This is a genomic window from Haloferax sp. Atlit-6N (assembly GCF_003383195.1).
GTDB lineage: Archaea > Halobacteriota > Halobacteria > Halobacteriales > Haloferacaceae > Haloferax > Haloferax gibbonsii.
The window spans coordinates 1-55,569 of record NZ_QEQJ01000002.1; the positions used below are offsets into that span (position 1 = coordinate 1).

56 protein-coding genes and 2 pseudogenes (1 of these 58 only partly in view) are annotated in these 55,569 nt (G+C 68.9%); 24 read left to right on the plus strand and 34 right to left on the minus strand.

Annotated elements, in window-relative coordinates:
• The 4 genes from DEQ92_RS09075 to DEQ92_RS09090 all read left to right on the plus strand — a co-directional run.
• On the plus strand, positions 1–866 hold an 866-nt coding region (locus DEQ92_RS09075; RefSeq protein WP_147299483.1), incomplete at its 5' end, for an ABC transporter ATP-binding protein.
• A 99-nt stretch (positions 867–965) separates the two neighbouring features.
• Positions 966–1,169: a hypothetical protein gene (locus tag DEQ92_RS09080; RefSeq protein WP_004042869.1), complete on the plus strand. Its 204-nt coding sequence runs from the start codon at positions 966–968 to the stop codon at positions 1,167–1,169.
• A 156-nt stretch (positions 1,170–1,325) separates the two neighbouring features.
• Entirely contained in the window at positions 1,326–2,420 is a 1,095-nt protein-coding gene (locus DEQ92_RS09085; RefSeq protein WP_050459742.1) for a Gfo/Idh/MocA family protein, read from the plus strand.
• Between the two features lie 42 nt (positions 2,421–2,462).
• Positions 2,463–3,263, plus strand: a complete 801-nt coding sequence (locus DEQ92_RS09090) for a hypothetical protein (protein WP_004974688.1) — start codon at positions 2,463–2,465, stop codon at positions 3,261–3,263.
• Positions 3,264–3,336: 73 nt separating this feature from the next.
• On the opposite strand, the gene trmB is transcribed toward DEQ92_RS09090, so the two are convergent.
• On the minus strand, positions 3,337–4,398 hold the full coding sequence (gene trmB / locus DEQ92_RS09095; protein ID WP_004974690.1) for an HTH-type sugar sensing transcriptional regulator TrmB: 1,062 nt from the start codon (positions 4,396–4,398) through the stop codon (positions 3,337–3,339).
• A gap of 129 nt (positions 4,399–4,527) precedes the next feature.
• Positions 4,528–5,268: a proteasome assembly chaperone family protein gene (locus DEQ92_RS09100; protein ID WP_115805022.1), complete on the minus strand. Its 741-nt coding sequence runs from the start codon at positions 5,266–5,268 to the stop codon at positions 4,528–4,530.
• A 93-nt stretch (positions 5,269–5,361) separates the two neighbouring features.
• On the opposite strand from DEQ92_RS09100, the gene DEQ92_RS09105 reads away from it, so the two are divergent.
• On the plus strand, positions 5,362–6,561 hold the full coding sequence (locus tag DEQ92_RS09105; RefSeq protein ID WP_115820687.1) for a mechanosensitive ion channel family protein: 1,200 nt from the start codon (positions 5,362–5,364) through the stop codon (positions 6,559–6,561).
• A 92-nt stretch (positions 6,562–6,653) separates the two neighbouring features.
• Here DEQ92_RS09105 and DEQ92_RS09110 read toward each other — a convergent pair whose 3' ends face one another.
• The 16 genes from DEQ92_RS09110 to DEQ92_RS09185 form a co-directional block, all read right to left on the minus strand.
• A complete protein-coding gene (locus tag DEQ92_RS09110; RefSeq protein ID WP_004974696.1) occupies positions 6,654–7,061 on the minus strand; it encodes a universal stress protein in 408 nt (135 codons plus the stop codon).
• A 93-nt stretch (positions 7,062–7,154) separates the two neighbouring features.
• A complete protein-coding gene (locus DEQ92_RS09115; RefSeq protein ID WP_049905057.1) occupies positions 7,155–8,534 on the minus strand; it encodes a bifunctional UDP-sugar hydrolase/5'-nucleotidase in 1,380 nt (459 codons plus the stop codon).
• A gap of 120 nt (positions 8,535–8,654) precedes the next feature.
• Positions 8,655–8,867, minus strand: coding sequence for a dodecin (locus DEQ92_RS09120; RefSeq protein ID WP_004969446.1), 213 nt, complete (start codon positions 8,865–8,867; stop codon positions 8,655–8,657).
• A 109-nt stretch (positions 8,868–8,976) separates the two neighbouring features.
• Positions 8,977–9,786 carry a winged helix-turn-helix domain-containing protein gene (locus DEQ92_RS09125; protein WP_004974701.1) on the minus strand — a complete coding sequence of 270 codons (810 nt, stop codon included), beginning with the start codon at positions 9,784–9,786 and terminating at the stop codon, positions 8,977–8,979.
• A gap of 99 nt (positions 9,787–9,885) precedes the next feature.
• A complete protein-coding gene (locus DEQ92_RS09130; protein ID WP_004974704.1) occupies positions 9,886–10,545 on the minus strand; it encodes a hypothetical protein in 660 nt (219 codons plus the stop codon).
• Positions 10,542–11,255 (minus strand): hypothetical protein, encoded by a 714-nt coding sequence (locus DEQ92_RS09135; RefSeq protein WP_115820688.1) that lies wholly within the window; start codon positions 11,253–11,255, stop codon positions 10,542–10,544. The genes DEQ92_RS09130 and DEQ92_RS09135 overlap by 4 nt, the downstream gene beginning before the upstream one ends.
• Before the next feature lie 56 nt (positions 11,256–11,311).
• Positions 11,312–11,656, minus strand: coding sequence for a hypothetical protein (locus DEQ92_RS09140; protein ID WP_004974708.1), 345 nt, complete (start codon positions 11,654–11,656; stop codon positions 11,312–11,314).
• An 87-nt stretch (positions 11,657–11,743) separates the two neighbouring features.
• The gene (locus DEQ92_RS09145) at positions 11,744–11,992 is read right to left on the minus strand and encodes a DUF5816 domain-containing protein (RefSeq protein ID WP_004974710.1); all 249 of its coding nucleotides are present in this window, start codon (positions 11,990–11,992) and stop codon (positions 11,744–11,746) included.
• 39 nt (positions 11,993–12,031) lie between these two features.
• A complete protein-coding gene (locus DEQ92_RS09150) occupies positions 12,032–12,397 on the minus strand; it encodes an iron-sulfur cluster assembly accessory protein (protein WP_004062279.1) in 366 nt (121 codons plus the stop codon).
• Positions 12,398–12,517: 120 nt separating this feature from the next.
• Complete coding sequence (gene hisD / locus DEQ92_RS09155; protein WP_193363458.1) at positions 12,518–13,798, minus strand: histidinol dehydrogenase; 1,281 nt, start codon at positions 13,796–13,798, stop codon at positions 12,518–12,520.
• A gap of 88 nt (positions 13,799–13,886) precedes the next feature.
• Complete coding sequence (locus tag DEQ92_RS09160; protein WP_115820689.1) at positions 13,887–14,483, minus strand: hypothetical protein; 597 nt, start codon at positions 14,481–14,483, stop codon at positions 13,887–13,889.
• A 72-nt stretch (positions 14,484–14,555) separates the two neighbouring features.
• Positions 14,556–14,822, minus strand: a complete 267-nt coding sequence (locus tag DEQ92_RS09165; protein WP_115805026.1) for a hypothetical protein — start codon at positions 14,820–14,822, stop codon at positions 14,556–14,558.
• 127 nt (positions 14,823–14,949) lie between these two features.
• Positions 14,950–16,086, minus strand: a complete 1,137-nt coding sequence (locus DEQ92_RS09170) for an alanine--glyoxylate aminotransferase family protein (protein WP_004974718.1) — start codon at positions 16,084–16,086, stop codon at positions 14,950–14,952.
• Between the two features lie 171 nt (positions 16,087–16,257).
• Positions 16,258–19,413 carry an FAD-binding and (Fe-S)-binding domain-containing protein gene (locus tag DEQ92_RS09175; protein ID WP_115820690.1) on the minus strand — a complete coding sequence of 1,052 codons (3,156 nt, stop codon included), beginning with the start codon at positions 19,411–19,413 and terminating at the stop codon, positions 16,258–16,260.
• A 132-nt stretch (positions 19,414–19,545) separates the two neighbouring features.
• Positions 19,546–20,358 carry a hypothetical protein gene (locus tag DEQ92_RS09180; RefSeq protein ID WP_050459735.1) on the minus strand — a complete coding sequence of 271 codons (813 nt, stop codon included), beginning with the start codon at positions 20,356–20,358 and terminating at the stop codon, positions 19,546–19,548.
• A gap of 30 nt (positions 20,359–20,388) precedes the next feature.
• Positions 20,389–20,964, minus strand: a complete 576-nt coding sequence (locus tag DEQ92_RS09185; protein ID WP_004974726.1) for a flavodoxin domain-containing protein — start codon at positions 20,962–20,964, stop codon at positions 20,389–20,391.
• A 180-nt stretch (positions 20,965–21,144) separates the two neighbouring features.
• Here DEQ92_RS09185 and thiE point away from each other — a divergent pair, with 180 nt between their 5' ends.
• From thiE to DEQ92_RS09205, 4 genes are all read left to right on the plus strand, one after another.
• Positions 21,145–21,777 (plus strand): thiamine phosphate synthase, encoded by a 633-nt coding sequence (thiE, locus tag DEQ92_RS09190; RefSeq protein WP_199522910.1) that lies wholly within the window; start codon positions 21,145–21,147, stop codon positions 21,775–21,777.
• Positions 21,774–22,670, plus strand: a complete 897-nt coding sequence (thiM, locus tag DEQ92_RS09195) for a hydroxyethylthiazole kinase (protein WP_199522901.1) — start codon at positions 21,774–21,776, stop codon at positions 22,668–22,670. Before thiE ends, thiM begins: the two co-directional genes overlap by 4 nt.
• Positions 22,671–23,534 carry a bifunctional hydroxymethylpyrimidine kinase/phosphomethylpyrimidine kinase gene (gene thiD / locus DEQ92_RS09200; RefSeq protein WP_115805029.1) on the plus strand — a complete coding sequence of 288 codons (864 nt, stop codon included), beginning with the start codon at positions 22,671–22,673 and terminating at the stop codon, positions 23,532–23,534.
• A gap of 75 nt (positions 23,535–23,609) precedes the next feature.
• Positions 23,610–24,407 (plus strand): HpcH/HpaI aldolase/citrate lyase family protein, encoded by a 798-nt coding sequence (locus DEQ92_RS09205; RefSeq protein ID WP_004974733.1) that lies wholly within the window; start codon positions 23,610–23,612, stop codon positions 24,405–24,407.
• 9 nt (positions 24,408–24,416) lie between these two features.
• Here DEQ92_RS09205 and DEQ92_RS09210 read toward each other — a convergent pair whose 3' ends face one another.
• The 3 genes from DEQ92_RS09210 to DEQ92_RS09220 form a co-directional block, all read right to left on the minus strand.
• The gene (locus DEQ92_RS09210) at positions 24,417–25,163 is read right to left on the minus strand and encodes a class I SAM-dependent methyltransferase (RefSeq protein ID WP_004974735.1); all 747 of its coding nucleotides are present in this window, start codon (positions 25,161–25,163) and stop codon (positions 24,417–24,419) included.
• Positions 25,164–25,194: 31 nt separating this feature from the next.
• Positions 25,195–26,079, minus strand: coding sequence for an aldo/keto reductase (locus tag DEQ92_RS09215; RefSeq protein WP_004974736.1), 885 nt, complete (start codon positions 26,077–26,079; stop codon positions 25,195–25,197).
• Positions 26,080–26,145: 66 nt separating this feature from the next.
• Entirely contained in the window at positions 26,146–27,537 is a 1,392-nt protein-coding gene (locus DEQ92_RS09220; RefSeq protein ID WP_115805031.1) for an FAD-binding oxidoreductase, read from the minus strand.
• Positions 27,538–28,100: 563 nt separating this feature from the next.
• On the opposite strand from DEQ92_RS09220, the gene DEQ92_RS09225 reads away from it, so the two are divergent.
• The 3 genes from DEQ92_RS09225 (at position 28,101) to DEQ92_RS09235 (ending at position 31,373) form a co-directional block, all read left to right on the plus strand.
• Positions 28,101–29,006 (plus strand): winged helix-turn-helix domain-containing protein, encoded by a 906-nt coding sequence (locus tag DEQ92_RS09225; RefSeq protein ID WP_115820692.1) that lies wholly within the window; start codon positions 28,101–28,103, stop codon positions 29,004–29,006.
• A gap of 111 nt (positions 29,007–29,117) precedes the next feature.
• Positions 29,118–30,107 (plus strand): ring-cleaving dioxygenase, encoded by a 990-nt coding sequence (locus tag DEQ92_RS09230; protein WP_115820693.1) that lies wholly within the window; start codon positions 29,118–29,120, stop codon positions 30,105–30,107.
• 153 nt (positions 30,108–30,260) lie between these two features.
• On the plus strand, positions 30,261–31,373 hold the full coding sequence (locus DEQ92_RS09235) for an alanine--glyoxylate aminotransferase family protein (protein ID WP_004974740.1): 1,113 nt from the start codon (positions 30,261–30,263) through the stop codon (positions 31,371–31,373).
• Positions 31,374–31,506: 133 nt separating this feature from the next.
• On the opposite strand, the gene DEQ92_RS09245 is transcribed toward DEQ92_RS09235, so the two are convergent.
• Positions 31,507–33,393: a PAS domain-containing sensor histidine kinase gene (locus DEQ92_RS09245; RefSeq protein WP_115820694.1), complete on the minus strand. Its 1,887-nt coding sequence runs from the start codon at positions 33,391–33,393 to the stop codon at positions 31,507–31,509.
• Between the two features lie 124 nt (positions 33,394–33,517).
• Here DEQ92_RS09245 and DEQ92_RS09250 point away from each other — a divergent pair, with 124 nt between their 5' ends.
• Together DEQ92_RS09250 and DEQ92_RS09255 are read left to right on the plus strand one after the other, a co-directional pair.
• On the plus strand, positions 33,518–34,876 hold the full coding sequence (locus DEQ92_RS09250) for an NRAMP family divalent metal transporter (protein ID WP_050459725.1): 1,359 nt from the start codon (positions 33,518–33,520) through the stop codon (positions 34,874–34,876).
• A 71-nt stretch (positions 34,877–34,947) separates the two neighbouring features.
• Complete coding sequence (locus tag DEQ92_RS09255) at positions 34,948–36,564, plus strand: lipopolysaccharide biosynthesis protein (protein WP_199522902.1); 1,617 nt, start codon at positions 34,948–34,950, stop codon at positions 36,562–36,564.
• A gap of 303 nt (positions 36,565–36,867) precedes the next feature.
• On the opposite strand, the gene DEQ92_RS09260 is transcribed toward DEQ92_RS09255, so the two are convergent.
• A complete protein-coding gene (locus DEQ92_RS09260) occupies positions 36,868–37,311 on the minus strand; it encodes a hypothetical protein (RefSeq protein ID WP_004974747.1) in 444 nt (147 codons plus the stop codon).
• A 42-nt stretch (positions 37,312–37,353) separates the two neighbouring features.
• Positions 37,354–38,739, minus strand: a complete 1,386-nt coding sequence (locus tag DEQ92_RS09265; RefSeq protein WP_004974749.1) for an NAD(P)/FAD-dependent oxidoreductase — start codon at positions 38,737–38,739, stop codon at positions 37,354–37,356.
• 333 nt (positions 38,740–39,072) lie between these two features.
• On the opposite strand from DEQ92_RS09265, the gene DEQ92_RS09270 reads away from it, so the two are divergent.
• From DEQ92_RS09270 to DEQ92_RS09280, 3 genes are all read left to right on the plus strand, one after another.
• Positions 39,073–39,300 (plus strand): hypothetical protein, encoded by a 228-nt coding sequence (locus tag DEQ92_RS09270; RefSeq protein WP_004974750.1) that lies wholly within the window; start codon positions 39,073–39,075, stop codon positions 39,298–39,300.
• A 55-nt stretch (positions 39,301–39,355) separates the two neighbouring features.
• Positions 39,356–40,315, plus strand: a complete 960-nt coding sequence (locus tag DEQ92_RS09275; RefSeq protein ID WP_004974753.1) for a D-2-hydroxyacid dehydrogenase — start codon at positions 39,356–39,358, stop codon at positions 40,313–40,315.
• Positions 40,316–40,429: 114 nt separating this feature from the next.
• Positions 40,430–40,690 carry a hypothetical protein gene (locus DEQ92_RS09280; protein WP_004974755.1) on the plus strand — a complete coding sequence of 87 codons (261 nt, stop codon included), beginning with the start codon at positions 40,430–40,432 and terminating at the stop codon, positions 40,688–40,690.
• A gap of 42 nt (positions 40,691–40,732) precedes the next feature.
• Here DEQ92_RS09280 and ilvD read toward each other — a convergent pair whose 3' ends face one another.
• From ilvD to DEQ92_RS09295, 3 genes are all read right to left on the minus strand, one after another.
• The gene (ilvD, locus tag DEQ92_RS09285; protein WP_004974756.1) at positions 40,733–42,487 is read right to left on the minus strand and encodes a dihydroxy-acid dehydratase; all 1,755 of its coding nucleotides are present in this window, start codon (positions 42,485–42,487) and stop codon (positions 40,733–40,735) included.
• 96 nt (positions 42,488–42,583) lie between these two features.
• Positions 42,584–43,159, minus strand: a complete 576-nt coding sequence (locus tag DEQ92_RS09290; RefSeq protein WP_004974757.1) for a molybdenum cofactor biosynthesis protein B — start codon at positions 43,157–43,159, stop codon at positions 42,584–42,586.
• 94 nt (positions 43,160–43,253) lie between these two features.
• The gene (locus tag DEQ92_RS09295; RefSeq protein WP_049905059.1) at positions 43,254–44,057 is read right to left on the minus strand and encodes a winged helix-turn-helix domain-containing protein; all 804 of its coding nucleotides are present in this window, start codon (positions 44,055–44,057) and stop codon (positions 43,254–43,256) included.
• A 234-nt stretch (positions 44,058–44,291) separates the two neighbouring features.
• Between DEQ92_RS09295 and DEQ92_RS09300 the strand changes: the two genes are divergently transcribed.
• The 6 genes from DEQ92_RS09300 to DEQ92_RS09325 all read left to right on the plus strand — a co-directional run bounded on the left by DEQ92_RS09300 (position 44,292) and on the right by DEQ92_RS09325 (position 49,470).
• A complete protein-coding gene (locus DEQ92_RS09300) occupies positions 44,292–45,332 on the plus strand; it encodes a zinc-binding dehydrogenase (protein WP_004974761.1) in 1,041 nt (346 codons plus the stop codon).
• A complete protein-coding gene (locus tag DEQ92_RS09305; RefSeq protein ID WP_004974762.1) occupies positions 45,322–45,642 on the plus strand; it encodes a hypothetical protein in 321 nt (106 codons plus the stop codon). The genes DEQ92_RS09300 and DEQ92_RS09305 overlap by 11 nt, the downstream gene beginning before the upstream one ends.
• Positions 45,643–45,854: 212 nt before the next feature.
• The gene (locus DEQ92_RS09310; protein ID WP_004974763.1) at positions 45,855–46,262 is read left to right on the plus strand and encodes a DUF5802 family protein; all 408 of its coding nucleotides are present in this window, start codon (positions 45,855–45,857) and stop codon (positions 46,260–46,262) included.
• Between the two features lie 87 nt (positions 46,263–46,349).
• Positions 46,350–47,282 (plus strand): Vms1/Ankzf1 family peptidyl-tRNA hydrolase, encoded by a 933-nt coding sequence (locus DEQ92_RS09315; protein ID WP_115805035.1) that lies wholly within the window; start codon positions 46,350–46,352, stop codon positions 47,280–47,282.
• A 124-nt stretch (positions 47,283–47,406) separates the two neighbouring features.
• A complete protein-coding gene (locus DEQ92_RS09320) occupies positions 47,407–48,432 on the plus strand; it encodes a DUF1611 domain-containing protein (protein WP_115820695.1) in 1,026 nt (341 codons plus the stop codon).
• A complete protein-coding gene (locus tag DEQ92_RS09325; protein ID WP_115820696.1) occupies positions 48,433–49,470 on the plus strand; it encodes a dipeptide epimerase in 1,038 nt (345 codons plus the stop codon). It abuts the gene before it with no gap.
• A 51-nt stretch (positions 49,471–49,521) separates the two neighbouring features.
• On the opposite strand, the gene DEQ92_RS09330 is transcribed toward DEQ92_RS09325, so the two are convergent.
• The gene (locus tag DEQ92_RS09330) at positions 49,522–50,607 is read right to left on the minus strand and encodes a hypothetical protein (RefSeq protein WP_004974774.1); all 1,086 of its coding nucleotides are present in this window, start codon (positions 50,605–50,607) and stop codon (positions 49,522–49,524) included.
• Between the two features lie 153 nt (positions 50,608–50,760).
• A pseudogene (locus tag DEQ92_RS09335) lies at positions 50,761–51,369 on the minus strand (PspA/IM30 family protein); the annotation flags it as partial.
• Here DEQ92_RS09335 and DEQ92_RS09340 point away from each other — a divergent pair.
• The gene (locus DEQ92_RS09340; protein WP_394338712.1) at positions 51,320–52,351 is read left to right on the plus strand and encodes a hypothetical protein; all 1,032 of its coding nucleotides are present in this window, start codon (positions 51,320–51,322) and stop codon (positions 52,349–52,351) included. The pseudogene DEQ92_RS09335 and the gene DEQ92_RS09340 overlap by 50 nt on opposite strands.
• Before the next feature lie 54 nt (positions 52,352–52,405).
• Here the strand turns inward: DEQ92_RS09340 and DEQ92_RS09345 are convergent, their stop codons facing one another.
• From DEQ92_RS09345 to DEQ92_RS09365, 5 genes and pseudogenes are all read right to left on the minus strand, one after another.
• A complete protein-coding gene (locus tag DEQ92_RS09345) occupies positions 52,406–52,735 on the minus strand; it encodes a transcription factor S (protein ID WP_004042747.1) in 330 nt (109 codons plus the stop codon).
• An 87-nt stretch (positions 52,736–52,822) separates the two neighbouring features.
• The gene (locus DEQ92_RS09350) at positions 52,823–53,368 is read right to left on the minus strand and encodes a hypothetical protein (RefSeq protein ID WP_115805038.1); all 546 of its coding nucleotides are present in this window, start codon (positions 53,366–53,368) and stop codon (positions 52,823–52,825) included.
• Positions 53,369–53,383: 15 nt separating this feature from the next.
• Positions 53,384–54,298 carry a hypothetical protein gene (locus DEQ92_RS09355; RefSeq protein ID WP_004974788.1) on the minus strand — a complete coding sequence of 305 codons (915 nt, stop codon included), beginning with the start codon at positions 54,296–54,298 and terminating at the stop codon, positions 53,384–53,386.
• 76 nt (positions 54,299–54,374) lie between these two features.
• Positions 54,375–55,211 (minus strand): HTR-like protein, encoded by an 837-nt coding sequence (locus tag DEQ92_RS09360; RefSeq protein WP_004974790.1) that lies wholly within the window; start codon positions 55,209–55,211, stop codon positions 54,375–54,377.
• A 92-nt stretch (positions 55,212–55,303) separates the two neighbouring features.
• Positions 55,304–55,569: pseudogene (locus DEQ92_RS09365) on the minus strand (beta-ribofuranosylaminobenzene 5'-phosphate synthase family protein); it runs 697 nt beyond the window's last position.

The following is a 55,569-nucleotide window of genomic DNA, read 5'->3' on the forward strand; positions in this document are numbered from 1 at the left end:
AGGAAATCGAGCGCCGCGTCGAGCGCGCCGCCGAAATCGTCCAGCTGCAGGGCATGCTCGAACGCATGCCCGACGAGATGTCCGGCGGCCAGCGACAACGCGTCGCCATCGCCCGCGCCATCGTCCGCAACCCCGGCGTCTTCCTGATGGACGAGCCGCTGGCGAACCTCGACGCGAAGCTCCGGGTCCACATGCGGACCGAGCTCCAGCGCCTCCACAAGGAACTGGACACGACCATCATCTACGTCACCCACGACCAGGCGGAGGCGATGACGATGTCCGACCGCATCGCGGTCATCGACTCCGGACAACTCCAGCAGATCGACCCGCCGCTCGTCTGTTACAACGAACCCTCGAACCTGTTCGTCGCCGGCTTCATCGGCTCGCCCTCGATGAACTTCCTCGACGGCGAGGTCACGGAAAACGGGTTCGTCTCGACCAACATCGACGTGGAGTTCGACCCCGCGAACCTCGGCATCGAGGTGGGGACCGACGTCACGATGGGCATCCGCCCCGAGGACGTGTACCTCGTCGGCGACGAGGCGCTCGTCTCGAACCCCAGCCACCGCATCGAGGCCGTGACCGACGTGCTCGAACCGATGGGCGACGAGATATTCGTCTACCTGAAGCTCTCGGAGTCGGCCGAGACGGACCTCGAAGACACGAGCGGCGTCGCCAACGACCAACTGCTGATGAGCGTCGCACCCGACACCGACATCGAGGAGGACGAGGACGTGACGGTCGTCCTCGACCGCTCGCGCGTTCACCTCTTCGACACGGAGACGGGCGAGGCCATCAGCCACGGCATCGAGACGCCCGTCCAGACGAGCGGCGCGCCCGGCACGGAAGCGGAAAGCGACGACTGACGCGCCCGTAACACGGCCCGCGTCGGTTCGTCCTCGACCCCGCACGCGACTCGCACAGCCCGCACAACGCTTATCGGAGCCACACCACATCACACATCCATGGTCAACGAACTCGGTCTGTTCTACCTCGGCGGGATGACGGTCCTGTTTTTCTTCTGGGCCTACGGCATCGTCTCGTTCCTCCTCGACCTGAAGAACAAGTTCATTCCGAAGGGCAAGCAGTACCTCCGCGGGCGACGCCGACTCAAGGAGGAAAAGCGTCGCGAGGAAGAGCGCAAAGAGCGCGAAGAACAGCTCTACTGACGCCCAGTCTCGACCCGTGCCAGTCGCCTCGTCCCGCCTCGTCGTTCGCCTCACCTCGCGTCCCGAACGCCGTCTGACCGGGCGCTCGCGGTCGATTCTGGCAATTCAGGCCAAAGAACGTGAAACTTAACACCACCTGTAGTTAATCATCGAATCATGAGTACGGAATCATCGGTCCGAGTCGGTATCGTCGGACTCGGAAACATCGGACACCACCACGCAGACCGCCTCGTCGACCTCGGCGCGACCCTCGTCGGCGGCCTCGACATCCAGGCGGACGCCCGTCGTCGCTTCGCCGAGAAGTACGACGTGAACACCTACGAGGAGAAGTCGGAACTGTTCGGGGAGGTCGACGCGGTCATCATCACCACGCCGAACCGCTTCCACGAGGAGTACGCCGTCGCCGCGCTCGACGCGGGCCTCGACGTGCTGCTCGAAAAGCCGCTCGCGCACTCGCTCGAATCGGCCGAGCGAATCGCCGAGGCGGCCGAGGAGGCCGACGGCTTCTGCATGGTCGGCTTCAACAACCGCTTCGCCAACCCCGTCGAGGTCGTCCGCCACCACTACGAGGAAGGTCGCTTCGGCGACGTCACCCACGTCGAGGCCAACTACGTCCGCCGCCGCGGCATCCCCGGCCGCGGGTCGTGGTTCACCTCCAAGAAAGTCGCCGGCGGTGGCTCGCTCATCGACATCGGCGTCCACGCAATCGACCTCGCGCTCTACTTCCTCGACTTCCCCGAGGTCGTCGAGGTCTCCGGCGTCACCCGCTCGGAGTTCGGCGACCGCGACGACTACACCTTCGTCGAGATGTGGGGCGACGACGTCGGGCCGGAGGCCTTCGACGTGGACGACTCCGCGAGCGCCTTCATCCGCACCGAGGAGGGGACGACCATCTCCCTCGAAGTCGCGTGGGCGACGAACCGCCCGACCAACGACGAGTTCTTCCTCCGCGGCACGGAGGGCGGCGTGCGCTTCGACCGCGCGAGCCACGACCTCCAGTTCTACGAGGACGGCGTCGGCGGCGGCAACCACCTCTCGACGGCCGACGTAGAGACGCAGGACAACGACACCCACAAGACCGAACAGGAGGCGTTCCTCGCGGCCGTCGCCGAGGGCGAACACCCCGGCCGCAACACGGTCGAACAGGGCCTCGCCGTCCAGCGCGTCATCGACGCCATCTACCGCTCGTCGGAGACCGGGAAAGCGGTCCGCCTCGACGCGGTCGAGACCGAGACGCCCCCGGCGAACTGACCACCGCGAACGCGAACACTTCACAGCCCCACTTTTCACACCATGTCCGTCATCGACTCACTCAAGCGCCCGGAACACACCGGCGAGAACCGCTGTCTGCCGTGTACCGCCGTCAACGTCGCGCTGGTCGTCCTCGTCGGCCTCGCGGTCAGCGTGCTCTCGCCGCTGGTCGGCTTCGTCGTCCTCGTCGGCGGCGCGCTCGCCGTGTACCTGCGGGGCTACGTCGTCCCCGGCACGCCCTCGTTCGCGCCCCGGGTCGTCTCTGCGCTCGGCCTCGCCGGCGTCTTCGACCACGGCGACGCGGACTCGTCTCCCGACCGCCGGTCGGAGTCGCTCGACGCCAACGTCGACCCCGACGTGATGCTCTCGACGCTCCTGAACGCCGGGGTGCTCGTCGAGGAGGAAGACGGCCTCTTTCTCGCCGACGACGCCCGCGAGGAGTGGGAGTCGACGATGGCGACGCTCCGGAAGACCACTGACGAGGAACTCGCCGAGGCCGTCGCCAACGCGGTCCCGTTCGACGCGACGGTCGACGCCGAGTTCGGCGGTATCTCGCTGGACGGTCCCTCGATGTCCGTGTGGATTTCCCGGCCGCAGGCCATCGCGGACGTGGCGACGCTCTACACGGTCGTCGAGCGCGGCGTCGACCCGATGGTCGCGCTCGCGGCCACGGAGCCGATGCGGATGTTCACCGAGGTCTGTCCGGACTGCGGCGGCGCGGTCGAGGAGACGACGACGCGCAACTGCTGCGGCGGCACCGCGGGGCTGTACGACTCGCCGGAGCACGAGGTTCTCGGCTGTGCGGACTGCGGCGCGGTCGTCTACGAGTTTCCCGACGAGTAGCCGTTGCTGAGGGCCGTTGCTGGCGGGGAATGGCCGAGCGGAAAAGACGCGAGCGGAACCTGACGACGCGGCTTCAGACGATTTCGTCGCGGTTCGGAACCTCGTCGCGGCCGAGCAGAATCTCCTGTCCTTCCACGTCTTCGAGCGCGGCGACCAGCCCGCCGACCTCGACGACGCCCTCTTCGGTCTCGATGTGGAGCGACGCGACCTCCTCCGTGTCCTCGAAGGCCGTCTCGATGACGCGCCCTTCGACCACGATGGGGTCGCCGGTCTCGATGTCGCGGCCGGAGACGGAGGCGTAGAAGTCGCCTTCTATCTCGCGGATGTCTTTGACGGCCCGGCGGATGGAGGCGTAGCGGCGCGGGAACGGCCGGCGCTTGCCGTTGGCGACGATGGTCTCGGCGGTGCTCCAGAGGACGGTCCCGAAGAAGCCGCTCACGAGGAAGCCGAGCGCGGAGCGGTTGAAGATGACGCCGTAGCGGTCGCGGTCGTCGCGGAGGGCGTCTTGGGTCGCGTAGATGGAGTACTCGCCGTCGGCGACCGCGAGGACGGGCGAGGTGATGCCGCGGCGGGCGCGCGCGATAGTCGCCACGTCGAGGTAGTTGAACTCGTCCGGGTCGGGCGCGCGGGAGGCGGGCGTCACGAGCAGGTCGATGCTGACGCCGCTGTCGATGGCCGCCGCGAGGTCGTCGCGGAAGCGACGAAGCAGGTCGGGCGTCAACGAGAGCACGAGTTCGTACTCCGCGGCCTCGATAATCTCCTCGATGTAGCGGAGGATGGTCGACCGCGACTTGACGAGCGAGACGGCCTCGGTGTCGCGTGCCGGGGCGGTGTAGCGCGCCTCAAGCTCCTCGATGAGCTCCTCCAGCGAGGTCTTGACGTTCGCGAAGGCGTCGTCGGGGTCGACCGCGACGATTTTCATCGGCCGCGACTCACGGAGCTCGACGAGGCCGCGGTCCGACAGGCTCCGGACCGTGTCGTACACCCGCGGCTGGGGGATGCTGGTTCGGTCGGCGATTTCGCTCGCCGTCAACTGTCCGTGTTCGAGGACGGCCAGATACGCGTCTATCTCGTACTCGCCGAGGTTGAAGCGCTCACCGACTCGCTCCATGGTGAGCCGCAGTTCGTCAGCCATGGTCGTGACGTGTACGGCATCACCTAAATCATTTACTGAAATCCGAGTAGCACAAAATTCCGAAAACAAGTGGCACAAACGGTAGCAGACCGGCTGTCGGTCGCTGTTTGACGGGGGGCGGGCCGCCGCTCACATGTACATCCGGTCGTCGGGGAGGTCCGCCTCGCTGTCGCGGAGTCGCTCGGCGAGTTCGGCGTAGTACTGCTGGACCTCGGCCGCGAACGACTCCAGCGGCGAGGAGTCGACGCCGAGGTCGTACACGTCGTCTGCGGCCTCGACGAGTCGAATCGCCGCCTCCACGTCGGGCGCTTGGGCGTGGACGGGCGTGACGTAGACGCCGACGCCGAGGGGCGACCCGATGCCGCGCTCGACGAGCGCCGCGTTGGTGCCGTCGAAGAACCCTCGGCCCATCGGGTGGATGCCGCTGTCGGCGAGTCGCGCCTCGCGGTAGTCGTCGGTGGCGATGTAGAACACGCGGTGTTCGTCGGGGCCGTGGGCCATCGGAATCCCCGAGAGGACGGCCAGCTCCTCGACTTGGTTGCGCTCTGTCCACTCGAGGATGGCGTTACCGAACTGGGTGCCGTGGACGGCCGGGACGAACAGCTCGCCGACGAGGACGGTCACGTCGAGGTCCTCGCGGGAGAATAGCCGGGTGTGATGCCGGGGGCGGCCGTTTTCGAAGGGAGTCACCGCCGGGAGACCCTCGACGGTGAGGTGGCCGGTCTGTTCGAGGTCGAGGTGGTCGACGATGAAGTCGACGGCCGTGAGGCCGGCGAGTCCGAACGACGAGAAGCCGCAGAGGAGCGCTCGGCTGGGCGGCGTCTCGTGGGTGATGCGGAAGTCGGGGCGGGCGCTCGTCGCGTTGACCATGCAGATACTGCGACGCCCCGACACTTAGCCGTTCACCGCGACCGAACCCTCGGAGTAACAACCCTTTTTTCACCGCTCTCCGTTGCGGTTTCCATGGACGGAGTCGAGGGGGTTGCCGACGTGTCGGGCGCGGTCGGCGGGACGCTGACGGCGGGGAGCCACGTCGCGGTCGCCCCGCTCCAGTCGACGGCAATCGAGCCGCCGGCGTTCGTGCCGGACTACCTCCTGTTTCCGGGGTGGCGCATCGCCGTCGCTCTCGTTATCGTCGCCCTGGCGGTCGGGCTCTCGAAGTACATCGTCCGCCTGCTCGGACGACCGGTCGCCCGGCAGTTCCGGCGGCAGAGCGTCGCCCAGACGGTCCTCCGAATCGCCCGGCTCGCTATCGTCCTCCTCGGCGTCGGTCTCGGGGCGAACGTCCTCGGCCTCGAACTCGGCGACATCGTCCTCTCGGTGACGGTGTTCTCGGCGGTGCTGGGTATCGTCCTCGCGCCCATCGTCGGGAGCATCATCAACGGGGTGTTCGTCCTCTCGGACCAGCCGTTCGAAATCGGCGACATGATAGAACTCGACGACGGCACGAAGGGCTTCATCGACGAGATAACCCTGAGCTACACGAAGATATTCACCCTCGACAATACGTTTCTGGTGATGTCGAACTCGAACATCCGCGACCGCGACGTCATCAACTACTCCGCGGAGGACGAGCGGACCCGCCTGTCGCTCGACGTGCTCGTCACCTACGAGTCCGACATCGACGCCGCCCGCGACCTCGTCGAGCGCGCCGCCCGCGACTGCGACTCGGTGGTCGAAGGCGGTCCGGACATCCGCATCGGGAGCGCCCGCTACCCGGCGAAGCCGACCGCCTACATCAACTCCTACGCCGACAACGGCGTCCTCCTGCGCCTCCGCTACTGGGCGCTGAAACCGTACAAAATCGGTCGCATCCAGTCGGAGGTCCAGACGCGGCTCTGGACGCTCGTCGAGGAGTCCGAGGCCACCGTCGAGTTCGCCTACCCGCACACGCACCTCGTCTTCGACGAGACCAGCGGGAGCCTCCACGTCACCAGCGACGAGGCCGCGAACCAGCGTCACGCCACCGCGTCGCCGGCGCCGGGAGCGCCCGTCCAGCCGGTCTCTGACGGCGAGGGTGTCGACGCCCCGGAAACCCCAACTGACGCGACCGACGCCACGGAGCCGACGGACGTCGAGTCAGCGGATGCCGAGTCAGCGGATGCCGAGTCAGCGGACGCCGAGCCGACGGACGCCGAGTCGACGGACACCACCGACGACTGACGAGGAACGGCGGACACAGTCGGAACTGGGAACCGCATCGGAACCGGGAAAACGGGAAATCGAATCTGAACCCGAACCCGAGAGCCGCCGGCTCAGTCGTCCGCGCGGACGGTGATGACCGTGCAGTCGAGCTTTTCGCGGAGGAACACGTCGATGTCGGGGTCGTCGAGGAACCGGCGGAGCATCCGTCGCCAGCGGCTCGCCTGTTTCGACCCGATGACGACGATGTCGGCCTCCTCGGCGGCGACCTCTTCGAGAATCGTCTCCTCGACGAGGAAGCCTCGGCGGACCACGTAGCGCGCGCGGACGAGCGGGCCGAACTCGGCTTCGACCGCCCGCTTGAGTTCGGTCCGCGTGACGCCGCGGTTCGACTGGTAGAGGTCGACGTGGAGGACCGTCAGCTCGGCGTCGCGCTCGCGCGCGACGCGGACGGCCTCTTCGAGCGTCGCCCGGGAGTGTTTCGAGAGGGGGTACCGAACCGGGACCACGACCCGTGTCATACTCCGAAGCCACTCGCCGGGCGTGCGTGAACCTTTCCCTCTCGGTCGGCTTGGCCGGCGGACGCGCGCCCGTTTCCGACCCCTCGACCGCGCTCAGTCGTCGGCGCGGGTGGCCGACCGGCGCTCGATGCGCCCTTCGACCGCGGCGTCGAAGCCGACCTCGCGGGCGTACCGCGCCAGCGCGTCGTGCTGTATCTCGAACTCGCCGACGCGGTGGGCCTGCGTGATGGCCGGGAACTCCTGTGTGCTGTGGAGCAGGTAGTCGCTCGTGGCGACGGTGTAACGCGCCTCGGGGTCGACCGGCTCGCCGCCGACGAACGCCTCGACGACCTCGTCACGGTCGTCGTCCCAGACGATGCGCGCGCCGCTGACGTGGGCGTGCCACCAGTCCGGTTCGCCGAAGCCCATCTCGGTCCCGCGGGCGGCCCCGAACGCCGCCAGTAGCTCCGTACCGGTCACCTCGGCGACGACGAGGTGCTCCTCGAAGGGGACGAGGCTCACGAGGTCGGCGTGGGTCACGTCGGGGCCGACGGGCGGGCCGGAGCGGATGCCGCCGCTGTTCTGCAGCCCCACGTCCGCGCCGGTCGCCCAGCGGTAGGCGTCGGCGATGGCGTTGCCGACGCGGCACTCGCCGGCCGCGACGGTCTCCTCGGCGCGGTCCATCGGGCGGTCGATTCGACAGAGCACCTCGTCGAGGCCGGCGGCGTCGACGCGGCCCGCCAGCGCCGCGACCAGCCCCTCGTCGGCCCGGTACTCGGCGGTCCGGTGGCGGACCGTCTCGATTCTGTCGGCGGCGACGCGGACCTCCCAGACGACGTGGCCGTTCGCCCCGGGGCGGACGATTGGTACGCCGTCGACCACGTCGTCGCGCTCGGCGTGGACGTGGCCCCCGAGGACGAGGTCCACGTCGCACCGGGCGACGAGTTCGTCGTCGCCGCTACCGAGGTGCGAGAGCGCGACGACGAGGTCCGCGCCGTCGTCTCTGAGCGCGGCGGCCGCGTCGGCGGCGGCCGCGTAAGGGTCGGAGAAGCCGACGTCGGCCGCCTCCGGGTTGATAGTGCCGGTCGCGGGGTCGGTGACGCCGAAGAAGCCGAGGGTCAGCCCGTCCACCTCGCGGGTCGTTCGCGGGACGGTTCCCTCGTCGGCGGCGAACCGGCCGCCGTCCTCGCCGTGGACGTTGCTCGTGACCCACGTCGGTCGGCTCGCGGCGACGAGTTCGCGGGTCCGGCTCGGCCCGTAGTCGAAGTCGTGGTTGCCGAACGTTTCGAGGTCGGCGTCCACGGCGTCGTAGAAGTCGAGCGCCTGTCCGCCGCGCTCGACGAGCGAGAGGACGCCCGGCGCGGTGTTGTCGCCGGTGCCGACCACGAGCGTGTCGTCGCCGTCGAGGGCGCTGACGCAACCCGCGAGGCGGCCGGCGCGCTCGGTGTCGTCGAAGACGTTCTCGATGTCGGAGTAGTGGAGGAGCCGAGGCATTCGCTTCTCGAATGTGGCGGTGCGGGCGGATAAGAAGCCGTCGGGACGGCCCGCGCCGTCGACGTGGGCCAACCCGAGTCGGACCGACGCGGGCCGGTCTCGACCGGGTGAGCGTCGTCTCTACTCGCCGTCTTTCCCTTCGAGTTCGAACGCGACTTCGACCTCGGCTTGGTACTCTCGGGTCTCGACGGACGCGAGTTCGACGCCGAGTTCCTTTACTTCGACCCAGTGGACGCCCGCGAGCGTCTCCTCGGCGCGGTTAATCGCGTCGTCGACGGCGGCGTCGAAACTCTCTGCACTCCGACCGACAAGGGTGATTTTCTTGAACACCATCTCGTCGGACCCTTCGTCTTACTATCACAAATAATCGTCCCCGATTCGGCGGCGACGGCGGGACGAGCCGAAGGGGCGGGCGGCGGTACGTGGCGGAAGGGTGCGCGGCTCACTCGTCGGGCCGATACGGACGCGCCGTCTCGGCTCGCGCCGCGACGCGCGTTCGCCCCCACGACACGGCCGCGGAGTCGTAACTCACGACCAGCGCCTCCGGCCCGCCCATGTGGTCGTAGACGACGAGCGTGACCGACGCCGTCGTCGGTCGGTCCACGACCACGACGCCGTACGGCGGGTCGCCTTCGACCGCGGACACGCGGACGCCGGCGTCGACCATGGCGTCGAGCCCGTCGGGGTACCGGTTCGAGAGCCAGTCGAGGGACTCCGCCGAGAGAACGAGCGTGGCGCTGTCACCGAGCCGCGCGAGTTGCTCGTGCGCTTCGGGCCAGATGCTGAACAGGAACGGGCCGTTGAACCCGGAGATACTCGTCGATTCGCCGAGGTCGAACTCGAGCGGGGAGCACTCTTCCATCGCCGCGAGGTCGCCGGTGCAGACGACCGCGTCGCGGAACAGCGAAGGTGGCGGGTTAACCGATTCCGGGAGGCGGTCGAGCACCGGTTTCGCGTCGAGCACGTTCGCCATCGACCGGAGCGCCTCGTCGTGCGTCTCCAAGGCGACGCGACCCGCGCTCGTGGCGACGAAGCCGCCGTTCGACCGCTCGACGAGTCCGAGTTGAACGAGGCGCTCGACGCCGCGGTCGACGGTGGACCGAGAGACCGAGAGCGCGCGGACGAGGTCGGCCTTCGAAAGCGACTCCGACGAGAGCGCCTGGAGAAGCCGACGGCGGCGGCCGACCGCCTCGAACGCGTCGGCCGCGTCCCCGCCCTCGTCTTCGTCCTCGTCACCAATCCAACTCGACATCGGTGTGAACATCTCAGGGCCTACACAAATGTATATCGGGACTCCGGATATTCGCCCGCAATCGGGGGGCTCGGGCGGACCGGCGGCCGCCTCAACGTGTCAACGAGATGTTGATTCGAGGCGTTTCTGCAACGCGCCGACGACGTCGGAGAGGTGTGCGGTCCCCCAGATGGCGACGATGACCCCACCGACGGCGTCGAACACGAGGTCGAGGAGCGTGTCGTCGAGGCCGTACTGCGTCAGCACCGACGCGGTGCCGGCGAGCGAGGCAACCCCCGAGATGGCGAACTCGATGACTTCCCAGAAGACCCCGAACGCGAGCACGAAAAGCAGGATGAAGACGAACATGAACCGCGGCGGCAGGTAGATGTCCGCCGTGTGCTCGTCGACCGCGCGGACGGTCGCGTAGCCGGCGGCCGCCACGACCGACGACGACAGCGCGTGCGTGAGGTGGTCCCACCACCAGACGCCCGCGTAGAAACTGGTCTCCGAACCGGGGAAACCGACCGTACCCAGCGCGTGGAGGAACGCCGCCGTCGATATCCAGAGCGTCAGTCCGGCGTCCATCGGGATGCGGTAGTCGCGTTCGAGTAGCGCCGGGAGGTAGGTCACGCCGAGGCCGACGAGCGCGTTGACGACGATGCCGAGGTTCCCGCGGTCGAGGCCGATGAAGACGAGACCGACGAGGACGACCTGCATCGCCCGCGAGAGCTGGCGCTGGCGTCGCGCGTCGATGTGGAGGTGCGAGCGAATCTTCACGACGACTCACCGCCCTCTCTCGTGGCGTCGTCGTCAGTTCCCGCTGGACTCACGTCCTCGGCGACGTCCGCCACCTCCTCGGGGAGCCGCTCGCGCGAGCCGGCCCGGCGGCGGAAGTAGTACTCGAACAGCAACCCGGCCCCGAGTCCGGCGACGGTGGCGGCGACGAAGTCCCACATCAGCCCCGCCTCGACGACGTGTTCGGGTCGGCCGTTCAACAGCAGGCGCGTCCCGAGATAGAGGTCCGAGAGCCACTGGACGACCGCCCAGACGCCGGCGGCGGCCATCGTGGCGATGACGACGAAGAAGACGGCGAACGAGTGGTTCATCCGGACCGGCGTGAACACGTCGAGTTCGACGGCGACGATGAGCGCGATGGCGGCCACCGCGAGGTACGTCGAGACGCGTCCGGTGAACGTCACGCCGCCGATGGTCTGGCCCCGAACGAGGACGCGAGCGACGAGCGGGAGCGACGCGAGCGCGACGACCTCCCACGGCAGCATCGCTCTCGGTTCGCGGAAGGCGACCGCCGGAACGACGGTGACCGCGGCGACGACGGCCGCGAACCCGCCCCAGACGAGGTCGCCGCCGGTGACGACGCTCCCGACGGCGACGGCGATGAGGAACCCCACGAACAGCCACGCGAGTACCGCGTTGAGCCGTCTACTCCGGACGAATTGCGCCAGCTCCGTCTGTGCGGCCTGCGACATGCTCGTCCGTTAGCGACGGGCTGAGAAAACGTTTGGGCGAAGACGCCCCGTTTCGATTACGTGTTCGTTCCGTGAACGACCTCGTAGTCGTTCCCACCACCGTTCGACACGCCGATGATTGCCCACTCGTATGGAAGGTCGATACCGCGAAGCCGCTCTCGAAGCGCGCTGATGTGGTCGTCCCACGTCACGAAGCAGCGGAACCGATACGGTGTCTCGGTTCCGCCGTCTGCGAGCACCGGACGGCATTCGGTCGCTTCTCGCGAACTCAGTGCGGTCACGTGGACCGTACGCCACTTGCGTTCGGCCAGCATATCGGTTCCGTCGCCCGAGACGGAGTAGCCGAGCCGGCCGAATATCGACCGAGCCTCCTGGACGGGAGGCATCGAAGCCTGGGCCATGCACGTCTACGTACACCCGCACCCCTGATAAAGATTGCCACGGTATGACATACCAATAGTTGACGAACGGTCGCGCCGGGCGCTCGACTACTCGTGAGCGGCGTCCCACTCCTCGGGCTTTCTGACGTTTCCGCAGTTGTTGCACTCGATGCGGGCCATCGTGTCCATCGCGGTGTCGAACGAGTCGCAGTTACCGCAGAGGTACCCCCATCGGCTCTCGGCGTCCTCGGTCGAGTACACCACGTAGAACGGTCCCTTCGAGCCGCGCTCGGCCTCGTCAGTGGCGACGAAGACAGTCTTGCCGCTCGATACGGTCTGGGTCTGGAGTTCGGCCATGCCACCGATTCGCGCGGGGGTGGCTTAAGAAATTGGTCCCTACGTCCGGAACGACTCGCCGCAGCCGCAACTGCTCTCGGCGTTCGGGTTGTTGACGTGGAAGCCCGCACCCTGCAGGCCGCCCTCGAAGTCGAGGGTGGAGCCGCCGATGTAGTTCATGCTCGCGGGGTCGACGAACACACGGAGGCCGTGCTGTTCGACGACCGTGTCGTCGTCTTCCGGTTCGTTGTCGAAGCGCATCCCGTAGGACAGCCCGGCGCAACCGCCCTGCTGAACGAACAGCCGGAGGCCCGCCACGTCGGTGTCCATCGACTCTCCTTCGAGGAGGGAGACGGCTTCGTCCGCGGCCGCGGGCGTGACCGTGACCGCCACATCGCCGCCGCCACTCGCGGATTCCGTGCTCATACGCCCCACTATACTGTGGGAACGGTTAACTGTGGCGCAGGCGGAACCCGGTGCCGGCTCGGTAGGATGTGGCTACCGGCCGCAAGTCAGAGGAAAACGAGTCGAACGAGCCGCGTTCGCCTACTCTTCGAACCGCTCGCGGACGCTCTGAGCGTGGGCGTCGAGTCCTTCGGCCTCGGCGAGCGTCGTAATCGTCTCCGAGAGCTCCGACAGTCCCTCGCGGTCGAGGCGCTGGACCGTCGTCGAGCGGACGAAGTGGTCCACGGAGAGCCCGCCCTGTCGCTTCGCGCCGCCGCCCGTCGGGAGGACGTGGTTCGTCCCGGAGGCGTAGTCGCCGGCCGCGACGGGCGTGTACGGGCCGAGGAAGACGCTCCCCGCGGAGTCGATGCGGTCCAACAGCGCCTCGTCGTCGTCGGCCTGAATCGTCAGGTGCTCGGCGGCGTACTCCTCGGCGAACAGCACCGCCTCGGACATCGACCGCGCGAGGAGGACGCCCGACGCGTCGCCTTCGAGCGCCGCCTCGATGGTCTCGGTCCGCTCGCGCTCGCTCGCCTGTCGTTCGACCTCCGCGACGACTTCCTCGGCGAGGTCGGCGTCGTCCGTGACGGCGACGACCGACGCGTTCGGGTCGTGTTCGGCCTGCGCGACGAGGTCGGCGGCGACGAACCGCGCCTCGGCGGTCTCGTCGGCGACGACGAGCACCTCGGAGGGACCGGCGAGGAAGTCGATGTCCACGTCGCCGCGGACCTCGGCCTTCGCCGCCGTGACCCACTTGTTGCCCGGCCCGACGACCTTCTGGACGGCCTTCACCGTCTCCGTGCCGTAGGCGAGCGCGGCGATGCCCTGCGCGCCGCCGACCGAGTACACCGCGTCCGCGCCCGCGACGTGCATCGCGGCGAGCGTGACGGGGTTCATCTGGTCCGCGGGCGGCGTGGTGACCGCGACGTGTTCGACCCCCGCGACCTTCGCGGGGATGACGCCCATCAGGACGCTCGACGGGTAGGCGGCGGTGCCGCCGGGTGCGTAGACGCCGACTCGGTCCAGCGGGCGGTAGCGACGCCCGAGCTCGCGGCTGCCGGCGTCGCCGAACTCCTCGCGCCAGTCCTCGGGGACCTGTTTTTCGTGGAACTCGCGGACGTTCGCCGCGGCGGCCTCGATGGCCTCGCGCACGTCGTCGTCGATTTCGTCGTAGGCGCGCTCGGCGGCGTCGGTCACGTCGATGTTACCGACCTGAACGCCGTCGAACTCGCTTGAGAACTCACGGACCGCCGCGTCGCCCTCGCGGCGGACGCGCTCGACGATGTCGCGCACGTCGGAGCGAACCTCCTCGACCCCGGCGTCCCGCTCGAAGAAGGCGCGGCGGGCGTCGGTGCCGAGGTCGGCCAGTTCGCGAACCTCGATGTTCATACCCCGGCTTTGCGGCCGGCGCGAAAAGTCGTTGCGGAAGCGGTGGGCGGCGCTCGCGTCCCGCGCCGCGGCCTCGCGCGACCTACGCCACGTCGCGCTGTTCCGTGTACGTCAGCGTCCGGTCGTCGGTCTCGATGGTCGTCTGGACCGTAATCCAGCCGTCGGCCTGTCGGACCGCGAACGCCTCGGAGTACGAGAGTTTGACGCGCTTCGTCGTCGTGTAGGACTCGCCGGCCGCGAGGTCGCCGACCGCTTGGGACCCGCGCCAGACCTCGTCGTCCGGGTCGGTGCTGTTACCGACGAAGATGCGGCTGTAGACGGTGACGCCGGAACTGTCGGCGTCCTGCTGGTTGGTTATCGTGCTCGTCACGTCGCGGCACGTCTGGCCACACTTCTCGATGTTGTCGACGACGACGCCGAACGGCGGCACCGATTCGCTCTCGGACGCGTCGCCGTCTCCGTCGCCGCTACTGCTGTCTCCGCTCTCGCTGTCACTACTTCCGCTGTCGCTGCTACCGCTGTCGCCGTCGTCGGGCGGCGCGGTCGTCTGCGTGGGGAACGGTTCGTCTGAGTCGCCGGCGTCGTCGGAGAACGGTCCGATTCCGGTCACGAACGCGGCCGAGACGCCGGCCGTGAGGAGGACCAGAACTGTCGCGGCGACGAGGAGTGTTCGTCTCATAACTGAATTGAAACTTCGTCTTGGACGGCTGTCGTTCAGCTCAGTTGCCGGCTACCTTCGGGTCGCACTTAGTTACGCACCCGAAAAGTCGGTGGCGAGGTCGCTTAGCGAGTCCCCAAGCGACCCGTCGAGGGCCTCGTTCAGGAAGTCGCTAACGAGGTCGTGGATGTCCGAGACGAACTCCGGGACCGGGCCGGGGAGTTCGCCGGGCGGCCCCTGCTGGCCGGCCTCGGGGCCCGATTGCTGTGCGTTCTCGCTCGGTGCGGCGGCGGCGACGCCCGCGGTCGCGACGAGAGCCGCGAGCGCGACGCCGACGAGGGTGAGTCTGCGTCGGTTCATGGTGAATCGCTTCGGTCGCCACTCGCGGAGCGACGCTCATGAATACGGGACACCGTGGCGGGCGTTTTGCGCCGGTTTCGCCGAGTTTCGCCGCGGTTCGCGTCGAATTGCCGCCGGTTCGGGGGCGCTACTGACCCAACTGCTCGCGCATGGCGGCGAACCCGGCTTCGGGGTCCACGTCCGCGCCCTGCGCCTCCAGCGCCTCGCCGAGGGCGGTCAGGAGGAACGAGACGTTCTCCGGCCGCGCCGAGTGGCCCATACAGCCGACGCGGAAGATGTCGCCCGCGAGCGCGCCGAGGCCGCCGGCGATTTCGAGGTCGTAGTGGTCGAGCACGTAATCGATGGCCGCGCCCGCGTCGACGCCGTCGGGGACGAGCACCGCGTTGAGGCTGGGGAGCCAGTACTCGTCTTCGGGGTTGAGTCCGAGGCCCATCGCCTCGACGCCGGCTTTCAGCGCGCCCGCGACCCGGCGGTGGCGCGCCCACCGCTCCTCGATGCCCTCCTCGGCGACCAGTCGGAGCGCCTCGCGGATGGCGTAGACGTTGGTGATTGGCGCGGTGTGGTGGTACGATCGGTCGTCGCCCCAGTAGCCCTCAAGCAGCGACAGGTCGAGGTACCACGAACGAGGCGGCTCCTCCCGCGAGAGCACCTTGTCCATCGCGCGGTCGTTGAGCGTCAGCGGGCTCGCGCCCGGCGGGCACGACAGGCACTTCTGCGGCCCGGAGTAGGCCACGTCGATGCCCCAGTCGTCGACTTCGAGTTCGACCCCGCCCAGCGAGGTGACGGTGTCGGCGACGACGAGCGCGTCGTGGTCGTGGGCGATGCTCGTCAGTTCGGGGACGCCCGGCTGTTTCACGCCCGTCGAGGTCTCGGCGTGGACGAACCCGAACACGTCCGGCTGGTGCTCGTCGAAGGCGTCCTGCACGTCAGCGGGGTCGAGCGGCTCGCCCCACGGCGCGTCCACGTGGACGACCTCGCCGCCGGCGCGCTCGGCCATCGACTCCATGCGCCCGCCGAAGTAGCCGTTCGTCGGGACGAGCATCGTGTCACCCGGTTCGACGAGGTTGCCGATGGCGGCCTCCATCGACGCCGACCCGGTCCCCGAGACCGGAATCGTCCACTTGTTGTCGGTGCGGAACGTGTAACGCATGAGCTCCTGCACCTCGTTCATGATGTCGATAAACGACGGGTCGAGGTGACCGACGAGCGGCGTGGACATCGCGCGGAGCACGCGCGGGTGGACGTCGCTCGGGCCGGGGCCCATCAGCGTGCGATTCGGCGGGGTGAGTTCGCCGACATCGGGTGCATCGGACATGGTCTGACTGCACGTGCCACGCAAACGGGCAAAAGGGATGTGATTGCGGAACGCTGTGAAAAGGACTCGGCGGGCGACCCCGACCCGTTGGAGGCCAGCCGAGTGCTTCGAGTAGCCCGCTCAGCCCGACAGCGCCTGCGCGACCTTCTCTATCGGGTGCGGCGGTCGCCGCGCCGCGTCGTCCCTGTCTTCCAGTTGCGTCCGGCACGACGCGCCGGGAGCGACCACTTCGTCGCCCCGGCTCTCGTCGACCTGTTCGAACAGGATGTCTCCCATGGCCTTCGAGAGGTCGTAGTGTTCGGCCTCGTAGCCGAAGCTCCCAGCCATGCCGCAACAGCTCGAATCGAGCGGGTCGACCTCGTAGCCGACCCGCCGGAGGACGCCCACCGCGTGGTGGTCCTTGTTCAGCGCCTTCTGGTTGCAGTGGCCGTGGTAGGTGAGGGAGCCGAGCGCGCCGCCGTCGGCGACCGCGGAGGCGACGGGCCCGGCCGCGCCGTCACCGTCGGGCGAGCGCCCGCGAATCGGGAGAGTCTCGTCCAGTCGGTGGGTGTCGAGGAACTCCATGACGCCGTAGGCGGCCGCGGCGACCGGCGCGACCGCGTCGTCCGGCAGGAGGTCGGCGTACTCGTCTTGGAACATCACCGCGTCCGAGGGCTCGACGAAGACGACCGACCAGCCGTCTTCGACCGACGGGCGGAGCGTCTCGACGTTGTGTCCCGCGCGCCGCCGCGCGAGGTCGAGGAAGCCGCCGGAGTAGGCGGCGCGACCGCTCGGCTCGACGCCCTCCGCGAGTCGGACGTGGACGCCGGCGGCCTCCAGCACCCGCACCGCCGCCTTCCCGATTTCGGGCGTGACGTAGTTCGTGTAGGTGTCGGGAAACAGGAGGACGCGGTGGTCGGCCTCCGCCGCCGGCACGCGGGGTCGTCGCGCGTCCATCCACGATTCGAGCGTGTCGCGGGTGAACGAGGGGAGCGACCGGTCCGGGGCGATGCCCGCGAGTCGCTCCATCGCGGCCCGCGCACCCGGAATCTCGGCCGCCCAGTTCGAGACGGGCGCGAGGGCGCTTCCGACGCCCGCCAGCCGGTCGATGTTGGCGAACAGGCGCTCGCGGAGCGACGCGCCCGCCTCGGCGTGGTAGGCGTGTTTCACCTCGGCTTTGAGCTTCGCCAAATCGACGCCGGTCGGGCAGTCGTTCTGACAGCCCTTACAGCCGACGCAGAGCCCGAGGACCTCCTCTTGGAACCGGTCTGAGTGAATCTCGTCCTCCGGGAGGTCGCCGCTGATGGCTGCGCGGAGCATGTTGGCCCGCCCGCGGGTCGTCTCGGCCTCGTCCTTCGAGGCGCGGTAGGTCGGACACATCGTCTCCGACCCGGTCTGCCGACAGGTGCCGCAGCCGTTGCAGAGTTCGACGAGGTGCGAAAAGCCGCTCTCGTCCGAGAAGTCCAGCGTCGTCGCGGGCTCGATGGACTGGTAGGCCGCGCCGTACCGGAGGTTCTCGCGCATGTCCGCGCCGACGCCGCGGTCGCCGTCCGGCCCCGGGTCGGAGGGGCCGTCCCGGTAGACGACGTTCCCGGGGTTCATGCGCCAGTCGGGGTCGAACGCCGTTTTCAGCTCCTTGAACGCGCCCCAGAGTTCGGGGCCGTACATCTTGGGATTCCACTCGGTTCGGGCCATCCCGTCGCCGTGCTCGCCCGAGAACGCCCCGCGATGATCCAACACGAGGTCGGTCACGTCGTCGGTGATGGCGCGCATCGTCTCGATGCCCGCGCCGTCCTTCAGGTTCAGAATCGGGCGGATGTGGAGCGTCCCCGCGCCGGCGTGGGCGAAGTACGCGGCCGAGGTGCCGTGTTCTTCCAGCACCGCCTCGAACGACTGGACGTACTCCGCCAACTCCTCGGGGGGGACGCTCGCGTCCTCGATGAACGGGTAGGGCTTCGGGTCGCCCGGCAGCGACATGAGGAGCGGAATCGCCGCCTTGCGGAGCTTCCAGAGGTCCGCCTGCGCCGCGGGCGTGTACGCCTCGATGGCGTCGAACGCGCCGCCGTCGGCGTCGGCGTCGCCACGGGCCTCGCCGTCGCCGTCTCGCAGGAAGTGCTCGTTCGCCTCGCGAATCACCGCCTCGAAGTCGTCGTGCAGTTCGGCGTCGAACTCCAGCATCAGGGTCGCGGCCGTCCCGTCGGGAATTTCCTCGACGTACTGGGCGTACTCGCTGGACTCGGCGGCCATCCGCAGCACCTCGTCGTCCATGAGTTCGACCGCGCTGGCGTCGAAGTCGAGCGCGTCGGGGACCGCCGCCATCGCCGCCACGAGGTCGTCGTAGGCGTAGAGGACGAGCGCCGTCTCCTCGGGGACCGTCACGAGAGACACGGTGGCCTCGACGACGACGCCGAGGGTGCCCTCCGCGCCGACGAACAGTTTGGAGAGGTTGATAACCGTCTCGCCGCCGTCGCTCTCGGAGACGACCTTGTGGAGGTTGTAGCCCGACACCGACCGCTTGAGGCTCGGATACCGCCGCTCGATTTCGTCTTCGTGTTCCTCGACGAGGCCGAGGACGGTCCGGTAGAGGTGGGCCTCGCGGTCGTCCTTCCCGACGATGCGATCCCACTCGTCGCTCCCGACGACCACGTCGCGGGTGTGGACGACCGACCCGTCGGCGAGGACGACCCGCAACTCCTCGGTGTAGGCGTCGGTGATGCCGTAGCGGACCGAGTGCGCGCCCGTGGAGTTGTTGCCGATGCCGCCGCCGACGGTCGCCCGGTTCGATGAGGCGGGGTCCGGCGCGAACTTCAGTCCGTGGTCGGCGAGGCGGTCGTCGAGGTCGTCCTGCACCACGCCGGGTTGGACCCGCGCCCGCCGCGCGTCGGGGTCCACGCAGACGATTTCGTCCATGTACTTCGAGCAGTCGATGACGACGCACCCGGGGCCGACGGTCTGTCCCGCCAGCGACGACCCCGCCCCGCGCGGGAGGACGGGAACGTCGTGCTCGGCCGCCGTCCGCACCGCGGCGCGCACGTCGTCCTCGTCGCGGGGGACGACCACGCCCGCCGGGCGCGCCCGGTAAATCGAGCCGTCGGTCGCGTACAGCACCTGCGCGTACTCGTCGAAGCGCACCTCGCCGGAGACGACTTCCCGAAGGTCGGCGGCGAGGTCGGCGTGCTCGGCTACGTCGACCACGTCGTAGTCGCGCGACTCCTGAAACCGCCGGAAGTCGCCTCGTTCCTCGCCGTCCGTCTCCGCCGCGATTCGGGTCGCCCGCGAAGGGCCGTCGCCAGACATTATCACGTATAATCGTGCAGGATAGCAAAAACCTGTGTGTGACTCGCCATGTTTGCCAGAAGCGGTAGTCGTTCGCGGCGGACCGGCTTCGTCGCGCGCGGGCCGAGTGTGCCGAGTTGGGTGAGAACCCGTCTACTGCGGCGGGTTCCGGGGGTAGTTCCCGACGCCGGTCCGCAGTTCGCCGTCGGCGACAACCCAGCCCTGGCGGTCCGCCGGGAGGTCGTAGGCGGCGACGTGGTCGACGTACTCGTTGTAGTTCCAGCCGCCGACCCACCACGAGTTCGCGCCGCGGAGTTCGACGCTCACCGAGACGTTCGTCGTCTCGGGGCCGTCGTACCGCACGAACAGCACCGACTCGTAGTCGTAACACCGGGTGTCGTCGCTGTTGCTCGGCCAGTCACACGGGACGAGCCGGGCGTTCTCTCGCGGTTCGAACAGGGGTTCCGTCCCCTCGGGCGCGAGCGTGTCGATGGACTGGTTCACCCGCACGTCGGCGAACAGGTCTATCGCGTCGTGTTCGACGCGGAGCGTGTCGGAGTCGTTCTGACTGTACTCGCTCGCGGGAATCGGCTCCCAGCGGACCAGTCGGTCGTTCTCGACGACCGCCCGGTAGTAGGTCGGGTCGGCGGGAATCTCGTCGGCCCGGAGGCGGAGCATCGGGCCGTACTCCGTTTCGACCACGTCGTACGCCCAGCCCGTCGGAAGCAGGTACTCGCGGGACTCGACGGCGTCGCCGACCGCCGAGGAGCCGTCGCTGACGGGTAACGGCACGAGGACCGTCACGTTCGAAATCGGTTCGTCGGCCGAGACGCGGACGCTGTAGTCGTACTGGCTCCCGTAGGAGTCGAGAAACGAGAGCCGGCCGAACGCCCAGAGGCCGCCGGCCGCGACCGCGACCACGACGAGCGCGGCGACGACGACGATGCCGAGTGTGCGGACGTTCATCGAAACCACCGAGCGGGCTAGTCCGCCCGCTCAGACCGCCGCACCTCCCGCGGCGGTGCCCGCGGTCGACTCCACGAACTCGGCGAAGTCGGCGGCGAACGACTCGACTTCGTCCCAGTCGGTGTACTCGTAGTCGCGGGAGGCGTCCGTGTCGCCGGTCGCGTCCTTGGCGATGCGCTTCATCATCATCCGGGTGAGAAAGCCGTACTCCGAGTACCGAAGCGCCCCGCCGAACGCGGCCATCCGCTCCGGATGCCAGCCGCTCTCTTCGACGAACTCGTCGAGGTACGTCGCGACCTCGGCGCGGGCGTCCTCGTCGTCGAGCGCCGACGACAGCGACACCTGGAAGAAGCCGTTGGGCCGCGCCTCGATGTCGTCGCGGTGCTCGCGGACGAACTCGTAGACCGGCTTCGAGTGCGCGCCAAGATGAATCGACGACCCGACGAGCACCGCGTCGGCGTCGGCGAGCGCCTCGCCAACGTCCGAATCGGCGACCGAGGCGGTCCTCGCGTCGTGCCCGTGCGCCGCCAGCGCCTCGGCGATGCGCCCGGCTATCTTCTCGGTCTGTCCCTCTTTGCTCCCGTACGCGACGAGTATCGTCCCCATACAGCTCACCGCGTACCTGTTGGTTCGCTCACAGCATAACCCCACACACAGCCTCTCACCCCCCGAGAACCGACCGCGTCCCGATTCGACGCGAAGCCGGCCGAGTCGACTCCGACCCGCGAGGAGGAACTATTTTCCCCGTCGCCGCATCACCTCAGAATACAACTCATGAATATCTCGATGGGAACCTATCTGGTCACGCAGTCGGACCGCTCCGGCGGGCGGTCGACGCCGGACGTGGTGCAGGCCGCGGTCGACGGCGGCGTCGACGTCGTTCAACTCCGCGAGAAGCACGCGAGCGCCCGCGACCGCTACGAGGTCGGCCGCGAGGTTCGCGCCGTGACGGCCGACGCGGGCGTCACCCTCGTCGTCAACGACCGGGTCGACATCGCGGCCGCCATCGACGCCGACGGGGTCCACCTCGGCGACGACGACGTGCCCGTCTCGGTCGCGCGCGAACAGCTCGGCGACGACGCCATCGTCGGCCGGTCGGTCTCGACCGTCGCGGGCGCGAGAGCCGCCGAGGAGGCCGGCGCGGACTACCTCGGCGTCGGCGCGGTGTTCGCCACGGACACGAAGGACACGGACCCCGAGCAGTCCGAAATCGGGACCGAGCGGGTGTCGGCCATCGCGGACGCCGTCTCGATTCCGTTCGTCGGCATCGGCGGCGTCACGCCCGACAACGCCGCCGACGTGGTCGCCGCCGGGGCCGACGGCGTCGCGGTCGTCTCGGCCATCACCGCCGCTGACGACCCCGCCGACGCGACCCGCCACCTCGCCGACTCGGTCGCCGCCGGGAGGGACCGCCGATGAGCGGACGAGACGACGCTGACGGCGCGGGTGGACAGGGCGGTTCGGACGGCGCGACCGGTCCGGGCGGCGTGCCTGACGTGGCGCTGGACGAGGTGCTGGCCGCCGTCGCGGGCGAACAGCCGCTCATCAACTCGGTCACGAACGACGTGACGGTCAACGACGTGGCGAACATCACGCTCTACTGGGGCGGCCTGCCGGTCATGTCCGACGACGAGCGCGAAGTCGGCGACATGGTCGGCATCGCCGACGGCTGTCTGCTCAACATGGGGACCGTGAGCGAGTCCGGCGAGGAGACGATGCTGACTGCCGGTCGCGCCGCGAACGAGGCCGGCGTCCCCCTCGTCGTCGACCCCGTCGGCGTCGGTGCGACCCCGACGCGCGACCGGGTCGCGGACCAACTCGTCACCGACCTCGACGTGGACGTGCTCAACGGCAACTACGGGGAAATTTCCGCGCTCGTCGGCGACGACACCGAGGTCCGCGGGGTCGAGTCGGTCGGCGAGTACGCCGAAATCGCCGCCGCGGCCGTCGAGTGCGCCCGGAAGACCGGCGCGGTCGTCGTCGCCTCCGGCGAGACCGACATCGTCGCCACCGAGGAGGCCGCCTTCGAGGTCGACGCCGGCCACTCGATGATGGGCGCTGTCGTCGGCACCGGCTGTATGCTCGGCGTGACGCTCGCCGTGTTCGGGGCCGCCCTCGACGACCCGCTTTCGGCGGCACTCTCTGGGACCGCGGCCTACGGGCTCGCGGGCGAACTCGCCGCAGAGGGCGCGTTCGGCGACTACCGCGGCCCGGCGAGCTACAAAATCGCCTTCCTCGACGCGGTCGCCGGACTCGCGGACGCCTCGACGCCAGACATCGCCGACCGAATCGACCGCATCGAGGTCCGATAGATGCCGGGGACCGCCCCCGACCCGCGGACGCCGCCGTACGTCCTCACCGTCGCCTCCAGCGACTCCGGCGGCGGCGCGGGCATCCAAGCGGACCTGAAGACGATGACTCGGCTCGGCGTCTACGGCGGGTCGGTTATCGTGGCCGCGACGGCCCAGAACACCCGCGGCGTCGAGGGCTCGCACGTCCTCCCGGCCGAGTCGATTCGCGCCCAGTACGAGGCCGTCGCCGACGACTTCGACGTCGCCGCCGTCAAACTCGGGATGCTGGCGACCGCCGAGGCCGTCGAGACGGTCGCCGACTGCCTCGCCGACTACGACGGCCCGGTCGTCCTCGACCCCGTGATGGTCGCCACCTCCGGCGACCGACTGCTGGACGAGGACGCCGTCGACGCCTACGACGCCCTGTTCGCGCGGGCGACGCTCGCGACCCCGAACGCCGACGAGGCCGAGGCGCTGACGGGCGTGTTCCCCGACTCGCCGGCAGCCGTCTCCGAGGCAGCCGACTGGTTCTTCGACCGGGGTGTCGACGCCGTGCTCCTGAAGGGCGGCCACGTCGCCACCGACGACGACACCGTGGTTGACACGCTCGTCACGCCGACGGAGACGACGACGTTCGTCAATCCGCGCATCGACGCGACGGCGACTCACGGGTCTGGCTGTACGCTTTCGAGCGCCGTCGCCGCCCGACTCGCCCGCGGCGACGACCTCGCCGACGCCGTCCGAAACGGCATCGAGTTCACGCGCGCGACCCTCGCCGAACCGGCCGGCGTGGGCGAGGGCGCGGGGAGCGTGAACCACCTCGTCGGCGTCGGCGACGGCTGGACCCCCGACGCGGACGCGGACGCGCCCGACGGCGACGACTGACCGCCGGGCGCGCCGGCACTCGTCCGAGGCGCTCGCGGCACGCGCCTTTTTCCAGACACGTGTCGTATCACGGACATGGCAGAGAAAGCAGCCGCGAACGCGCTCCGCGCCCGAATCGAGAGTGGCGGCGTCGCGCTCGGCGTCCTCGACAACACCTACAGCCCGACGCTCGTGGAGTTCTACGGCGAACTCGGCGTCGACTTCGTGTGGCTCGACCTCGAACACGGCGGACCGAGTTCGCTCGACTCGGGCGCGATGGAGAACCTCCTCCGCGCGGCGGAACGAACCGGCATCGAGCCGTTAGTCCGACTCCCGACGACGGACCCGGAGTTCGTCCGGAAAGCCCTCGACCTCGGCGTCAGGAACGTCTTCCTCCCGCGCGTGGAGTCGGCCGCGGAGGTCCGCGAGGCGGTTCGGTCGGCCCGATTCACCTACGGCGACGGCCCCGGCGACCGCGGCCTCGCGTCGCCGCGCGCCCGCCGGTGGGGGCTCGCCGACGACTACGTCGCGAGCGAGGACCGCGAGACCCTCGTCGGCGTGACCATCGAGACCGCCGAGTCGCTTTCGGACCTCGACGCGATTCTCGACGTGCCCGAACTGGGCTTCGTCTTCATCGGCCCGTTCGACCTCTCGGTGGCGCTCGGCCACCCCGGCGAGATAGACCACCCGGACGTGCAGGAGGCCGTCGAGCGAGTCCGCTCGGCCGCGGTCGAGGCCGGCGTCCCCGTCGGCGGGCTCGGCTTCGGCATGGACGACGTGAACGAGAAGGCGGAAAACGGCTATCAGCTCATCAACCTCGGCAGCACCACCGGCGCGCTCAAGGGCGTCGTCGACGGCTGGTTCGACGCCGCGACGTTCGACCGCGAAGCGTAGCGCCCGCGCCTACTCTGTCGCGTCCGACCCCGAGTCGGACAGCCGCATCGCCACGCTGTACATCTCGCCCGCGGACTCCGATTCGACCGCGGCGGCGACGCGGTCGGCTTCGGCGGCGAGCCACTTCCCCATCTCGCCGGGGACTTCAGCCGCCAGCGACGTCGCCACCGACGCGTGCGCCTCGACGTGGCTCGCGGACCACGGAACCGGGTCCAGCAGGGTCAGTTCGCGGTCGAAGCGCCAGCCGTGCCCCGAGAACAGCGCCCTGAGCGCGTCGGCCGGGTAGAACGTCAGCGCGGGCCGCCCGCGGGCCAACTGGCTCGCCGCGTTTTCGAGCGCGAACAGCTCCCGAACCGCGGCGTCGTCGGGGAGCGGTTCGTAGTCGTCGACGACGAGGTGACAGCCGGGCGCGGCGACCCGCGTTAGCTCGCTCGCGACGGCGGCGAGCGACTCGGGACCGACGAGGTTGAACAGCCCGTGGGCGGTGACGATATCGACCGCGTCGTCGGCGAGGGGGAGGCTCCGAACGTCGGCCTCCAGCACCGCGGTTCTCGCTCGGTCCGTCGGCGACGGGGCCACGCGGTCGCGGACGAGTTCCGCGTGCTCCGGGTCGTTCGTGACGGCGTAGACGCGCTCCGCGCCCGCGTCGAGGAGTCCGGCGGTGGTGTTGCCGGTCCCCGCGCCGGCCTCCAGACAGACCGCGCCGCGGACCGGACGGTCGTCGAGGGCGGCCGTGACGGTCGTGGGAACGTCCATCGCGGGAATCGAGGGTAGAGCCGTTCGCTCGCTAGTGGTGCAGTTGCTCCGGAACCGGGCTCTCGTCGTGCCGGAGGCGCTCGATGAGAGACCGCTGTGCCGTCTCGTCCATGCCGTTGTACCGCGTCGCGGCGTCGAGGACCATCGCCACGAGCTTCGGGTCGCCCGGCGTGACGACGCTCGTGAGGCCCTGGGCGGCCGCGAAGTCGAACCGCTCCGCGATTTCGCCCGGGGTGTCGACCGGCTCGTACCAGTTGGGGAACGGTCGGTCGGCCTCGGGCAGTTCGTCGGTGTCGGGCCACGGCCCGCGGGCGAACGCCTTGATTCCGAGGGTGCCGATTCCGGCCTCCTCGGCCGCCTCGAAGACGCCCGCGTAGTCGTGTTCGTCGTCGCCTTTGCCGACGACGACGGGGTTCAGCGGGAACATCAGCGTTTCGAGGTCGTCGATGCGGTCGATGGCGTCGCGGATGAGTCCCGGGTTCCCGTGACTCGTCAGGCCGATGTGGCCGATTTTCCCCTCGTCTTTCGCCTCGCGGAAGGCCGCGAGCGCGCCGTCGTCCGCCGTGATTTCGTCCAGTTCGGACTCGTATTCGAGGCCGTGGACCTGATAGAGGTCGATGTAGTCGACGCCGAGGCGGTCGAACGAGCGGTCGAGCTTCCGCTTTGCGCCCTCGTAGCCCCGCTCTTGGGTCTTGCAGCCGAGGAAGATGTCCTCGCGGTGCTGGCGGAGCTTCGGGCCCAGTTTGAGTTCCGCGTCGCCGTAGGTCGGAGCCACGTCGAAGTGGTTGACGCCCTTCGAGAGGACGTGTTCGACCATCTGGTTCGCGCCCTCCTGTTCGAGCCAGTTGAGCGCGATAGCGCCGAACGTCGCGATACTACTCTCGTGGCCGGTGTCGCCGAGTGCGCGGGTTTGCATACGTCGAACGTCACCGTCGACGGACAAAAACGTGCGTCTCCCCCGGGCCGTTTTCCGTGACGCGGGTCACGGGGAGGCCGACGGCGCGACGTTCTGATTCAGCCGGAACAGGTTCGCCGGGTCGTACTCGTCTTTCAGGTCGACGAGGCGCTCGTAGGCGGGACCGAACGTGGTCTGCATCGTCTCGTCTCCGCCTTCGAGGAACCCGGGGAAGTTCAGGTAGACGGTGCCGTCGGAGAACCGCCGCATATCGTCGATGCAGTCGCGGACCCACGCGACGTTCTCCTCGTCGGCGGTGGCGTCTTCCCAGTTACCCTCTACGCCGAGGAGATACGGCGCGCGCCGACCGGCGAAGGAGCTCTCGTCCGCGCCGACGTCGGCTATCGCGCCGCCGAGGTGCCAGATATCGACGGTCGAAAGCGGCGACGGCGCGGCGGCCGTCCAGTGGTCGAGCCGTTCGAGAACGTCGTCGGAGAGGCCGTCGAGGTAGAGCGACTTCCAGTAGTAGCGCATGCCGTCGGGGTAATCCTCGTCGAGGAGGCGCTGGAGTTCGACGTAGGGCATCACGCCGCTGAAGTCGGCGATTGGGTCGGCGAACTCGCGCAGGGGTGCGAGCGCCGCGGTCCCCTCCTCGGGCGGCCCGGCGTAGCAGCCGAGGATACCGAGTTTGGGAACCGACGCCGCGTCGCCGAACAGTTCCTCGTCGGGAAGCACGCCCGAGAAGGTGAGCGCGCTCACCTCGTCGGGGGCGGACCGCGCGTACTCGCGGAAGTCCCGAAGCCGGTCCGGGATGTCCGCCGCGGGATAGAACACCAGACACATCGCCACGTCCGGGCCGACGGGGTGGAGTTCGAACTCGAAGCCGGTGACGACGCCGAAGTTGCCGCCGCCGCCGCGGAGTCCCCAAAAGAGGTCGGCGTTCTCGTCTCGGCTCGCGGTCACCACCTCGCCGGCGGCGGTGACGAGTTCCACCGACCGGAGGTTGTCGCAACTGAGGCCGTGCTTCCGGCGGAGGTGTCCGAGGCCGCCGCCGAGCGTGAGTCCCGCGACGCCGGTGTCGGAGACGACGCCGCCCGGCGCGGCCAGCCCGAACAACTGCGTCTCGTGGTCGACGTCGGCCCACCGCGCGCCCCCTTCGACCCACGCGGTTCGCGCGTCGGGGTCGACCCGAACGCTCGTCATCTCCGAGAGGTCGATGACGATGCCGTCGTCGCAGACGGCCGTCCCCGCGACGTTGTGGCCGCCGCCGCGCACCGCGACGACGAGGTCGTTCTCGCGCGCGTAGTTCACCGACCGAACCACGTCGGCGACGCCCGCACAGCGGACGATGAGCGACGGTCGCCTGTCTATCATCCCGTTCCACACCGCGCGAGCCTCGTCGTACTCGGCGTCCTCCGGTCGGAGGACGGGCCCGCGAAGGTCCGCGTCGAAGGGGTCGCGTTGCTGGTCGTTAGCCATACTGTGCTATTTGTTCGCACGACCGTTAGCCTCAACTCCTGAGCGGTGTGTTCCGGCGTGAGTCGGGTTTCACCCCGTGAGACGGTCGGGTCAAACTGCTCTTGGTCTCTACGGAAGCTATTTTCCAATCCCAGAGTGGTTGTACAGTATGAATGGTCTCGCATTCTTCAGGGATTCGGTGGTCTCAGTCTCTTTCTCGGCTGTATCTCGGTCTGGTACGCATTCCAGCGTCAGATGTGTTCCGGAGGTGGAGAATGCGCTCCGAATATCGTGTATCTCATTCCGGGGGTTCTTGCTGTTCTTCTTGGGGTCTGTTTAGCTGTATTTGTCCATCGACGTAGTCCGGCGAAGAATGCGATTCAAGTCTGATAGACACACCCTCTGTCTGTGTCACGCGGTCCCTATCAGGCGACGAGGACTGCAAAGTCCTTCAACCGAGACGATGTGCCGAGTCGGTGGAACCCAACCGACGGGGAGATAGGTGTCGAAGGAGCGCGCCGATGACTACCGAGCGCCGAGGGATGGAGTTACTACTCGCGCCGACCAATAAGCTAGTGATTCACATGCACAGTTCTGACGGCGGTTCCGGCGGTGGCAACGGTTCGCCGCAGGAGGCGTCGGTTCTGGACGCGGTTCTCGAAAACGCGCGGAATCGCCGGTATCTCGGCCAGCGATTGTCGACCGCGGGCGGGCGCGTCGAGACGGACGACCTCGTGGACATCGTCCGGCACGGTCCGCTACTGGAAGCGCTCCTCGACGACCCGCTCGACAGACGAGGTATCGAAGAGCGCCTCGACGTCTCGAAGGCGACCAGCCACCGCTTTACGCGCTGGCTGGACGAACGGGGGCTGGGCGAGCGAATCGACCACCGATTCCGGTTGACCGGCCTCGGAGAAGTCGTCGCCGAGGAGGTCCTCCGATTCGAGGCGAACGTCCGAACCGCCCGGCGGTTGACGCCGCTCCTCGACGCCATCTGCGACGACCACGACGAGTTCGTCGTCGAGCCGTTCGCGGACGCGACGGTGACCGTCGCGGCACCCGAAGACCCGTATCGGCCGGTCGAGCGGTTCGTCGAACTCGTCCGCGGGTCGGAGACGTTCCGCGGGTTCAACACGACGCACATGGCGCCGCTCGTCCTCGGCGAGTTCCATCGGCACATCTTCGACGAGACGGAGACGGAGATTATCTACCGCCCCGAAATCGTGGCGCGGCTGTTCGAGACGTACCCGGAACGAGCCCAGAACGCCGTCGAACGCGGCCACCTGCGGCTTCGAACCCGCGGCGACTTCCCCTACGGACTCGCCATCTACGACGACCGGGTCGGCATCGGCGGCTACGACGGGACGACCGGACTCATGGAGGTCTTCGTCGACACCGACGCGCCAATCGCGCGACAGTGGGCCGAGCGCGTCTACGCGTCGGTCAGGGCGGATTCCGAGTCGCTCGATGCGGAGGTATCGGAGGTATAACGGGTACTCCGTCCGGTCGGTCGGGCTCGCGGTCGGCGCGATGACGCCGCCGCGACCCGGTAACACTCGCGTCAGCGGATACTCAAGTCCTTGCGGCCCGTAGGACCGCCCATGGCAGAACCCACGCCCACACCCGGCATTCACCACGTCACCTGCATCGCGGGCGACCCGCAGCAGAACCTCGACTTCTGGGTCGAGACGCTCGGGCTCCGCCTCGCCAAGCGCTCCATCAACCAGGACGACCCCAGCACGTACCACTTCTTCTTCACGGACGCGGAGGGGACCCCCGGCACGAGCATGACGTTCTTCCCGTGGGAGAACCTCTCGCAGGGGAAGGTCGGCACCGGGCAGGTCTCGCGGACCGCGTTCCGCGTGCCCGAGGGCAGTCTCGACTACTGGGAGGACCGATTCGACGAGTACGGCGTCGACTACGACGACCGAGTCGAGCGGTTCGGCGAGACGGTCCTCCCCTTCAGCGACCCCGACGGCCTCCCGGTCGAACTGGTCGAAGTCGAGATTCCCGACGACGACCCGACGGTCCCGTGGACCGAGTTCGTCCCCGAGGAGGCCGCGATTCGCGGCTTCCACTCCGTGACGCTCTGGCTGGGCGACCCCCAGCCCACCGAAGACCTGCTCGAAACGATGGGCTTCGAGCGCGTCGGGACCGAAGAAGCGCAGGGCGACACCCCCGGCGACGAGCGGACGCGGTTCGCCGCGACCGGGAGCGTCGGGAAGTACGTGGACGTGCTGCCGACCATCGAGAGCAGCCGACAGGGCCACGGCACGGTCCACCACGTCGCCTTCCAGACGCCGACCGACGAGGACCAAGAGGCGATGCGCAAGGCCGTCCAGTCGAAGGGCCTGCGCCCGACCGCACAGATCAACCGCCACTGGTTCCGGTCGGTCTACTTCCGCGAGTTCGGCGGCGTGCTGTTCGAACTCGCCACGAGCGGGCCGGGCTACACCGCCGACGAACCCCTCGACGACCTCGGCGGCCGCCTCGTCCTCCCCGGTGAGTTCGAAGGCCGGCGCGAGCAGATAGAGGCCGGGCTGACCGACGTGACGGTCCCGCGGGCCGAGTCCGCCGAGGCCGACGACTGAGCCTCGGAACGACCTCGCCCCGGAGCCGTTTTCCACCCGCCGACGCCGCCCGTTTTGCCCCGTGTTAGCACCCCGTGAGCCACCGCGACGAGTGTCGCAATCACAAGTACCATCATCGCCCGCGACGCAGTGGTCCGTACTTAGGTGGATGACGTGACGGAAAAACGCGAATACACGGACGACTATCAGGACAAGACGCTGTACATCCCCGGTCCGACCGAGGTGCGCGAGGACGTCATCGAGGAGATGTGCCAGCCGATGTTCGGTCACCGGATGGACCGTATGACCGACCTCTATACGACCATCGTCGAGGACACGAAGGAGTTCCTCGGCACGGACAACGACCTGATGATTCTCACGGGGTCGGGCACCGAAATCTGGGAGTCGTCGACGCTCAACCTCGTCGACGAGAACATCCTCGTGCCGACCTGCGGAAGCTTCAGCGAGCGCCACGCGAACGTCGCGGAGCGCCTCGGCAAGAACGTCGACCGCATCGAGTACGAGTGGGGGCAGGCCATCAAGCCCGAGGACATCCGCGAGGCGCTGGAGTCCAGCGACGAGCACTACGACGTGGTCGCCACCGTGATGAACGAGAGTTCGACCGGCGTCCGCAACCCCATCGAGGAGATCGGCGACGTGGTCGCCGAGTACCCCGACACCTACTTCGTCGTCGACGCGGTGTCCGCCCTCGGCGGCGACTACGTCGACATCGACGAGCACAACATCGACGTCATCTTCGCCTCGTCGCAGAAGGCGTTCGCCATGCCGCCGGGACTGGCCATCTGCACCGTCAGCGACGCGGCCTACGAGCGCGAGCTGTCGAAGGACTCCGCGTCGTGGTACGGCGGCTTCCAGCGCGCCCTCGACTACTACGACCGCAAGGGTCAGACCCACTCCACCCCCGCGATTCCCATCATGCTCGCGTACCGCAAGCAGATGAAGTACATGCTCGAAGAGGGCCACGATGGCCGCGACCAGCGCCACCGCGAGATGGCCGAGTACACCCGCGACTGGGCCTACGAGCACTTCGACATGTTCCCCGAGGAGGGCTACGAGTCCCAGACCGTCGCCTGCATCGAGAACACGCAGGGAATCGACGTCGCCGCCACCATCGAGGAGGTCTCCGAGAAGTACGACATGGCCTTCTCGAACGGCTACGGCTCCGCGCTCGGCGAGAAGACGTTCCGCATCGGCCACATGGGCGAACACGACGTGGAGTCGATCAAGGCGCTGACCGACGCCATCGAAGACGTGGCCGGCCTGTAGGGTTCGTAGCGGACCCCGACGCAGGTGCCGCACCCGCAGTTCGACCTCACCCTCGTCGTCGCCGAGCGGTTCGGGGTGCCGGGGTCGAACCAAAAAGTCGTCTTCACCGAACGCGAGGGAGTCAGATGACGGGCTACGACCGCGGCGACGACCGGTCGGAGTCGGCCTGACCGGCGTCGGCCACCCGGAGTTCGACCGCGAAGACGGCCCCTCGCGGGTCGTTGTCCTCGACCCACACGTCGCCGCCGTACTTCTCGACCAGCGACCGCACGAGGTACAGTCCGAGGCCGGTCCCCCGGCTGTCCAGTCCCTTTTCGTCCTTCGCGAAGACGGTCTCTTTTCGCTCGTCGGGTATCCCCCGGCCGTCGTCGGCGACGCGGACGACGACGTGGTCGCCCCCTTCGGACTCCGAGACGGAGACCTCGATAGTCGGCTCGTCCCGGTCGGTGTGCTGGACGGCGTTCGTGAGGAGGTTCCGGAAGACGGACCCGAGCATGTCGTCGGCCAGCACCGCGACCGCCGGCACCTCGGTTTCGACCGTCACGCTCGCCTCCGGAGCCATCTCTCGGAGCGACGCGAGTTCGGCTTCGAGGACGGGCCGGAGCGAGACCGGTTCGTTTTCGACGCCCCGACTGCGCATCATCTCGGCCATGTCCCGCGCCGTCTTCGTCAGTTCGACCGCGTGGTTGGCGCGCTTCCGGACGATGTCGACGTACTCCATCGCCTCGTCGTCGTCGACGCGCTCCCCGAGCAGTTCCGCGTAGGCGGTCACCAGTTGGAGGTCGTTGCGAACGTCGTGGCGGACGACCTGATTCAGCACCGCGAGCTCGTCGCGCTGCGTTTCGAGAAGGCGGTTCTGCTCGCGGAGCTCCGCCTCGTACCGCTTCCGCTTCGTGGTGTCGCGGGCGACGCTCAAAACCGCCGTCTCCCCGTGATAGCTCACGAGGCTCGAACTGATTTCGACGGGTATCTCCCGGCCGTCTTTCGCCCGGTGGACCGTCTCGAACACCTGCGTGCCGTCCGACGGCATCTGGGAGATGAGCGCCGATGCCTCGTCGTCGCTGAGGCCGGCGTCGATGTCGTGGACCGTCATCGAGAGGAGTTCGTCCCGCGAGTAGCCGAGCAGCTCCACCGCGGTCTCGTTCACCGCGAGGATGTGGCTGTCGATGTCGATGACCCAGACCGTGTCGTTCATCCTGTCGATGAGCTCTTGGTACTCCTCGCGGGCGCGCTTCAGTTTCCGCTCTCGCTCCCGTCGGTCGGTGATGTCCCTCGATACGGCGATGACGCCGACGATTTCGCCAGCCACCTGAAACGGCGCGAAGCGGTAGCTCAGCGTCCGCGACTCGCCGTCCGGCGTGACGAGTTCGGTCTCGCCTTCGAGCGAGTCGACCTCCTCGTCCAAGAGCCGCTGGTACGGGTCGCCCGAACGTTCCTCGCGGACCGTCTCGACGAGCAGGCTCCGCTCGCCTTCGAGTTCGGCGGGCGTCATCCCGTAGAAGTCGGCCAGATAGGCGCTCGCGAGGAGGAATCGACCCTCGCGGTCGTACAGGCACGCGCCCTCCAGCATCTGTTCGAAGACGCGCTCGTAGACGAGCGAGGAGTCGACCGGCCGCCGGTCGGTCGCCGCGACCGCCCGCTCGACCTGGACGGCCAACTCCTCGTAGTCACCCGCCCCCCGAACACGGACGTAATCGGTGACGCCCGCGTCGAGCGCCTCCGTCGCGGTCAACTCGCACGTCTCGTCGGCGACGACGAGAAACGGGAGCTTCGGCTCTCGGCTGCGAACCGCCGCGAGGAACTCGAGCGCGTCTGTCCCCTCCCCGCCGACCGACGAGACGACGCAGTCGAAGCCGACGCCCGAGCCGGCGTCTCGCAGTCGCTCTCCCGCCGCGGCCGCGGTCCGAACCGTCTCGACTTCGAACCGCGTCTCTCGTCCCCGAACGCCCTCGGTGACCGCCGTGGCGACGTCCGGGTCGGCGACGACGAGAAGCGATACCGAACCGTCACCATCGCTCATCACCTAGGTCACTCTCGACCATCGGGTAAAAGGTCGTGTGGCGCTGCGCGTCGTCTCGAGACGACCACCGGGTTGTAACACCCAGTAGCAACACTTTTGTGACGACCGCCGAGACCACGACGGCATGAACGAACCCAAACTCGACGTATCGGCGGTGATGAGCGGTGACTGGCGGGGATATCTCTCGGAGATGGGGCCGTCGTGGGTCGCGGGCGCGGTCGCGGCGGGGCCGGCGACGATGGCGACCGTGCTCACGGCCGGCGCGACGTTCGGCTACGCGATGCTGTGGGTCGTGGTGCTCTCGGCGGTCCTCGGCGCGTCGGCGCAGTACCTGTCGATGCGACTCGGCCTGCTCACGGAGGACGGTATCATCGCCGTGGTCGAACGCGAACTGGGCGACGGCTGGGCGTGGGTGCTCGTCGCCGACGGGGTGCTGGCCGCGGGGCTGGCCCAACTGGTCATCATGAAGGGCCTCGCGGACGTGAGCGCGACGATAACCGGCGTCGACGCCCGGGTCTGGGGCGTCGCGTGGGCGGTCGTCCTCGCCGCCGGACTCGCCGGGCGGGGCTACCGCTTCGTCGAACTTCTCGCCAAGGGGCTCGTCGCGGCCGTCGTCGTCGCGTTCCTCGCGTCGCTGTTTTTCGTCCCCGTCGACCCGGCGGCCGCGGCCGCCGGGCTCGTGCCACGCATCCCGGCCGGGGTCGACGGCGCGCTCGTCGCCGCCGGCATCCTCGGTGGCGCGGTCCACATCACGCTCATCACGATGCACTCGTACACGATGCGCGCCCGCGGCTGGACGACCCGCGACTACGGGCTGGCGACGTTCGACGTGGGCGCGTCGATGCTCGTCGCCTTCGGCATCTACAGCCTCGCCATCTTCGTCGTCGCGGCGGGCGTCCTCCACACCCCCGAGGTGGCCGCGAGCGACCTCTCGGCGGTGGCGGCCGCGCAGGCGCTCGGCCCGCTGGCGGGCGCGAACGCCAAGTGGCTGTTCCTCCTCGGTCTCTTGGGGGCGGCCGTCTCCACGCTCGGCGGCAACACCGTCGTCCCGCCGTATCTCGTCGCCGACAAACTGGGCTGGGGGACGGACCTCTCCGACGGTCGGTACCGCGCGCTCCTCGCGGGCGTGGCGCTGTTCTCCGGCGTCGGCGCGTTCCTCGGCGGCGCGTTCTTCCCGCTTCTCGTGTTGGTGCTGGCGTTCGGGCTCGTCGGCACGCCCTTCGCCATCGCCGTCGTGCTCGTCCTGCTCAACAGCGACGCGGTCGCGGAGCCGAACTCGACGCTCGCGAACCTCGGCGGCGTCGTGCTGCTGGCCATCACGACCGTCCTCGCCGCGAACTTCGTCCGCTCGCGGGCGCTGTCCGACCTCGGTGACCCGCTTTCGGTGTTCGTCGTCGCCTTCGCCGCGGCGATGGGTGCCGCGACGCTCGGACTCCTCGGCAAGTTCGTCCGCGAGACCGTCGGACGACCGACCGCGGCCTGACCGGCAGGCGCTCACTCGCGGGGGAATCAGGCGACTTATTTTCGACCCCGACAAGCGACAGGGACGCGACAGTGCCCTCCGAAACAGCCGCGGACGATACCCTCGACGGCGTCGTCCCCGACGACGATGTCCCCGATAGCGACGTCCCCGACGACGAACGCGAGGCGCTCTTGACCATCGGCCACGGCGCGGTCGTCGCCTCCGGCGGACAGTCGCTCCAGCGGGCGCTGACGACGGCGACCGAGTACGCGCTCGCACAGGGGTTCGGCCCGGTCGTCTACGGCGTCTACGCGTTCGCGTGGCGAGTCTCCCAGCTCCTGTTCCGTCTCGTGAACTTCGGGTCGGTCCCGACGCTCCAGCGGTACCTCTCCGCGCACGACGACGACCCCGCGCGGCAGGGACGAGTGGTGGGGCTGGCGTATCTGACGACGCTCGTCGTCGGTCTCGGATTCGCCGGCGGGTTAGTCCTCGCGAGCGGGCGGCTCAACGCCGCGACCGTCTCGCACCCCGACTTCCCGCCGACGATACACCTGTTCGCGGCGCTGGTTATCCTCGTCGGCTTGGTGCAGGTCCACGCGGGAATCCTCAGGGCCGTGCAGTCGGCCCGCGGCGAGGCGCTTTTCAACCGCGTCCTCCGCCCGGCGGTCAGGCTGGTGGGGGCCGTCGGCGCGATGGCGCTCGGGTACTCGCTCGTCGGCGTCGCCGGCGCGTTCGTCGTCGGCATGGCCGTGCTCGTCTTGGTGGGCTTTCCGATGGCCGTCTCGGCGAGCGGTATCCGACCCGGTCTTCGCGGCGTTCGCTCCGAGGCCCGGCGGTTCTACAACCACTCCGCGCCCATCGCGCTGAGCAGCCTCGGGAAGGTGTTCCAGAACCGCGTCGACGTGATGCTCGTGGGGTTCCTCCTGACCGCGAAGGCGGCGGGCGTCTACAACGTCGTGCTCGTGTTGGTGACGCTGGCGTGGATTCCGCTCCTCTCGTTCAACATGCTCCTGCCGCCGGTCGCGTCGGCGCTCTACGCCGACGACGAGATGGAGACGCTCAACGCGGTGTACACGGCTGTGACGCGGCTCATCGTCACCTGCGTCGTTCCGATACTGGTCGTGCTCACGGTGTACGGACGGTCGATTCTCTCCGTGTTCGGCCCGAACTTCACGGCGGGCTACGTCCCCCTCGTGGTCTATCTCGGCGGCGTCTTAGTCGGGAGCGCCGTCGGCGCGACGGGGTGGCTGCTCATGATGACCGACCACCAGTACGCCCGGATGGCGCTCGACTGGCTCTTAGCCGTGCTGAACACGCTCCTCACGTTCGCGTTCGTCCGGGCGTTCGGCTTGTCGGGCGCGGCGCTCGGCACGGCCGTCGCCATCGCCGTCCAGAACTCGATTCAGGTCGTCCTCCTTCGCCGCTTCGAGGGGCTGTGGCCCTTCGACGCGACGTTTCTCAAGCCGCTCGGCGCGGGCGTCGCGGCGGCCGGCGTCATGTTCTTCGTCCGCGAGGCGTTGGGCGGGTCCGGTGCGGTCGTCGTCGCCACCGGCGCGACGCTGGGCGCGGCGACCTACGTGGTCGCGCTCGTCGCGCTCGGCGTCAACGACCGCGACCGACTCGTGGTGACGGCGTTGGCCGCCCGCTACCGCCGGGCGATACGCGCGGCCCTCGGCGAACGAGGGCTCGGCACGTTCGGGAACCGATAGCGGTCGCTCGCGGGGGTTCGGATTCGCCACACTCGCGAGTCGGGCCGGTGACCGACGAGCGTCGAAGAAGTCTCTCGCCGAGACAGGGTGTCGCCCAGAACACTAACGGCCGGTCTCATCCCGAGGCGGCGTGCCGCGTCGACCGGGAAACCCTCGTGCCGGGCGGTCCGTCTTTCGGGCGCGGACGTTCCGAAGTACGCCGGCGTCTGCCGGCCAGTAGCTGTCGCGTACCCGGGTTCGCCGTGCTGTCATCGCTCCCGAAGCGGGAACACTCGGACGGGGACTTGAGGTACGCAGTCGACCCTAGCGCGCCGGGGGTAAAACGAGTTCCGACCGGCGGGCGTCGTCGCCGGCGAAGAAGACTGCCCGAAGTCGGACGACTTGCCCGTCGACGCGGACGTAGTAGAGACGGTCTTCGGACCGGTCGAACGCCGGGAGCGCGTCGAGGTCCGCGCGGAGGGCGTCGTAGTCGCTCAGGCAGTCGGAGATACTCGACTCGCGGGGGTGGCCCTCGGCGGCCGCTTCGACCACCTTCAGCACCCACGGGCTGTTCGCGACCCGTGGGTCGGCGGCGTCGACGACGGTCGCCCCGTCCGGGGCGTTCCCGACCAGTTCCGCCCGGAGGACGATTTCGGCCGACGTACACCCACGAAGCGACGAGCAGCCGGCGAGGCCGCCGGTCAGCCCGACGCCGACCGCCGCGGCTCCGTGACGGAGTAGCTGACGGCGAGAGGGTCGACCGGCCATCGACTGACAGAAATTCGGAGAAACTGATAAGTCTTCCGTCGACTACAGCGCGTACTCGTCTTCGCGCAGTTGGACGTACTTGCCCTTGCGGTACTTCACCTTCGTCCGCTGGTACTGCGTGGCGAGTTTGGCGGCGCTGAACCCCGCGCTGAGCTTCGAGGCGCCGAACGCCTTGTAGCCCTCGTCCTTTTCGAGGAGCTTCCGGGCCGCCTTGAACGTCTTGTCCCACTGGCCGGGGCCGTAGTCGTGGACGATTTCGGCCATGGCGACGTTCCGGAGGATTTCGTCGCCGATGGCGTCCTTCCAGCGGTCGTTGTAGTCGCTCAGGTCGCCCTCGGCGGCGAGTTCGCCGGCGATGGCTCCCGTCCGGACGGCGACGTGGTCGCCGCCCTCGTGGAAGGCCGAAGTCGCGCCCATCGCCCCGCCGGTGACGGCGATGCCGGCCGCCGCGGGCGAGTCGATAGGTCGCGTCGAGGAGATGGCGTACGTCTCGGTTCCCTTCGTCTTCCCGCGGTCCTCGACGAGAGGGAAGTCCTCGTCGATGTCGTACTCGTCGCCGTACTCCTGTTCGAGAAGGCGGCGGACGTACTCGCGGCCCTGCGGGATTCGCTCGTCGTCCTCGCGGAGGAGCTTGTACGCCTCGCGGTCTTCGACCTCGTCGATGTCGAGGCCGATGGGCATCGTGAGGCCGACCCGGCAGACGTTGTTGTCGTTCGGGAAAATCCACGGATACGCCGTGTGGCCGGGCATGTAGCCCCACCAGAACTTGATTGCGCCGTCGACCTCGTCGAACAGTTCCGGCGGGAACTCGCGGTGTTCCTGATAGGCGATGTGGTTCGCCTCGGTCGACGACAGGCGGTCCGTGATGGGGAACGGAAGCAGGTCGTCGAGCACCTTGTTCGTGACCGTCCGCTGGGGGCCGTCGGCGAGCACGACGAAGTCGGCGCCCACGTCCTCGCCGTTGGCGAGGCGGACGACGTGCCGGGGGTCGTCGCCGGCGGCGTCGAGGTCGGTCTCTACATCGCGGACGGAGGCCTTCACGCGGTACTCCGCGCCGACGTCTTCGGCGCGACTGCGGAGCCAGTCGTCGAACTTCGCCCGGTGGAAGGTGTAGCCGAACTCGTCGTACGAGGAGTCGATGCCGGTGCTCCGAAGGGTCAGCGACTCGTTCGGCCCGATGAACTCCGCGCGGTCGAGGATGTCGAGCACGACGTCGTCGGGGAACTCGTCGGGGTGGATGCCCATGATGTCCACCCAGTAGTCGAGGATACCGGCCGCGTCCGTCGAGTCGGGCCCGAGGCCCGGTCGGTCTGCTCGGGGGACGCCCTTCTCGAGGACCAGGGCGGAGGCCCCGGCCGAGGCCGCGGCGTGTGCCGCCGACGTGCCGGCCGGACCGCCGCCGATGATGGCGACATCTACGCGTTCCATACCGCTACAGCACTTCGCTCGGGTATTAAACCCCCTGAACCGACGCGGCGTCCGACGGTTTCGAGCCGCGCGTCCGCGCGCTGCACCGACCGCGCACCAGCAACGCCGCGTTCGCCGCTCGACGCGCCGCCGCTCGGCCCTCTCGACGGGAACGGCCCCCCAGTAGATTCCGTAGCGTGGCTCACCGCTCTTTCAAAATACTATTACAGATAATCTAAGGGTCCGATGAATTTCACCGACGTATGTCGGTTCTGTCAACAGAACTCAGCCGAATACCGAGGTTGATAACCGGGTGCGGGGGTTTATAGCGGAGAGCGCGGTAGCTCCGAGTCAATGACCGCAGACGAGCCGGACGAACCGAGAGAGCCCGTCGTGTTTCGCGACGAGACGGGCGACCTCGTCTTCGTCGACGGCGGCCCCGCCCCACAGGGGTATGCGCCCGTTGCGTGGAGACTCGGTGAAGACGGCTCGCGGTTCGTCGTCGACCCGACAGTCGATGCCGTCGCGGTCACCCGTACGATTTCGAAACGTCGCCCGCGACGGCGCGAGCCCATCGAGTGAGCGTCCACCCGGCCGAATCGGACAGATTCATCACCGACTTCGAGAATCATCGAGCATGTCCGACCCAGACATCGCGGTGCTTCGGCAGAAGATTCACGGCCTGTCTGCCGAGGCGTACGCCGAAACGCTCCGCGAGCGGCTCCCCGACCGCGAGGTCGCCCTCGCGACTACCCCCGCCGAGGAGCGCGACCTCCTCTCCCGCGCGCGAGTCGCGACCGGCTTCGACGCGGACGAAGCGGACCTCGAAGCCGCCGAGAACCTCGACCTGTTCGCCTGCGTGTTCGCCGGCACGGGCCACCTCCCCATCGAGGCGTTCGAGGCCCGCGACGTGGCCGTCACAAACGCCTCCGGCGTCCACGGTCCGAACATCGCCGAACAGGTCCTCGGCAGCCTCCTCTACTTCGCTCGCCGCTTCCACGTCGCTGAGCGCCAGCAGGACGCCGGCGTCTGGCAGTCGTACCAGACGGTCGAACTGCAGGACTCGACGGTCACCGTCGTCGGTCTCGGCGCGCTCGGCGAGGCGATCGTGGACCGACTCGAACCGTTCGGCGTCGAGACCGTCGGCGTGCGCTACTCGCCGGAGAAGGGCGGCCCGACCGACGAGGTCGTCGGCTTCGACGACGAACAGGGCCTCCACGACGCCTTCGCCCGCGGGGACTACGTCGTCATCGCGTGCCCGCTGACCGACGCCACTCGCGGCCTCGTCGACGCCGACGCGTTCGCGTCGATGGCCCCCGACACCGTCCTCGTCAACGTCGGCCGCGGCCCGGTCGTCGACACCGACGCGCTCGTCTCGCAACTCCGGAGCAACGGCATCCGCGGGGCGGCACTCGACGTGACCGACCCCGAACCGCTGCCCTCTGACCACCCGCTCTGGGACTTCGAAAACGTCCTCATCACCCCCCACAACGCCGGCCACACCCCGAAGTACTGGGAACGCATGGCCGACATCATCGCCGAGAACCTCGACAAACTGGACGCCGGCGACGGCGACCTGCGGAACCGCGTGGCCTAATCCGAGTCGACTCAGCGACTCCGCGATCCGCGACCCTACAACCCCACAGTCGACGGCACCGCGACCGGATTCCGCACCGAAACTGTCAATCCAGTAGCTACTGTCGGTTGTGCCGTGCAGTTCTCAGCGTGGCGGTGGAACCGAATTCTCGCCTTTTTCGGCGGCGCGGGACTCCTCGTTTTCGTCCCGTGGTCCGGGCTCTCGCCCGCCCTCCCGGAGTGGACGATAGACGTGCTGCTGTCCGTCCCGTTCGGCCTGTGCGTCTACGGGTTCACCGAACAGCCGCGAAAAGTGATTGCGCTGATTCCGGTCGGAACCGCGCTCGGAATCGGGGTGCTCGCCCTGTACCGGGCGTCCGGCGTGCACCTGTTTTGACGACTGTGGTCGCGTCGCGGGAGACGCCGCGGCGACTCGTCGTTACTCGTCGCGCGTGAGCGCGGGGTTCGTCACCGCGCCGTTCGCGGCGGAACCGAAGTCGCGGGCGTACTTCGCCAGCACGCCGGAGGTGTACGCCGGCGGCTTGGGTTCCCAGTCCTCTTTCCGCGTTTCGAGTTCTTCGTCGGTGAGGTCCACGGAGAGTTCGCGGTTCGGGATGTCGACGGTCACCTCGTCGCCGTCTTCGAGGAGGCCGATGGGGCCGCCCTCGGTCGCCTCGGGGGCGACGTGGCCGACCATCGGGCCGCGCGTCGCGCCGGAGAACCGGCCGTCGGTGAGAAGCGCCACGTCGTCCTCGTGGCCCTGTCCGACGACGGCCGCGGTGACGCCGAGCATCTCGCGCATGCCGGGGCCGCCGCGCGGACCCTCGTTGCGGATGGCGATGACGTCGCCCTCCTCGATGTGGCCCTCCTGCACGTAGCGCATCGCGTCCTCCTCGTTCTCGAAGACGCGGGCGGGGCCGGTGTGGTGGAAGGCGTCGTCGCCGGTCACCTTCAGGACCGCGCCGTCGGGCGCGAGGTTGCCGGTGAGAATCTTGATGGCTCCCTCCTCCTGATACGGCTCGTCGACCGTGTAGAGGAAGTCCGCTTCGAGGCCCTCGTCGTCCGGGAGGTCGAGGTGGTCGAGTTCCTCGGCGATGGTGCGACCGGTGACGGTCATCGCGTCGCCGTGGAACAGGTCGGCCTCGACGAGACGGCGGATGACGACCGGGATGCCCCCGATTTCGTGGAGGTCGTTCATGACGCGCGTGCCGCCGGGCTGGAGGTTGGCGATTTTCGGTGTGCGCCGGGAGATTTCGTCGAACTCCTCGATGTCGAGGTCGACGCCCGCCTCGGCGGCGAGCGCGAGCAGGTGGAGCACGGCGTTGGTCGACCCGCCGGTAGCGACCTGCAGGGTGATGGCGTTCTCGAAGGACTTCTTCGTGAGGATGTCGGAGGGGCGGCGGTCGTTTTCGACGCAGTCGAGGACGACCTCGCCGGCGCGGCGGGCGTTCTCGTAGCGCTCGTCGGACTCGGCAGGTGCGGAAGCCGACCCGAGCGGGGCCAGTCCGAGTGCCTCGGAGATGGAGGCCATCGTGTTGGCCGTGAACATCCCGCCGCAGGAGCCCGCGCCGGGGCAGGCGTGGCGTTCGAGGTCGTCGAGTTCGTCGGCGCTCATGTCACCTTCGGCGTAGGTGCCGACGCCCTCGAAGACGTTCTGGACGGTGACCTCGCGGCCCTCGTGCTGGCCGGGCATGATGGAACCGCCGTAGAGGAAGACGGAGGGGAGGTCCGTCCGGATGGCGGCCATCATCATGCCGGGGAGGTTCTTGTCGCAGCCGGCGACGGTGACGAGCGCGTCCATGCGCTCGCCGAAGGAGACGAGTTCGACGGAGTCGGCGATGACCTCGCGGGAGATGAGCGAGGCCTTCATGCCCTCGGTCCCCATGGAGATGGCGTCGGAGATGGTGACGGTCCCGAACTCGATGGGCATCCCGCCCGCGGCGTCGATGCCCTCGATGGCCGCGTCGGCAACGTCGTCGAGGTGGACGTTACACGGCGTGATGTCGGCGGCGGGGTTCGGCACGCCGACCATCGGCGACGAGAAGTCCTCGTCGTCGAAGCCCATGGCGCGGAACATCGCACGGTGCGGGGCCTTGTCGGGACCCTCCGTGACCTCCGTGCTGCGGAGGTTCGGGTCCTTACCGCTGGAGAACACGTCGTCCGGGTCCTCCTCGCGTGGGGACTGCTGGCTCATACCTCTTCGGAGCGTGTGCGCGAACTTAAATGGCCGCGACTGGGCAGACGTTGCAGTCGGATTCGCCCGACGACCCTCGATTCTGTGGGCGCTTACCTACTCCTCGTCGCGCCGAGCCAGGCCGGTGAGGTGCGGCGCTTCGGGGACGATTATCTCCGCGGTCCCGAGCCGGGCGGCGTTTTCGCTCCCCGGCAGACAGAACGTCGGCATCCCGTCGACGACGCCCGCGGTCGCGCGGGTGCCGACGACCTTGGTGCCGATTTCGTCGTACGAGAGCCGCCGGAACAGCTCGCCGAAGCCGGGGAGCGTCTTCCCGAACAACTGCGCCGTCGCCTCGACGGTCCGGTCGTCGGGCGTGACGCCCGTCCCGCCGGTCGTGACCGTCACGTCGACGTCGCCGCGGTCGGCCATCCGCGAGACCGCGGTCTGTATCGCGTCGTAGTCGTCGTCGACGACCCGCCGGACCGACACCGAGTGACCCGCCTCGCGGAACAGTTCCGCTATCGCGTCGCCCGCGGGGTCGTCGTCCACGTCGCGGGTTGAGGAAATCGTCAGCACCGCCGCTTCGAGGTCGTCGATGTCGTGGTGGTGATGGTCGTGGCCGTGATCGCCGTGGTCGTGGTCGCCGTGGTCGTGGTCTCCCTCGCCGTGATGATGGTCGTGGTCGCTCACGGCCGCGCCTTCGTCGGCGGGCGATAAAGTTCCCGCGTCGGCCCGGCGGTCATCGGCTCGGGCGGCCGGACAGTTCACCGCCGAGCGGTGCGGCTCACTCGCCGTCCGGAACCTCGTCGAGCAAGTCGGGCGCCAGGCGTTCCGCGTTCTCGCGGAGCGTCTCGAACTGTCCTCTGGCCCACTCGACCGCCTCCTCGGTGTCGTTGCGGGCGACCCCGCCGAGTCCGGTGTCGGTGTAGACGACGATGCCCGCCTCGTCTTCCGTCACCCAGAGGCCGAACCGGAACGGGACCTCGGCCCGGTAGAGCGTCACCGACTCGTGTCGGAGCTGGTCGGCGATGACCGCGCGAGAGTCCGGAGCGGCGACGAGCCGGTCGAACAGCTCGTCGGCGATTATCATCTCGACGACCGTCCCGCCGGCCGTCGCCGTCTCGTAGAACGGGCGGAGCTGACCGACGAGGGCGACCGGGGCGACGCCCGAGACTCGCTCCGCGCTCTCGACGCTCGAAAACAGCTCCTGAATCGCGCTGTCCGGGATGTTCGGACTCGACGTGTGCACCGTCGCGCCCGTCAAGAACGCGGGGTCGAGCGGCGCGTCGACCGGGAGCATCGAAAGGAGGTCTCGGGCCGCGTGGACGCCGCGGAGCGAGTCGAGACACTCGTCGTACGCGTCGAGCGCGCGCCGGCCGACGCACGTCAGTCGGTACTGGCCGTCGCCGCGCTCGGCGAGCCCGGCGTCGAGCAGTTCGCGGACGACGCGGTCGACCGTCGAACGCGACGTACCGAGGTCGTCTGCGAGCCCGCGCTTGTCTCGCGGTCGCTCCGCGAGCGCTCGGACGAACGCCGACCGCCTCACGAGCAGACGCGAGAGCTGTGCTGAAGTCCCGTCTCTGGTCACGTGCGTGCCTCTCTTCGGAGCAGGGTCCGACGACTGTCGGCCCGGCTGTTCAGCCCGCTGATCCCGTCGGCGAGCGCGACTGCCAAACCCGACTGTGTTGGGTACCCTGCGTCGTATATATCTTCGCCCCGATAGGTTTTGACACCTGTGGAAATACGCTGAATGTCGAAATAGAGGAAAGACGATTGGCGTAAACCCACACTTTAGTTCCTGCCCTTCCTCGGTGGTGTCGAGATGAAAGCGGTCCAATTCACGGAACACGGCGACCGAGACGTCCTCGAATACGGCGACTTCCCGGACCCGGAGGTCGGCCCCGACGAGGTCCTCGTCGACGTGAAGGCGGCGTCGCTCAACCACCTCGACATCTGGACGCGACGCGGCCTCCCGGGCGTCGAGTTGGAGATGCCGCACATTCCCGGCAGCGACATGGCCGGCGTCGTCACCGAGGTCGGCGAGCGCGTGACCCGGTTCGAGGCGGGCGACCACGTCGCGCTCATCGCGGGCGTCGCCGGCGGCGGCGACGAGTTCTCCCGGAAGGGCGACCCGACGCTCGCGCCGGACTTCCACATCATCGGCGAGCACGTCCGCGGCGTCCACGCCGAGTTCGCGGCGATTCCCGAGGAGAACCTCGTGCCCGTCCCCGAGGACGTGCCGTGGGAGGTCGCCGGCTCCGCGTCGCTCGTCTTCCAGACCGCGTGGCGGATGCTCGTCGACCGCGGCGAACTGCGCCCGGGCGAGAAGGTGCTCGTCCTCGGCGCGTCCGGCGGCGTCGGCCACGCGGCCGTCCAAATCGCCGACTACGCGGGCGCGGAAGTGTACGCCACCGCCTCCACCGACGAGAAACTGGAGTACGCGAAAGAGTGCGGCGCGGACCACGTCATCAACTACGAGGAGGAGGACTTCTCGAAGGAGATTCGGAAGCTCACGGACGGCCGCGGCGTCGACATGGTCGTCGACCACATCGGCGAGGCGACCTACAAGCAGTCGCTCAAGAGCCTCGTCAAGGGCGGCCGCGTCGTCACCTGCGGGGCGACCACCGGCCCCGACCCGGGCGCGGGCCTCAACTACATCTTCTGGAACCAGCTCTCGGTCATCGGCTCGACGATGGCGACGCCCGGCGAGGCCGACGAGGTGCTCGACCTCGTCTGGGACGGCACCTTCGAGCCCCGCATCCGCGAGACGCTCCCCATGAGCGAAATCGACCGCGCGCACGAGCTCATCGAGGAGCGACAGGGCTTTGGCAAGGTGGTCGTAATCCCAGATAGTGAGCTCTGACACCACGGCTCGGGACGACGCGACCACCGAGTCCGACACCTACGTCCACCGGCCGGACGGCGTCGCCGTCGGCGGCGGTAGCTCGGAGCCGGAGGCGACCGGCTTCGGCGACCGCGGCTGGGTGCTCGTCGGCGTCGTCGCGCTCTGTTTCCTCGTCATCCCCGGCGCGGTGTACCTCGTGCCGTCGCTCCCGGCGATGGCCGGCCTGCCGTACCTCGCGGCCATGCTGGCCCTGCCGATGCTCCCGGCGCTCGCGCTCGGCCTCGTCGCCGTCTGGTCGATGACCGCGGCGACCCGCGGCGGCGACTGAATCGACCCGTTCGACCCGTCGAAACCGCTCTTTCGGGTGGTCGAGACGCGACGTCCGTTTTCGTTTTTACCCCCGATTCTCTCGCACCCGAGCCGCGCTCTCGGCTGCCGGTGTCGCATCCGGCCGCCGATTCTCAGCGGTGGAATTGCGTGCCGATATAAATGGTTCCGACAAGGCTTATCCCGTTCCGTGGGTGATATTCACACGCACAGATGTTCGAACGGTTCTCCAGCAGTTACTTCCTCGGCCGCTTGTACGTCGAACCGTACGACGGAGCCGAGGCGGCGATTCACCGAACGGAACACGAGCGACTCAACGAGTGCGTCTACACGGACGGCCGCGGCGTCGAGCGAGTCGACTACCCGCTCGTGATGAAACTCGACACGGCCCACTTCCCCGTCGTCGGCGACGACGGCGTGCCCTCGGGAACGCTCGCGCTTCCCCGAGACGCCGTGGACGCGGACGCGCTTCCGGACGACAGACCGGTGCTTCTCGCCGACGCCCCGCGGGCCGCCGAGTTACTCCGGTACGCCGGCTACGACCTCGACGACCTCGCGCCCGGCGGTCCCGGCGGGACCGAGGGCTCCGGCCCGGACCGACCCGACGACAGGCTGGCCTGAGGCCCCGCAGCCGCCGCGGCGAGCGGGTTCCCGCGCCGTCCGCCTCGCGTCCGAACGCTCAAGTGGTCGGCCCGCACGCGTCCGTGTATGCTGGACGAGTTGTTGGGTCGAGCCGAACTCAAAGAGCGCATCGCCGAGTTGGAAGACGAACGCGACGCGCTAGCCGGGCGTCTAGAGGGCGAGTCCGAGCGCCGAACGGAGGCGGCCCGCGCGCGACAGGAAGCCGAGAAGGAGGTCAACCGCCTCGAAGACCGCATCACCGAACTCGAAGACCGCGTGGAGCGCCTCTCGGGCGACGACGACTCCCTCGACTACCGCGGCACCGAGGACCTCCGCGGCGACCGCCTCCGCGAGGTGCTGTCCCGGCTGGACTCACTTTCGACCGACGCGGAGGGCGCGCTCACCGCCGCCGTCGCCGACGACCGCTCGCTCCCCTCGGCCGTCGAGTCCGCCTTCGGCGACCGGGCGTCGCTCGTCCGACGGGCCGCGCCCTGCGTCGCGCTCACCGACGACGCCGGACTGGTGAGCGTCGCGCTCTCGCCCCCGCGCCAACCCGACGGCTTCGACGCGTGGAGCGACGGCTTCGACCTCGACCCGGCGTGGTTCCACCCGACCGAGACCACCGTCGTCGCGCTCGTCCGCGGCGACCTGTTCGCTCTCGGCCGCTACGAGGACGCTGACCTCGAATTCGTCGAGGGCTTCGAGAGCGACGTGAAGTCCGCCCACTCGAAAGGCGGGTTCTCGCAGGCTCGCTTCGAGCGCATCCGCGAGGGCCAAATCGACGACCACCTCGACCGCTGTCACGAGGCGCTCGACGAGTTCCTCGGCGGCGGTTCCGGCGCGGATGCGGGTGCCGCCAGCGGCGACGCCGACCTCGTCGTCCTCGGCGAGCGGACCGTCCTCGGCGAGTTCCGCGACCGGGCCGCGCTGACAGCGACCGTGGACGCCAGCGGCGACCCCGAAGCGGCGCTCGCGGAGGCGTCCAGGGAGTTCTGGACGACGCGGCTCTACCGGCTCTGAGCCGGCGGCGACGCCGCGGTGCGGTCCCTGTCGTCCCGAATAGTCGCAGACGACTCGGCGACGCGACCCGACGGTCGCCGCCGAACCGTCCCACCTTTTAGGGTGGCACGTAGTGTCACCCAGTATGAGCGACCCACAGCGAGTCGTCGTCCTCGCACACGAGAAGTTCCCCGACCGCGCGAAGACCGCCACGGGCGTCCTGAAGTACGCCGACTACGACGTGGTGGCCGTCCTCGACCGCGACAACCCCGGCACCTCCGCCGCCGACCACCGCCGCGACCTCCCCGACGTGCCGGTCGTCTCCTCGATGGCCGACGCGCCCGACGCCGACGCCCTCCTCATCGGCATCTCGCCCATCGGCGGCGCGTTCGACGAGACGTGGCGTGACGACGTTCGCACCGCCCTCGAACGCGGCTGCGACCTCATCTCCGGCCTCCACTACTTCCTCACCGAAGACGAGGAGTTCGTCCGACTCGCCGACGAACACGGCTGCGACATCAACGACGTTCGCAAGCCCCACGACGACCTCGGCGTCGCGCAGGGCAAATCCGCCGACGTGGACGCCGAGGTCGTCCTCACGGTCGGCACCGACTGCTCGGTCGGCAAGATGACCGCGACGCTCGAACTCGTCGAGGCCGCCCGCGAGCGCGGCATCGACGCGGGCTTCATCCCGACCGGCCAGACCGGCATCATGATCGCGGGCTGGGGCAACCCCGTCGACCGCGTCGTGAGCGACTTCACCGCCGGCGCGGTCGAGGAGATGATTCTGGAGAAGGGCGACGAACACGACGTGCTCTTTGTCGAGGGCCAAGGGAGCATCGTCCACCCTGCGTACTCGGCGGTCACCTGCGGCATCCTTCACGGTTCGATGGCCGACAAACTCGTCCTCTGTCACGAGGCCACCCGCGAGGCGATTCACGGCTACGAGGAGTTCGCCCTGCCCGACCTCTCGGAGTACGTCTCGCTGTACGAGAACCTCGCCGACCCGGTCCACGAGGCCGACGTGGTCGCCGGGATGCTCAACACCTCGCACGTCGAGGACGACGTGGAAGCGGCCGAGGCTGTCGATGCCTTCGCCGACGAGCTCGGCGTCCCCGCGGTCGACCCGGTTCGGTTCGGCTCGGCCGACCTCGTCGACGAGGTGTTCTAGATGCTCACCACCGAGTTCGAGCGCGTCTCGATGCCGCTGGCCGAACCGTTCGGCATCGCCCGCGGCGTCCAGACCGAGGCCGAGAACGTCGTCGTCCGCATCGAGGACGAAGGCGGCATGACGGGCGTCGGCGCGGCCGCCCCGTCGTCGCACTACGGCGAGACCGCCGACACCGTCGAGGCCGTGCTTCCGGACCTGCTCTCGGTGGTCGAGGAGGTCGGCGACGCCCACGCCATCGACCGCATCGAGCGCCGACTGGCCGAGACGGTCCGCCGCAACCCGGCCGCGCGAACCGCCGTGAGCATCGCCCTCCACGACCTCGCGGCCAAGCGCCTCGGCGTCCCCTTGTACCGCCTCTGGGGGCTCGACTCGTCGCGGACGCCAACCTCGTCGTACACCGTCGGCCTCGACGACCTCGACACGATGCGCGAGAAGACCAAAGAGGCCTACGAGGCCGGCTACGACGTGCTCAAGGTCAAACTCGGCACCGACCGCGACAGGGCCATCGTCGAGGCCGTCCGCGACGAGGCCCCCGGCGTGACCATCCGAGTCGACGCCAACGAGGCGTGGACGCCCCGCGAGGCCGTCGAGATGACCGAGTTCCTCGCCGACCACGGCGTCGAGTTCGTCGAACAGCCGGTCCCCGCGGAGGACTACGAGGGGCTGAAGTTCGTCTACGACCACGGCGCGCTCCCCATCGCGGCCGACGAGTCCTGTATCACGGCCGACGACATCCCGCGCATCGCCGACCGGGTCGATATCGCGAACCTCAAACTGATGAAGTGCGGCGGCCTCACGGAGGCGAAACGCGCCATCCACGCCGCCCGGGCCCACGGGCTGGAAGTCATGCTCGGCTGCATGATAGAGACGAACGCCGCCATCGCGGCGGGCTGTCACCTCGCGCCGCTGCTCGACTACGCCGACCTCGACGGCTCGCTCCTCCTCGCGGACGACCCCTACGAGGGCGTCCCGATGCCGAACGGCGAAATCGACCTCGACGCGCTCGACCGCCCGGGAACCGGCGCGCAGCGTCGGTGAGGCGGAGAATCGGCGGCGCGGTGACGCCGCGACGCCGACGCTGAACGCCCCTCAGGACTCCCAGTCGAGGTCGTCTTCGCGGGTCTCCGACCGGAGCACGAACGGCCCGATAGAGAGCGTTCGTTTTGCGACCGTGGAGATTCGGAGAACCGCGGCCGCGAGCACCGCGAAGGGCGCGAGCGAGACGGCAACCACGAACGCCACGGTGAGAAGCAGGTTCGACACGCCGAGCGTCGCGCCGGTAATCGTCGTCGGGTCGTCGAGAAAGAGAATCGCGCCGATGCTCGCCACGAGCGCGGGGACCGCCGCGTAGAACATCGTCCGCGAGAGGTCGACCAGTTCCCACCGGAAGTAGAGCGTCTTGACGTGTTCGCGGGCGGGGCCGAACAGTTCGAGCGCGTCGCGAAGCTCCGACAGCGCCGTCTTCGTCTCCGCCGAGAGGTCGGCGTCGTGGACGCGGCGGAGCCGCGCCGCCTGATAGATTTTCCACGAGTAGTTCAGGTCCAGCGCCGCCGACAGCACCTCGAACGTCCCGAACTGCCGGCCCTCCAAGCGCCCCGCGACCGCCTCGGCGTTGGACTCGACCTCCTCGGCGAACTCGCGGACGCGGGTCGTCGGGTCGTCGCTCGCGTCGGCGTCGCCGCTCTCGCCCGCGTCACCGTCCGCACCGAGCGTCTCTTCGACCGCCCGCGCCCGCGACGCGATGCCCTCGGCCAGCGCGCGCAGGAACGCCGAGGGCTCCGGCGGCGCGACCGGCGCGTCCAGCAGGTCCGCCACGTCCTCGCGGAAGGTCATCGACCCCTCCATCCGGTCGCGCTGGTCGCCCAGCGGGCCGAGTTCGCGCGAGAGCACGAGCTGATTGATGGTGACGACGAGCGTGACCCCCGTGATAATCGCGGTGAGAAGCCCCTGTGCCAGCGTCTCGATGGGGTCCGAGGCCTCGACGGCGACCCGGAGCGGGGTCGGGTCCAGTTGGCCGAGAACGACGACGCTACAGAAGACGACGACGAGCGGGGCCGCGGCGACGACGCGACGGTCCGCGTCGAGGAGGGCGCGGAGCTTCGCGCGGCTCGTCGTCCCGCGCTCCCGCATCGTGTCGTCGGGCTCGCCGGCCGACGGGCCGCCGGTGTTCGACATGGACGAAGCTATCGCGGGGGTGGTTGAAGTGCGTACTGGCGATTCGTCGCAGAGACGCGCGAGTCACGGGACGGCGGAGGCGGTAGGGCGGCGGGGCAGTTGAGGCGGTTGAGGCGGTGAGGGACGTTGAGACGGCGGGGTCCGCGGGCGCGCTCAGGAGGAGTCGTCTTCGTTCTTCAGCTCTTCGAGTTCGGCTTCGACCTCCTCGTCGGCCACGTCGGTCTCGACGTCCACGTCGGCGTCGGCCGCGCTCTCGCTTTCGGCGTCCGACGACCCGGACGACTTGCCCATCTCGGCTTTGAGCGTCTCGAGTTCGGTGTCGACCTCGGCGCTGGAGCGGCCGGCTTCGAGTTCGCGCTCGATGGAGTCCTTGTCCGACAGGGCGTCGTCGAACGCGCCGGAGTCCATGAGTTCGTCCATCGCGGCCGAGCGGGCCTCCATCTCGTCGGTGCGTTCCTCGGCGCGTTCGAGCGCGCGCCCCACGTCGGCCATCTCGTCGCCGACGCCGGACATCGCCTCGGAGACGCGGCTCGACGCCTCGGCGGCCTCGTAGCGGGCCTTCATCGTCTCCTTTTTCGTGCGGAACTCCTCGATGCGGCTCTGGAGTTCGTCCTTCTTGTTGACGAGCTGGTCCTGCGTCTCCTGCAGGCTGGCGATTTGGGTCTCCAGCTCCTCGATTTGGCTCATCTTCGCCTGCTTCTTTTCGAGCGCCTTGCGCGCGAGGTCCTCGCGGTCCTGCTGGACGGCCTCGCGGGCCTGGTCGACGTACCAAGCCGAGGAAGTGACAGCCGACTCGCCGCCCGGTCTCGTCGCCTCCCACGACTCGGACGTGGTCAACCTCGACGAGACGGTGAACGAGACGCCGCAACTCCGAGAGCCGGTCGCGACCGCCGCCCGCACCGGCCGGTACGACGGCGACATCGAACCCGAGGCGTACATGACTCTCTCGGACGTGAACGAAGACGCCGAGTTCGCGGTCTACGACGGTCGGTACTATCGCTTCTCGCTGAACGTCTCAGGCGACCCCGTCCGCGCGACCATCGAACTCGACCCGACCGACTGGGAGACCGTTTCCGCCGCGGCGTCGTCGCCCGCCTCAAACGCCAGCGCCGACGTGCGTGAGGCCATCGACGAGGGAACCGTCACCAACAGCACGTTCGTCGTGCCGGGGCTCTACGAGCGCGGCGGCGCGCACTACCTCGTCTCCCCCGCGAACCCGGGTGAAGTCATCGGGAACTTCCTCACCATCGTCGGCGGGTTCCTGTTCAACCCCATCGGCTGGGCGTACACCGTCGCGGGCCTCGGCCTCCTCGGCGCGTTCCGGATTCACGGCCGCGCCCGCCCGCTGGACCGCCGAACTGCCCTACTGGTCGTCCCCGGCACGCTCGTCGCCATGTGGCTGGCGACGACGCTCACCAACACGGGGTCGCTCGGCATGCGCTACGTCCTCGTCCCCGGCATCGGCGCCGTGACCGCCTTCGGCCTGTTCGCCGGCTTCTGCATCCGCCGCGGGTCGTGGAAGTCGCTCGTCGGCTGGAGCGTCGCGCTCGTCGCGGTCGTCATCGCGGCCGACGCCGTCGCCATCGGCGTCGTCGGGACGATTTTCGGCGCTCTGGGGCTCGTCGTCGGCTGGTTCGGGAGCCTGTTGCTCCTTCCCTACGGCTACGCGCTCGCGGCTGACGCCGAAGACGAAGTCGAGGACGGGCCGGGGGCGGTGACGGCCGCGGAGTTGGGAGAGGGGTGACCCGGCTCTCGGGACTTGGTGCGTGAGCGTGGAGAAAGCGGCGTCGTCAGTCTCTCAGTTGTACTCGCGCCATCGGTAGCCGCACTCTTGGCACTTGAAAAAGCGCGTCGGCGGTTCGTCGGCCGACCCGGTCTGCTTGATGGTGTACCACGCTTTCGTGTGGCCGCAGTCGTCGCAGTGAACGTCCTTCGCGGTCGGCTTGCCCTCGAACTCCGCGCCCTCTTCGGTCTCGATGAGTTCGTCGCCCGACTGCGCCTCGGTGGAGACGAACTCCGCCGCGAGTTCCTCGTCGCGCTCGGCGGTCCCCCCGCAGTCGTCGTTCGTGCAGGTCATCGCGCCGTTCTGGCTCACCATCATCGAACCGCACTCGTCGCAGAACTGCATACCCGGCGGTAGCGGACCGAGGGCAAAGAAGCTGTCACTCCGCGGCGTCGTCGGGAGAATCCGAACCGACCCGCCGTCCCGCCGCCGTCAGTCGTCCTTCTCGACCATCGGGCAGTTCCGCACCCGGAAGTGGTCGCTGTCTTCGAGTTCGACGATGGTCGTTCCCTCGTGGTGGCACGCGAGTTCCGGCGGCTCGCCGAAGTGCTCGCAGCGCTGGCAGAACTCGGTCTTGGGGACGACGTGGTCCGAGACGCCGTCGCCGTCGTCGACGGGGGTGGCCTCGGCTCCGACGCCGACGCCCGCCGCGCGCTCCTCGTCCCCGCCTTCGACGAGCGCCGTCCACACGTCCTCGCGGTCGAGTTCGCCGACCTCGACCGACTCGAACAGTTCGTCCGTCTCGTCGCGCTGGTCGGTGATGCGCGAGCGTGCGCGGCGCTCGGCCACACGTCCGGCGAGGTCCGAAAGCGGGGCCGAGTCGGCGTCGTCGCTTCGCCCGTCGCGGCCTCCGTCCGGGGCGCGGGCGGCCTCGGCGCTGTCGTCTCCCGGGTCGGCGCGTCCGAATGAGTCGTCGCGGTCGCCGGAGACGGATGGCTCGCCCTCCGCCGCGTCGTCTGTTGAATTGTCGTCGGTCATCGTCCTCGTGAGTCTTCAGTCGTCGCCGTGTTCGCTCCCCGGCGCGGCACCCTGCTGAGCCGACTCCCTCTCCTCCTCCCGGGGGGCGTATCGGTCGTCGTCGCCGTCGGTCGCGTCGTCGACCACGCCGGTAACCGCCTCGTCGAGGAGGTCGGCGACCTCGTCGGTCGCGCGGGCGTCGTCCGCCGATTCCAGCGCAGGGAGCCGGCCGGTGTGGAGCGTCGCCGACCCGAAGAAACCGGGCGAGGACGACAGCTCGCGGAACGGGGACCGACACGACGGACAGCGGGGCTCCGCGAGCAGGTCCAGGTGGACGGTCTCGTCGCACTCCTCGCATCGCGCTTTCTTCTCGCCGGTGGCATTCGCGGTGCGGAGGAGTTCGGCGAGCGCCTTTCGTTCGAGGTCGGCGGCTTCGAGGTCGGCCGCCCGACCGCGGAGGTCGAGCAGCGTCCGCGCGACCGCCCGGAGGTTCTCGTCGAGCGTCGCGGTCGTCTCGTCGAGGTAGGTGAGAATCTCCTCGAAGTTCTCGAAGCCGGCGTCGACCCGCTCGTCTAAGTCGGTCACGCGGTTTCGAGCCGCGCGCACGTCGTCGGCCAGTCGGTCGAGTTCGGCGTCTAACTCCGGATGGGTGTGGTCGCGCGGTGCCTTCTCGTCCGCCTCGCGCTTGACCTGCACGACGCGCATCCGAACGTCAGATATCTTCTCGTCTAGTTCGCCTTCGAGTTCATCGACGCGCGCTTCGACCCCGCCGAGGCGGTCCGAGACCGCGTCCGCGTCGTCGAGCGATTCGCCCGCGTCGCTCACGGCGAGCCGATAGGTCCCGAGGGCCCGTGCGAGCACCGTCTCCGGGTCGACGCCCTCCTCGTCGGCGCGCGCTTCGACCCACGTGCGGAGGTCGTCTGGGAGCGACACCCCGTCTTCCCCTTCCATCTTCGTTTCCAGTTTGTCTACGCAGCCTTAAGAACTATCCCCGAATTCGCGACTGTTCGGTGGTCCGACAGTCGAATCAGCGAATCTTCCGCACGTCGCTCACGTCGAGGCCGCTCTCGTTGATTTCGGTCTCGAACTGCACGATGTTCTCGCTCTCTAGCCGGGCGAGCACGCCGCGGAACTCCTGGACGACCATGGTCCGCGCGCGCTTCGACCCCCCGGACTCCCACTCGAAGAGCAGCGAGCCGCCGGTCGCGCCCTTGAGGACGCCGAGTTCGGTCTTCGAGAGCGCCTCGGTGCTCACGAGCACGAGGATGAGTCCGCCCCACTGGTAGGAGGCCTTCTCCAGTCCCTTGATGACCATCGCGATGTCAGACCACGTCATCTCGTCGGACTGGCTCGCCACGAGGTCGGTCAGGGAGTCGATGACGACGAGGTTGCCGGGCGCGTGCTGACTCAGGGTGGTCCCCAACGCGCCCAGCACGGACTCGCGGTTGTGTCGGTGGCCGAGGTCCTCCAACTTCGTCGGCTGGCCGAGGTACCACTCGCGCGGAATCGGACTGAGTTGGAAGTACTCCGGCGAGAGGTCGTGGAACTCGATGTGTTCGACCGCGGACTCGACGAGTTCGTCGTCCATCGTGTAACCCATCTCCCGGCGCAGGTACTCCTCGCCGGCGGTAAAGGAGACGTAGTGAATCTCCGGCGGCGGCGTCGCGGTGTCCGCGAGCGAGCCGTAGTGGAGGTCGAACAGCTCCTCGTCGGTGTGCGAGAGGGCGTTCATCGTCGCGCTCGTGTAGAGGAACTCCCGAGCGCCCGCGCCGGACTCTCCCGCGAGGAGCACGACGTTCCCCGGGGGTGCGCCGCCGCCGATGATGCTGTCGAGGCGGGGGACGCCGAAGGGGATTTGAGACATATCGAATCCGACTCGGCCGCGTCGGTTAGGCGTTTCGGGGAGCGCGACGCGAGGTTCCGCCGCCGGCGCTCCCGTCCCGTCGTCCCGCGCGCTCACTCCACGCTCGCGCCGCGGTTCCGCCCGCGGGCGACCGAGACGCTCCCGTCGATGTCGGCGTCGGCCAGCGCTGCTCGCCCCGCGTCGACCGCCTCGTCGACGTGGTCGGCGTCGGTCACGCCGTAGACGGTCGGCCCCCACGACGACTGACCCGCGCCGTAGACGACCGGCGACTCGGACAGCGACGAGACGAGCGCGCCGACCGGCGGGCGGTAGACGCCCCCCTGCTCGTCGGCGTACCACGTCCCGTTGAGCCGGCCGA

Coding starts and splice junctions, on each gene's coding strand:
- DEQ92_RS09230 (WP_115820693.1), top strand. CDS start 29,118: ATGGCAGAACCCACGCCCACACCCGGCATTCACCACGTCACCTGCATC.
- DEQ92_RS09360 (WP_004974790.1), bottom strand. CDS start 55,211: ATGTCTCAAATCCCCTTCGGCGTCCCCCGCCTCGACAGCATCATCGGC.
- DEQ92_RS09265 (WP_004974749.1), bottom strand. CDS start 38,739: ATGGAACGCGTAGATGTCGCCATCATCGGCGGCGGTCCGGCCGGCACG.
- DEQ92_RS09085 (WP_050459742.1), top strand. CDS start 1,326: ATGAGTACGGAATCATCGGTCCGAGTCGGTATCGTCGGACTCGGAAAC.
- DEQ92_RS09160 (WP_115820689.1), bottom strand. CDS start 14,483: ATGAGACGAACACTCCTCGTCGCCGCGACAGTTCTGGTCCTCCTCACG.
- thiE (WP_199522910.1), top strand. CDS start 21,145: ATGGGAACCTATCTGGTCACGCAGTCGGACCGCTCCGGCGGGCGGTCG.
- thiD (WP_115805029.1), top strand. CDS start 22,671: ATGCCGGGGACCGCCCCCGACCCGCGGACGCCGCCGTACGTCCTCACC.
- DEQ92_RS09135 (WP_115820688.1), bottom strand. CDS start 11,255: ATGTCGCAGGCCGCACAGACGGAGCTGGCGCAATTCGTCCGGAGTAGA.
- DEQ92_RS09310 (WP_004974763.1), top strand. CDS start 45,855: ATGTTCGAACGGTTCTCCAGCAGTTACTTCCTCGGCCGCTTGTACGTC.
- DEQ92_RS09110 (WP_004974696.1), bottom strand. CDS start 7,061: ATGACACGGGTCGTGGTCCCGGTTCGGTACCCCCTCTCGAAACACTCC.
- DEQ92_RS09350 (WP_115805038.1), bottom strand. CDS start 53,368: ATGACCGACGACAATTCAACAGACGACGCGGCGGAGGGCGAGCCATCC.
- DEQ92_RS09180 (WP_050459735.1), bottom strand. CDS start 20,358: ATGAACGTCCGCACACTCGGCATCGTCGTCGTCGCCGCGCTCGTCGTG.
- DEQ92_RS09175 (WP_115820690.1), bottom strand. CDS start 19,413: ATGTCTGGCGACGGCCCTTCGCGGGCGACCCGAATCGCGGCGGAGACG.
- DEQ92_RS09325 (WP_115820696.1), top strand. CDS start 48,433: ATGCTCACCACCGAGTTCGAGCGCGTCTCGATGCCGCTGGCCGAACCG.
- trmB (WP_004974690.1), bottom strand. CDS start 4,398: ATGGCTGACGAACTGCGGCTCACCATGGAGCGAGTCGGTGAGCGCTTC.
- thiM (WP_199522901.1), top strand. CDS start 21,774: ATGAGCGGACGAGACGACGCTGACGGCGCGGGTGGACAGGGCGGTTCG.
- DEQ92_RS09125 (WP_004974701.1), bottom strand. CDS start 9,786: ATGTCGAGTTGGATTGGTGACGAGGACGAAGACGAGGGCGGGGACGCG.
- DEQ92_RS09100 (WP_115805022.1), bottom strand. CDS start 5,268: ATGGTCAACGCGACGAGCGCCCGCCCCGACTTCCGCATCACCCACGAG.
- DEQ92_RS09330 (WP_004974774.1), bottom strand. CDS start 50,607: ATGTCGAACACCGGCGGCCCGTCGGCCGGCGAGCCCGACGACACGATG.
- DEQ92_RS09270 (WP_004974750.1), top strand. CDS start 39,073: ATGACCGCAGACGAGCCGGACGAACCGAGAGAGCCCGTCGTGTTTCGC.
- DEQ92_RS09145 (WP_004974710.1), bottom strand. CDS start 11,992: ATGGCCGAACTCCAGACCCAGACCGTATCGAGCGGCAAGACTGTCTTC.
- DEQ92_RS09170 (WP_004974718.1), bottom strand. CDS start 16,086: ATGGGCCCCGGCCCGAGCGACGTCCACCCGCGCGTGCTCCGCGCGATG.
- DEQ92_RS09320 (WP_115820695.1), top strand. CDS start 47,407: ATGAGCGACCCACAGCGAGTCGTCGTCCTCGCACACGAGAAGTTCCCC.
- DEQ92_RS09300 (WP_004974761.1), top strand. CDS start 44,292: ATGAAAGCGGTCCAATTCACGGAACACGGCGACCGAGACGTCCTCGAA.
- DEQ92_RS09205 (WP_004974733.1), top strand. CDS start 23,610: ATGGCAGAGAAAGCAGCCGCGAACGCGCTCCGCGCCCGAATCGAGAGT.
- DEQ92_RS09345 (WP_004042747.1), bottom strand. CDS start 52,735: ATGCAGTTCTGCGACGAGTGCGGTTCGATGATGGTGAGCCAGAACGGC.
- DEQ92_RS09120 (WP_004969446.1), bottom strand. CDS start 8,867: ATGGTGTTCAAGAAAATCACCCTTGTCGGTCGGAGTGCAGAGAGTTTC.
- DEQ92_RS09275 (WP_004974753.1), top strand. CDS start 39,356: ATGTCCGACCCAGACATCGCGGTGCTTCGGCAGAAGATTCACGGCCTG.
- DEQ92_RS09105 (WP_115820687.1), top strand. CDS start 5,362: ATGGACGGAGTCGAGGGGGTTGCCGACGTGTCGGGCGCGGTCGGCGGG.
- DEQ92_RS09140 (WP_004974708.1), bottom strand. CDS start 11,656: ATGGCCCAGGCTTCGATGCCTCCCGTCCAGGAGGCTCGGTCGATATTC.
- DEQ92_RS09260 (WP_004974747.1), bottom strand. CDS start 37,311: ATGGCCGGTCGACCCTCTCGCCGTCAGCTACTCCGTCACGGAGCCGCG.
- DEQ92_RS09210 (WP_004974735.1), bottom strand. CDS start 25,163: ATGGACGTTCCCACGACCGTCACGGCCGCCCTCGACGACCGTCCGGTC.
- DEQ92_RS09250 (WP_050459725.1), top strand. CDS start 33,518: ATGAACGAACCCAAACTCGACGTATCGGCGGTGATGAGCGGTGACTGG.
- DEQ92_RS09225 (WP_115820692.1), top strand. CDS start 28,101: ATGCACAGTTCTGACGGCGGTTCCGGCGGTGGCAACGGTTCGCCGCAG.
- DEQ92_RS09165 (WP_115805026.1), bottom strand. CDS start 14,822: ATGAACCGACGCAGACTCACCCTCGTCGGCGTCGCGCTCGCGGCTCTC.
- DEQ92_RS09185 (WP_004974726.1), bottom strand. CDS start 20,964: ATGGGGACGATACTCGTCGCGTACGGGAGCAAAGAGGGACAGACCGAG.
- DEQ92_RS09115 (WP_049905057.1), bottom strand. CDS start 8,534: ATGCCTCGGCTCCTCCACTACTCCGACATCGAGAACGTCTTCGACGAC.
- DEQ92_RS09220 (WP_115805031.1), bottom strand. CDS start 27,537: ATGGCTAACGACCAGCAACGCGACCCCTTCGACGCGGACCTTCGCGGG.
- DEQ92_RS09090 (WP_004974688.1), top strand. CDS start 2,463: ATGTCCGTCATCGACTCACTCAAGCGCCCGGAACACACCGGCGAGAAC.
- DEQ92_RS09215 (WP_004974736.1), bottom strand. CDS start 26,079: ATGCAAACCCGCGCACTCGGCGACACCGGCCACGAGAGTAGTATCGCG.
- DEQ92_RS09080 (WP_004042869.1), top strand. CDS start 966: ATGGTCAACGAACTCGGTCTGTTCTACCTCGGCGGGATGACGGTCCTG.
- DEQ92_RS09150 (WP_004062279.1), bottom strand. CDS start 12,397: ATGAGCACGGAATCCGCGAGTGGCGGCGGCGATGTGGCGGTCACGGTC.
- DEQ92_RS09245 (WP_115820694.1), bottom strand. CDS start 33,393: ATGAGCGATGGTGACGGTTCGGTATCGCTTCTCGTCGTCGCCGACCCG.
- DEQ92_RS09355 (WP_004974788.1), bottom strand. CDS start 54,298: ATGGAAGGGGAAGACGGGGTGTCGCTCCCAGACGACCTCCGCACGTGG.
- ilvD (WP_004974756.1), bottom strand. CDS start 42,487: ATGAGCCAGCAGTCCCCACGCGAGGAGGACCCGGACGACGTGTTCTCC.
- DEQ92_RS09315 (WP_115805035.1), top strand. CDS start 46,350: ATGCTGGACGAGTTGTTGGGTCGAGCCGAACTCAAAGAGCGCATCGCC.